Origin of the sequence: Roseovarius sp. MMSF_3281, assembly GCF_030733685.1 — a bacterium.
GTDB lineage: Bacteria > Pseudomonadota > Alphaproteobacteria > Rhodobacterales > Rhodobacteraceae > Roseovarius.
Window position 1 is genome coordinate 1 of record NZ_JASHIM010000025.1, and the last position, 51177, is coordinate 51177.

The window sequence follows — 51177 nt, forward strand, 5'->3', positions numbered from 1 at the left end:
AATCCTGCTTCGCCCCGCCCCGCCCCTTCCTGCCAAGTGATTCGCAGGCCGCGCGGGACTATGCGGCTATCATCCGCGGTGATTTCGAAAATTACATCCAGGATATCCAGAGCTATTTCCGTTGCCTCGACAGCGAACGCGCCCGCGCGTTCGAAGAAGCGCGGGAAGTCAGCGAGGACTATGGCCGATTTCTGCAATTGGTAGGGGATTGATGGGCAGCCTCGGGAGCATCAGACTAGCAGCCCGTGAAAACCAGACGCCGATAACACCCTCAAATATCTACTTTTTAGATAACAGATTTCATCCGCTAGCGACGTCACAAAAGGTATGTGACGCGTGGCAAAGACAATCAGAACAAATGGCCAGTTGGCGCTCGTCCGCGCGTTGGTTGACGCACGACAGAATGCGGGGCTCAGTCAACAGCAGTTGGCGGCGAAGATTAAACGCCCACAGTCATTTGTGGCACGTCTCGAAAGCGGCGAGCGCCGTATCGACGTCGTGGAGTTCACAGTCCTGGCGAGAGTCATTGGTTTTGACAAAAATGAAGTCCTGTCGATTGTCGAAGCCGCCACGGAGCCCGACCACAGGATTTGAACCATTTGATTGATCGAAAACACCGGTGCTGAATTCTCCCGGTGTGAAGAGCGCTATCACGAGGACAGACAGTAACCGATATTAACGAGGCTTGGCCCGCGGTTGCAGCCAACGATTTGAGATTGAAATCCTGGCTGCTATCCACAACGCCGAATTGTAGGAAGTCAGTAAAAATTGAACGAAGATGAGGTCGAAGGCGTCGCGATCGCGAATTTGATCGGGATGGATGAGCGTAGTGTTGTCGGGTGGGTGTATCGCTGGAATACGGGCGCGCTGGCGGTGATGTGGGATGTCAATGGCCCGCAGCGGGTTTCAAAGTGTCTGCCTGACCTCAGTGACGCTGAAAAGCGTGAAATCGACTTCGGTGGATTGACCCAAATTCCGAGGCGCGACAGCTGGCAAGATCAGTCATGACAACTCGAAGCCAATCGAGGGTATCTGTGCGTAAAGCGGTACCCTGGGCAGAGTTGACTCGGAGAGTGGCTGCGGCGAATGACGTTTGACAGGCCACTGGAACGGGTCAGTAATCGACCTGTTCAAACCCATAGTTACCCGCGTAGTCGCGCCAATCCACGAATACCGATCGATTAAAAACGCTTGGGCAGTTCGACCCCCAGCCTTCGAGCCCGACATGAGCATCGGGTAGAGCCGTCGGCGCAGATACGGCCCATGAAAATTTGCCCTGCGTGCCGTAGGTGCCAAGATAGACCAGTGCATAGCGTCGGCATTGATTATTTTCTCCAGTTTCTTGCTGAGAGGCGAAGCGAACATCAAAAACTCGAATGGATCGGACAAAATTGAACTCTGGTCCGCTGATGTCGATATCTGCACGATCTTGAACGAGTCGCAGGGCAAGTTCGACGGGAACGAACTCGTTTGATGTTTCGTCAACGCTCCAAACGGCCGTTTTTGCCATTACTTCAGGTGCTTGACGGATCATGGGAAATGACTGGCGTGGCCGCACATTATCAGTCCAGAAGAACGCGTCGAAGGTCCGATTTGTTCCGCTCGGTTGAGGTTCGATCTCATAGGAGGCGCCCATGGGACAGCGCCAGATTTGTAGCGGCGGTTCCACCGGCCAAGGCGTAATTCGTCGGATGAATTCGGCCCGGGCCCGGGCGCAAGGAACGGACGCGGGCCAGCCGCCAGACAGGCAGAGGAGGATCGCGCAGTCGATCGGGTATGTCTGCGCGCGGGTGGGCATCGGCAAGGAAACGCCCGCAAGGGCCAGAGCAACAGCGACCGAGGGGAGGAGCTTTTTGAATGAATAACGCATGCTGAGGAGCCTTTGTGACAGGAGGTCAGCATATATACAATAATATACTATCGCAACATTAAGTATAAAGGCGCATAATGAAGTTTATGTTAACCAACTGGCACCCTGAGCCGCTAAAACATTACGATTTGGTAGTGCTCCGGCAAGTGCAGTGCCAACGTACTGAAGTTACTCCTTTGCGAAAGGAGCGACTATGTTTAGAAAATTCGGATTGCTCTTGGGCCTCGCAACTGCTGTAGTTCTTCTGTTTATGGTTTCAAACAGATGCTGCCTTCTGCGAAGGCATCTGATTGAAAGCTCCCCTACCTTTCACTTACCCAAGCGATTGCCGCATCCGTTCCCGAGGGGTCGAACTGGCGGAGTTCGGCCTTGGTCAGCACATCGGCGAACTTGGTGCCCCACTCCATCAAAGCCCCTTCGCCCACCACAGCAACGCGGTGGAAGTCGTTCCTATGGGCTGTGTCGATCTTCAGATCTTCGAGCAGAGCGGACGGCCCCTCGTAGCCTTCAAACCTCGTAAGATCGAGAACCAGGCCGGGCTTGCTTGTCTCTTGCAGGCGCTGATGAAGCAGGGCGTGCATCCGCTTCAGGTCGCTTTCGCTGAGCTTGCCCTCGCAGGCAAGGCCAATCATCTCGTCATGATCTGTCAGTGTCTCGGTGAACATGGTTTTTCTCCTCTTCTTCCGGCTTGCCGTGACCGTAAAGGTTAGCGTTTTGGTGCGCGCGGTCTTCGTGCTCAAATTCCAGACTCGAATGACCGATGCTGAAATCGTCCTTCAGCCGGTCCTTGATCGTGGCCTTGATCTTTTCGATTTGACCCCAGCCGTCCGCTGTCAGCACGACGTGGCAGTCCAGAGCCGCCTCGTGCTCCTGCATCTGCCACAGATGCACGTGATGAACGTCCGCGACACCATCCACACCCCGCATCGCCTCAACGACGGCTTCATTGTCGATGTCCGGTGGACTGCCGAGCATCAGCGTCCGAATCGGACCGCCGATCTCGGTAAATGCGAGGTAGAGGATGTAGAGAGCGATGCCGATGGTGATCGCCGGGTCGACCCACCGCATGTTGTAGAGGAGGATGAGCGAGCCGCCGATGATGACCGCCACGGAGGCCAAAGCGTCCGATAGGTTGTGCAGGAAGAGCGCACGGATGTTCACGCTGCCTTTCTGCATCGAATAGGTGAGCAGCGCCGTCAACGTGTCGACGACCAGTGCCACACCGCCCAGGATCACCACCGTCCAGCCCTGTACCTCTGGTGGGTCGATCATGCGCATGCCACCCTCGTAGATCAGGTAGAAGCCGATCAGGATAAGTGTCGTGTAGTTGATGAGCGCTGCGACGATTTCTACCCGCCCATAGCCGAAGGTCATGCGCTTGTCCGCCGGGCGGCGAGCGATCTTACGCGCGAAGAAGGCGATCACCAGCGACGCCATGTCCGAGAAATTGTGGAGGGCATCCGCGATCAGCGCGAGGCTGCCGGAAAGGATCCCGCCGACGATCTGCGCGACCGTCAGGAGGCCGTTGGCCCAGATGGCGATGGAGACGCGACGATCACCGGATTGAGGATCGATGTGGGCGTGGCCGTGATCATGCGGCACGGTTCGTCTCCTCATGGCGGTGGTTCGGCCGATTGAATCCGGGGACCGGCGGCAAGATTCCGCGGCGGATGCGGCGAACCCTGGCATTCATCCAGTGACGGATGACGTGGCGATAGAGCAAGTCGCGCACAAATCCGAAGTTCTGGCGGTGCTTTGAGTAAAAATCGTCGGGAGCGTCAAAGGTTCCGAGATCGCGAGCAATACCGGTTTTCTGGATGTAGGTGTCATTCCCGGTCCAGGCAACAGGCGGGGCGCTCAGACTTTCCGTTCCAACCCCGTAGCCGCACAGACTATCCGTGTCGCGGAATTCGTGCTGCAACGCTTGCAAGAAGGACGCGTCCAGGATGAAGCCTTCTAGATTGACCCATCCGTCCCGCAAGTGCACCTCTACCCAGGAGTGGAGGATTTCGGACGGCGCGAGGGGATAGACGAGTTCCGGAATGACGCCTCTCTGAAGCGCCTTGTGGATTGTGAATCCGTGCAGTCGGCAGCGAACTCCCACGCCACGCAGCAGGGCCATGAGGAGCGTGCCCTTGGTGTTGCACTGCCCGTGGCCATCTGCGAGGACCTCGGACGCCGGAATGTCGTCGGCGCGGTTGTAGCCGAAGGTAATCTCGTTCCTGACGAAATCGTAGATGGCCCCAATTCGGTCGTCGCTGGGAAGGTCTGCCCAGCCGCGCTCCTCGATCAGTTTTGCAATTGAGGTCGCGTCAAATTCCAGCAGCCGGGTTTTGGCCAAATGAGGGTCGGCGGGGTTCACGGGATATCTCCTCGAATCGTTCACGAGAATATGTAGTTGCTACAGTCACTGTAGCTTCAAGCCCCGATTTCAGGCGATGTCCTCACTTGCCTGATTGTCATCGTGCACCGCCTTGTGGTGTTCACCATGCGCGTCTTTCAGGATTCCGACGCCACCCCAGGCCGCGATGCCGGCGACAATCACACCCACGACAAGGTCCGGCCAGTTCGTTCCGAGCCAGGCCACGAGCCCGCCTGCGACGACGATTCCGAGATTGGCTGCGAAGTCGTTCCAGCTGAAGGTATTCGCCGCTCGGATGTTCACGTCCGGATCGCGAAGCCGCGCCAACAGCCAGACGCAAAGTGCGTTGATGGCCGCCGCTACCAGCGCCATGACAATCATGATCGTGCCAAGAGGATCCGATCCGCCGACGTAGCGGCGCCAGGCGTCATACAGGATGCCAAGGGCGAAGAGGATCAGCAGGCCGCCCGAAACATTTGCCGCTCCGCGCTTCCACTTGGTGGAGCGGGACAGCGCGAAGAGGCTGATCGCGTAGACGAAACTGTCCGACAGATTGTCGAGGCCATTGGCGATAAGCGCGCTCGAATCGCCGAATGCGCCCGAGGCGAAGAAAGCGATTGCCAGCCCGATGTTGAGACCCAGCACAATCCAGAGTGTGCGTCTTTCCGTAGCGTTCTTCTTCTCTACCACAAGCTATTGCCAATCCTCGAACCTTACCGAACTGCAACCACGAGCGACGAGCTAATGTTCTGAGAATCTTCCGTCGATCTTGAATGAATCAAAGGTAATCGAATCCGATTTCGCGCTTGAGCCGGACGAGCCCATTTCTTAATCGCCTCGCGGCGCGGCAAGAATAACTGTCGCCCCCAGCAAACAAACGGCTGTGCCAAGAAGATCCCACCTATCAGGCCTATGTCCTTCGGCCAACCACATCCACAGAACCGAGGACGCTATATAGACGCCACCATAGGCTGCGAATGCGCGGCCCGCGGCGACAGTCTCTACCTGCGCCAGGAGCCATCCGAACACCACGAGGGCAGCAATGCCAGGCACAACCCAAAGTGCCGAGGCGCCGAGACGCCACCAGGCCCAGATGGCGAAACACCCTGCAATTTCGGCAAGTGCCGCGAGCGGATAGGCAAGCGCAGCGGGCATCTCAGGCGCCGATTTCTTCATGCTCGGTCAGGCATTCGGAATGGTCGCGCAGCACCTCGAGCACACGGCAGTCGGAAGTCTGCCCGCCGCTGCACTCATGCACCATCCGCTTCAGTTCCGTCCGCAGCGCCTCGAGCCGCGCCAATCGTTGCTCGACCTGTTTGAGTTGCCGACGGGCGATTGCATCCGCCTCCGCGCACGACTTGTCTGGATGATCGCTCAGATCAAGAAGCTCACGGATTGCGTCCAGCGAGAACCCGAGTTGCCGCGCATGCCGGACGAAAGACAAGCGGTCAAGCTCACTATCTCCATAGCGCCGCTGACCGCCAGCCGATCGCCCGGGCTCGGGCAGGAGTCCGATCTGCTCGTAATAGCGGATCGTCTGCACCTTCGTCCCGGTCCTTTTTGCCAAAGTGCCGATTGTGAGCATATCACCTCTCCAAACTATCTACAGCCCGTGTAGCTTTAAGCGTTTTTTTGCACAAGTTCCGCTCGGCATCTCACAGGTCAGTGAACATCGCTCTTTCATCCAGAATAGGTCTTGAACCTACAGTAGCTAGAGGGTGTAAACGCGCCTAAAATATAGAATCAAATTCGGGCGGAGCGGCGTGCGGCTATCAGGTCTTCAGAAAGTACTACGGGTTTTGGCGGGTGTGGCGGCGCTCGTTTTCATCTGGTCGTTGTTGTGGTGCGACTATTTTGTCGCCCAGCATCGGGTCTCGACGGGCGCACTATCGTAAGTATCGTGAACAGACAAAAAAGGACTAACCTTGAAACGGCGCTAGCCTGAGAGCGCGACACCATGGAGAGCGGGTCCAGCTTGTGTTCGACGCGGAAAAACGACTGTTTTGTAGGAAGCCCAGACGAGCATCGCTGTCGCCTAGTTAGTCGGAGTCTTGGCTCTGCCCACTGTTTGAGGGGTCGACGCCGTCACAAAGGCGTTCGGGACTAGCACGTTGCTGTAACTTCCCGAGACTGAGCGCGAAGAAAAAGAGGTCAGAATATGCGTACAACCTTGGCAGGGTATCAGGGATTGCTTATCAGTCTCGCACTCTTTCTTGTTTTTGTGGCAAGCCCTGTTCGCGCCTTGGAATCCAATGCGTATCGTTCCGAAGTTCTGACGGCACGTTTGATCGTCGCGGAAGCAGGAATCGCCCCAGGATCGCAGTTCCTTTCGGCGGGTTTGAAGATTGAACTGGAGGAAGGATGGAAAGCGTACTGGCGGTCGCCAGGCGAGGTTGGCCTGCCGCCAGAGATCGATTGGGAGGGGTCCACAAACCTTGAATCCGTCGACATGCTTTGGCCCGCACCCACGCGTTTCCGCGCCTTCGGAATTGAAAATTTCGGCTATGCCAAACAAGTAATATTTCCATTGCAGTTGCGGCTTGCGAACTCTGATAGAGCGCCCGAGCTGAAGGGACTCGTCGATCTGCTGATCTGCTCCAATGTGTGCATTCCGGAAAGGTTTGAATTGACACTCCCTGTGCCATTGGGAACGGGCGTCGATGCGAAAGCCGCGACCGATATCGCGACATGGGCCGCTCGCGTACCTGTTGCAGGGCCAGAAAGTGCAATAGCGGTCTCGGGCGCATCGCTGAAGCAGGATCAGGCATTGGTTGTTCAAATGACGCGGCCTTCTGGCTGGAACAATCCCGATCTTTTTCCAGAGTTTGGTGCAGGCTCTGCATTCGGCGCACCCGACATCCGCCTTACAAGTGATCGCACCGGTCTCTGGGCAAGTATCCCGATTCTCGCGTTAAGCGAGGAACAAACCTCCCTTCGAATTACGGTCGTAGACGAGGATGTCGCGGTTACATTCGATGATGTGAACACTACCGACGTTGTACCTGCGCCACCTTACGCATCCGAGACCAGCCAAGATAGGGGTCAGTTTTTCCCGATTCTCTTGCTGTCCTTCCTGGGAGGGTTGATACTGAACGCAATGCCATGCGTCTTGCCAGTTCTATCGATTAAGTTCGGGTCGGCGCTCCGAATGAAGAATCGCTCCCTTTCACAATTGCGCGCGGGATTTCTCGCTACGGCTGTGGGAACTGTTGCTTTTATGTGGGTGCTGGCCTTGGCGGTCATAGCGCTGCAGACGCTCGGATATGCCGTTGGATGGGGTGTGCAGTTTCAGAATGCATATTTCCTAATTGCACTCATTCTCGTTGTCGGACTCTTTGCGGCAAATTTGTTTGGAGTTTTTGAAATTTCTTTGCCCAGCAGCTGGATGGTTAGGCTATCTGGCCGCTTTGGGCGGGGGTATGCCGAAGACTTCTCCACCGGCGCTCTGGCTGCGATACTTGCAACGCCTTGTTCAGCCCCGTTGCTGGGGACAGCCATTGCCTTCGCCCTTTCTGGCACGACAGGCGATATACTTGCGGTTTTCACAGCGATGGGGATTGGGCTTGCACTGCCATATATTCTGGTTGCCGCTTGGCCTGGTTTCCTGTCTCGACTGCCCAAACCGGGACCCTGGATGATAAGCGTGAAGATCGTTCTCGGATTGCTGCTTGCCGGAACCGTTGCATGGCTATGCTGGGTCTTGATTGGTGTGACGTCGCCAACTCTCACAGGCCTGGTGCTGCTGGGTCTTGGGCTCATCGTACTGGCGGCGAGAGCCTATCAGGTTCAGCCTCGTAACGGTTTGCTGTGGGGAATGACTGCGGTTTTGGGCATGACGTTGGCGGCCCCTGCACTGCTGCCAAAAAGCTCCGATGATGTAACAGCCTCGATCACTTCTTACTGGGTCGAGTTCGACCGGTCCCGGATCGCGCGTGAAGTGTCGCAGGGCAAAACTGTCTTCGTGGACGTTACTGCGGATTGGTGCATCACTTGTAAAGCAAACAAAACCCTGGTCCTGGATCGTGAACCAGTTTTGGGAGCACTTGGCGAGGAAGGCGTGATTGCGATGCGCGCGGATTGGACGCGACCGGACGCGAAAATCCAATCCTATCTCGAGGCGCACGGCAGATACGCAATTCCGCTCAACATCGTCTACGGTCCAGATGCTCCTGAAGGTATCATTTTATCTGAACTACTATCTGCGGATGCCGTTCTCGAAGCACTGTCGGCTGCCAATCTCAGCGCTGTCCGAAAACGATGACATAGTGCCGTTGCATTGCTCAAGGGAGGCAGAACCTACAGTGGTTTAGTTTCAGGTGAAAGGAAAGCTGTTATGTATCTGAGACCACGCGGCCCCAATTTATTTGTTGATCCGATCCAATCGGGCCGTGGCGGCGGCACGCATAGGGTCGGTTTCCGGAAGGCTTTCGGCCAAGGTGCGCGCATTGTCGGCGGCGTTCTGGGCAGCATCAAAGTCACCCAATACACTGTACGCCTCCGCAAGCCGAAGCCATCCTTCAAGATTGTCTTGGTCATCCAACAATCGCGCCGCCAAGCGGTCAACCATGGAGCGGACGAAAGCGCTGCGTTCCTCGACCGACATGTCCTGAGCGGCCTCGATATCGGCCGCACCGGGGCTACGCGCGTCCCGAGAGTCCGGAAAGAAATCAGCTAGGGTGACAGGGCTCTCTCCAACCTGTTCCCCCAATCGGTTGGCGACAGACAGGAAAAGTTCCATCCACGGATAGGCGCGATCCGCTCTCTTGAGGCGCTCGATCAAAAGCGTCCTCGCTTCATCTGGAACCCCGTCCTGTTCGAGGATCCGGGCTCTATAGAAAATTGGGCCTGGATCATCGGGGTCCATCTCCGATGCGCGTTCGATCACGCTTTCCGCTTGCGGCGTCACGATCCCGTTCTCGGCTGCGATCAAGGCCTCGGCATATAGCAATAGGGTTGAGATATCTGCATTGTCGCGGACAGTGACGCGTTCGAATGCATCGGCGGCATCATCGTAACGAGCCATACGCATATAGGTCTGACCGAGCAGAACCCAACCATCACTTGGTCCACCAGACTCGTCTGCTTCAAGCCGGGTTTTTAGTCTCTGGGTCAACTCTGAGAGGTTTGCGGCTTCCTGGGTTTCAGATGCGCGAGACGCCAGAGGCTGGCTTTCGATCTGTGGCGAGCCGATTTGAGAATACAGAGCGAAGGCTACCAATGGCGTGGCAATGGCGGACGCGAAGATGGTGCTTCGCCCACTTGCGCGCGACGATTCACGTGTCGCAAGCCGACCGGCAGCCAGAATGCGGCGTTTGATTTCAACCCTGGCCGCGTCGGCCTCGGTAACGGATATCAGATTCCGCTCTTGATCAGTATCAATTTCGGAAAGCTGATCCTTGAGGATAACCAACGCTCCATCCTTTCTGTTCAGGACTTCACCCGTTCGATAGAGACCGGACAAGAACAGAAGGACAGTGATGGATGCCATCGCGCCTAACACCAACCAAATCATGGGTCTCTCCGTCCTTCATTTTCATGAAAAATGGCTTCGAACTCACGCTCTTCATCGGGGCTCAGTGGATCAGCAGTGCCATCAAGAACGGCCCTGCTTCGGCACCTGATTGTGACAAAGACAACGCCAATCCCAACGGCAAAAAGAACCGCTGGTCCGAACCACAACAGATACGTGGCGGGTTTCAGTCGCGGCCTGAACAGGACGAAGTCACCATATCGATCTACGAAAAACGCAATGATCTCGTCATTTGTTTCACCTGCAATCAGACGTTCGCGCAGCAAGGTGCGCATCGTTCGGGCAACACCCGCATTTGAGCTATCGATATCCTGATTCTGGCAGACAACGCAGCGTAGCTGCTTTGAGAGCTCCCGGGCGCGCGACTCAAGCACCGGATCATCCAGCAACTCATCTGGCTCCACAGCCCATGCCGCGGTTGTTGCGGCAAGCATCAGCACCAGTGAATAGAGCCAACTCTTCATGATTGACCACCTGCTGCGGCCAACGCAGCACGAATTTCATCCTGTGCCTCTGGCGTCACAATGGGACCAACGTAGCGATAGACTACGATACCGTTCGCATCGATCACAAACGTCTCAGGCACCCCCGAAATACCCCATTCGATACCGACCCGGCCCTCGCTGTCTGATCCGATCCTCTCATAGGGGTTGCCAAGCTCCTCCAGCCAGTTTGCGGCATCTGCTGGTTTGTCCATGTAGTTAATCCCCATCAGCCGAACACCGTCCTGTTCAACAAGCCTGGTTAGCACCGCATGCTCAGCACGACAGGGCACGCACCATGAAGCGAATACATTGACCAAAACCGGCTCGCCAATGCTACGAAGGGCTGCGGCCGACAGTCCGGGGGTCTGCGTGCTCTCTACCGGTGGAAGCTCAAAATCCGGAACTGGTTCGGAGACCAAAGCGGAAGGAATTGCGTTAGGATCTCGGTCTGGGTTGAGCCCCCAGAACAAAAATCCACCCAAGACCACTGCGACCAGCGCTGGCATCGCGAGAAGGATTTTCTTCATCATATCATTCCGCCGGTTGAAGCGCTGACGACCGGCTTTTTGGCGACGGCGCACCCACCCGCAATCTGCGGTCCGATAGCGAAAGGGACCCGCCAAGCACCAGCATCGTCGCTCCGATCCATATCCAATTAACCAGTGGTTCGTAGAGAATGCGCAAATTCCACTGGCCCGACGCCTTTTCGGTCGCAGGCTCACTGATGGTGACGTAGAGATCACCTCTGAGCGTTGATCGGATTGCAGATTCGGTTGTGGACGTCCCCGCAACTGGATAGTTTCTGCGCTCCGGACGAAGAAGCGTAATCTCCCGTCCATCTTTCAAGACGCGAAGCTGGCCTTGTTGTGCGATGTAGTTTGGACCACGCAACCGTTCGACACCGTCGAATATTACCTCAAAACCGGCGATTTCCACGGTCGTCCCCGGTTCTGCGAAAAGAACACGTTCTTCCTTCCAGGCTGTGGAACCTACAAACCCAAGCACAAGCATTGCAACGCCAAGATGCGCGAGCGTCATACCGTGCGCAGCGCGCGGCAAGTTCCGCGCGCGACGCAGCGACTGTGAAAGGGGTAAATCAAAGAGCTTGATGCGCAACGCCCATTCGCGCAACGTTGCAACAAAAACCCAGGCTGCAATCCCTATTGAGACCACTGCAAGCAGGGGCCCGTCTGTCTGAAGGTACCAAACGATCCCCGCAACACCAATCGCGATACCAAAAACCAAACGCAGCCGCTGCCAGATACCGGGAAGATCGGCCCGTTTCCAAGACAGGAATGGGCCAATTCCCATGATGATGACTAGCGGCAGCATGAAAGGGATAAACGTCGCGTTGAAATACGGTGGTCCTACAGAGATCTTTTCATCAGTCACCGCTTCCACAAACAACGGATAGAGTGTTCCAAAAAGGACGGTCGCCGTTGCGGTCGCGAGCAGAAGGTTGTTGAGCAAAAGCCCCGCCTCGCGGCTAATCGGCCGAAATACGCCACCCGATCCAAGCTGAGGCGCGCGCCATGCGTAAAGTGTCAGTGAGCCGACAATGGTTACGCCAAGAAGGCCGAGAATGTACACGCCGCGCGCCGGGTCGACCGCGAACGCGTGAACGGATGTCAAAATGCCGGATCGGACGATAAATGTCCCCAGAAGTGACAGTGAAAAGGTCAGGATGGCCAAAAGAATGGTCCAGCTTTTGAACGTGTCCCGCTTTTCCGTGACGATAGCGGAGTGCAGGAGTGCCGTACCCAGCAGCCATGGCATGAAGGATGCGTTTTCCACCGGGTCCCAAAACCACCAGCCGCCCCAGCCAAGTTCGTAATAGGCCCACCAAGAGCCGAGTGCGATCCCCGCAGTGAGGCTGATCCAGGCCGTCAGAGTCCAAGGCCGCACCCAACGCGCCCATGCGGGATCCACCCGACCCTCTATCAGAGCCGCGACCGCGAAGGAGAAGACGATCGAGAAGCCGACATACCCAAAATACAAGAGCGGGGGATGCATCGCCAACCCGATGTCCTGCAGCAGAGGATTAAGGTCTGTGCCATCCAGAGGCGGCGGAAACACCCGCTCGAACGGATTGGATGTAAAGAGCATGAAGCTCAGGAAACCGACGCTGATCCAGGCTTGAACGGATAGAGTTCGCGCTTTGAGACCAACCGGAATGTTTCTGCCCAGCAGCGCGACCCCAGCCCCGAAAAGTACGAGAATAAAGGTCCAGAGAACTAGAGACCCTTCGTGGCTGCCCCAAGTGCCGGCAACCTTGAAGATCATCGGCTTCAGAGAGTGGGAATTTTCAACCACGTTTCGAACCGTGAAATCACTGACAACAAAGGAGCGCATGAGCGCGCCAAACGCAATTGCAACTAACGTCACCTGAAGCACCGCTGTTGTCTTTGCACTTTCCATCCAAAGCACGCGTCCCGTGCTTGCTCCGACAATTGGCAAGATGCTTTGAACAATCGCGACGGCAAGCGCGAGGGTAAGGGCGAATTGTCCGATCTCAGGTGTCATTTTGCGTCCTCCTGAGTAGCGCTTCTGCATCCGAGCCGGACAAGGTTTCCGCATCGGGATAGTTCAGCATGTTCATCGTCCATTCTAGTGAGATCATATCGCGACATTCTCCACTTTCCGCCTGTGTTCGCTTCTGTGAATCGCAACCGAGTTGGGGTTGGGCGGAAAACCGAATGGGATGAAGTTCTTTGCGCGTGCATGCCGTGAGCAGGATCCGACAGTTGATTCGCGTCCTTTGTAGTTCCTGCAGTCGCTGTAGGTTCAAGCGTTATTTTAGACTGATACCTTAAAAAATGACCCATGCTTGCAGTGCATCTGCGTAGCAGCTTTGTATCTGCAGGCCCGGTTTCCGCAGGCGTCGGATTTAGCGGAAATTGCCGTTGCCTTCCCTTGATGGCCACCTGCAGGGTCAGACGAAGCAGCGAAACATTGAGTGACGGCAGGTTTTGAAGCGCTGAATAGAGAGCATTAGCTTCACAGGTGCGTGACGTGCTGCCGCAGGGCAAGAATCACGCTTGAACCTACAGTAGCTAGAGGGTGTAAGCGCTCTGAAAATATAGAATCAAATTCGGGCGGAGCGGCGTGAAGCTTTCAGGTCTTCAGAAAGTGCTATGGGTTTTGGCGGGCGTGGCGGCGCTCGTTTTCATCTGGCTGTTACTGTGGGCGGACTATGGCGCCGATATTACCCAAGCCGAGAATGAACCACCTTTCCTTGCGCAGTTCGAACTGACGGACCATCGCGGCATGGTCCAAACAGACGAAGATTTCGCAGGGCGCTGGATGCTGGTCTTCTTTGGTTTCACCAATTGCCCCGACGTCTGTCCTACAACACTGTCCGAAGTCGCGGCCGTGATGGAGGGCTTGGGCGACGAGGCGGCAAAGGTCCAGCCGATTTTTATAACGATTGATCCGGAGCGGGATACGCCGACAGCACTTGCCGGGTATGTGCCCCTGTTCGACGCAGGGATCATCGGGCTGACCGGCACGCCGGAGCAGATCGCCGCAACATCCGAGACCTTCCCAATTTTCTTTGAGAGGATCGAAGAGGCCAGCGCGCCGGATGGCTATACAATGGGGCACACATCGCACCTGTTCCTTTTTGATCCGCAGGCGGGCTTCGCCGATTCCTGGCCCTACGGCACACCCGCCGAAGAGATCCTTGCGGATCTGAGAGAGAGGATCTGATCGCCATGACCCGACTTTCCGGAGAAACGGCCCTTGTTCTTGCTTGGATCATTGCGCTTATCTCATCGCTTGCCGTGCTCTTTATTGGCGAGGTTCTTGGTCAAACGCCTTGCGTCCTTTGCTGGTTCCAGCGCGCCTTCATGTTCCCCCTGGCTGTCGTTCTTGGGCTCGGGCTGTGGTGGCAAGATCCTCGCGTGGGGCGCTATGGCGTTGCGCTGGCGCTTGGGGGGGCGGCGGTGGCGTTGTATCACATCGGCCTCTATGTCGGGCTGATCCCCGAGGCGATCCAGCCCTGCAAGGCGACCGGCCCCTCTTGTACCGACGACAACCAGGTGGTCTTCGGCATTCCGATTCCGCTGATGGCGCTTGTCGCCTTCACGATGATCGGGGTGCTGTCGGCCATTTCACTGAAGGAAAAACAAACATGAATCGACGCGGTCTCGTTCTATCCGTTCTGGCTGTTGGTGCCGCAGGTTTTGGCGGCGCGGCCTGGTATGCCACCCGCCCCCAACCCATTGCAGAGGCAGTCCCTGTCGCGCCTGAAGTGAACGATGTGCTGATCCGGCCCTATTCCCCGATCCTCGGCCCCGAAACGGCACCTGTCACGATTGTCGAGTTTTTCGATCCAGCTTGCGAGGCCTGCCGCGCCTTCTATCCCGTGGTCAAGGATATCATGACTGAGCACGGTGATGCGGTCCGTGTCGTCATTCGATACACTGCCTTTCACGGGGACGCTTCGGTGGAAGCGATCCGTGTTCTCGAAGCTGCGCGGATGCAGCATGTGTTCGAACCCGTGCTGGAAGCGGTCCTGCGCGAGCAGCCGCGATGGGCGTCCCATGGCACTCCGGCACCGGGTTTGATCCTTGAGATTGCCGCAAGCGGTGGTCTGGATGTCGAAGCTGCTCGGACACAGATGCTGGCCCCCGGTGTCGTGGCCGTGCTCAATCAGGACCGCGCTGATGTCGAAGCGGTTGGCGTTCGACAAACGCCCACGTTCTTCGTCAACGCCAAGCCATTGGACCCGTTTGGTGAGGCAGAACTGCGGCGACTGGTGGCGGCGGAAGTTGCGGCCAGCCAAAGTTGATGCTCGGCCAGATACAGGAGAATTCTTCATGACAAAACTATCTTACATCAACGGTTTGACCCTTGTCTTACTGCTCTCGGGCATGTCGACTCCGGCATTTGCCGGTTCGGAGGATGTGGTCGTCGAAAACGCGTGGTCCCGTGCTTCAATCGGGGTCAACCGCCCTGGTGCCGCCTATATGACTGTGCGCAACACCGGTGAAGACACGGTCACGCTGACCGGGCTTACAACACCACTGGCCGTGATGCCCCAGATCCATGAGACGAAAACCAACGCCGACGGCGTCAGTTCTATGGCGCCTGCTGACGAAATCACGATTGAACCGGGCCAAAGCGTAGCATTGGAACCGGGCGGACTGCACGCCATGCTCATGAAGCTGCAAAACCCGATGATCGAAGGCGAGACCTTCCCACTGACACTGACGTTCTCGGACGGTGGTGAAGTGACTGTTGAGGTCCCAATTCTGGGGATCGCCGCGCGCGGGCCGGAGAGCTGATGCAGCGTCGGCATGTGGTCCAATACGGTGCAGCCGGTGTAGGCGCTGTCGCTCTGATGCTCGGGGTCGGCTGGTGGCGGGTAGACGGTCCCGGCGCACCAAAACCGGCCGGCCAAAGGCCTCTCCCCCTGTCGGCGATGGATTTCCGACTGACCGATCACGAAGGCAATGAAGTGGGCCCAGAAGCCCTGATTGGACGCCCGACCATGGTGTTTTTCGGGTTCACCTACTGCCCGGATGTCTGCCCCACGACGTTATCGGATATCTCAGGTTGGCTTGAAGATCTCGGGGACGACGCCGCGCGGATGAACGTGGTCTTCATCACAGTCGATCCAGAGCGGGACACGGCCGAGGCCATGGCCGAATATGTCGGCTATTTTCATCCGGCCATTCGCGGCTGGACGGGACCGGAAGACCAGATTTCCCGCGCTGTAGAAGCATTTCGTGCCTCGTATGAGCGCGTTCCGACCGAAGGCGGCGACTATACAATGAACCATACGGCAAGCGTATTCCTGTTCGATGCCAAGGGTGAACTCGTCACCATGATTGACTATCACGAGCCAAGAGAATTCGCAGTGCCGAAGATCCGGCGTGCACTGACAGAAGACGTAGAGGGGGCAACATGAATATTAGAATTGTTTTGGCGAGCGCTGTGGTCGCAGGCGCTTTTTCGGTGACCGCCATCGCCATATCTGGCGTTCTTTCCAAAGAGCCAGTGCCTCCTGCGATTGCTGAAGCCACCCTCTGGACTCCCGATCCGCTCTCGATGCCTCAGATCGCCGACTACGATGTGACACCGCCCGCTGCATTTCACGCCGACAATGCTAGCCCAATGCGACCTCTGCCGCTCTTGCAATCCGTCTTCGCAGAAACCGCCTTGCCCGAGATTGAACCGCCTTTGATAACCTGGTCGCGTGAGATCGCGTCGGGCGAGACGCTGGATGCGGTCCTGGCGAACGCGGGTATCGCTGCGCCTGCGCGTGCCGAAATCGCGCTCGCGCTTGGTGCAGAATATGACCTGCGCCGATTGCGCCCGGGCCATGAGATCACTGTGATCTCAAAGGTGGACGGAAATCCGAGCCGCGTGGAACTGGCAGTTGACGATGGGGTGCGGATCGAAACGGTCTTTGGTCAGGAACTTGTCACACGCGTGTTGGAGCCAGACCCTGAAATGGTGACGTTCGCGGGCGAGGCAGTGATCGAAAGCTCTGTCTTCGCGGCATTGGACAAGGCGGGCATCCCTGCTCGCTTTGCGGTCGACATGGCGCAGATGCTGGGCGGCACAGTGGATTTTCGACGCGAACTTTCCGGTGGCGAGACGATGCGTCTTCTTTGGCGCGAAGCGCGCGACGGAAACGAGAGGATCGGTCAGCCCGAACTTGCCTTTGCCGCACTGAATCTTGGTGAAACGGTCTACGAGATCGTCTGGCCGGATGACGGCAGCGGCAAAGCGACGATCTATGTTGATGGAGAGGTCCTGCGTGTCTTTGCCCAACCGGTGGAAGGAGCGCGGCTGAGTTCCGTCTTTGGCCGTCGCACACACCCAGTCTATGGGAATGTGCGCATGCACACCGGCGTCGACTTTGCTGCAGCAAGCGGTACGCCGGTGAAAGCGACGGCGCCCGGACGCGTGAGCTTCATCGGACGTCGCGGTGGATATGGCCGGGTGGTGGAGATAGCGCATGGATCCGACACCCTGACACGATACGCACATCTCAGCGAGGTGCCGGACACACTCGAACAAGGGCAGCGCGTGATGGCCGGAGACATGATCGGTCGCGTCGGTGCGACCGGCACCGCGACCGGCCCCAATCTGCATTATGAGGTTCTTGTCGATGGTCGCCCGACGGATCCTCTCTCAGACGACCGACTGGCAGAGGCGGCCGAGCGGGATGCGGATGACACGGCTGCACTTGAGCGATTGGCTGAGGCACGCACGCTACTGGCCGAGAGGCTCACCAGCGAATTTATGCAAACAACAACCGAAAGGCTTTAATCCATGAAACGACTGGCTCTCGCCCTTGCAGTCACGCTGGCCTTGTTCCCCGCGGCGCAAGCTGTCGCCGATGCGATCCAGATTGATGTCCGGAAGACAAACGGCTGCGGCTGTTGTCTGTCCTGGATGAAGCACCTCGAGGAAAGCGGATTCGCGCCGACAGGCGAGGACATGTTCGGGGGATCTCTTGTGCGCTTCAAACTCGACAATGGCGTGCCTCAGCGCATGGTCTCCTGCCATACGGCTTTGGTCGACGGCTACGTGATCGAAGGACATGTACCGGCATCAGACATTCAGCGTTTGTTGGATGAGCGTCCAGATGCAGTGGGGTTGGCGGTGCCCGGAATGCCCTATGGATCGCCGGGCATGGGACCGGAAGACGATCGTGAGGCTTATGAGGTCTTCCTGATCCGCGGCGATGGATCGACCGAGATCTTTAGCAGTTATTCGGCCGCTGACTGACGTATCGGCGAGACCTCAGCGCTTGGAACCCTTCTCCCCAATTACCCTTGGCTTTCTTGGAAGCCTGGCCGCCGGATCGCTGACCGCGGTCGGGGCGATCCCCGTTCTTTTCGGGCGCATCCCATCCCGGGCTACACGCGATCTGCTACTTGGCTTCGCAGCGGGTGTCATGCTCGCGGCCTCGTTTTTCTCGCTGATCATCCCGGCTCTCGATGCAGCCGAAGGACAGTTCGACAACGGTGCTCTCCCGGCGGCCATCGTTTGTGTTGCGATCCTGCTTGGCATGGGCGCGGTCGCTCTGATGAACGAATGGCTGCCGCATGAGCATTTCAAGACGGGGCGGGAAGGCCCAGACGCTGCTTCGCTGCGCCGCGTCTGGCTCTTCATCATTGCGATCACGATCCACAATTTCCCCGAAGGACTCGCCGTTGGTGTCGGGTTTGGGGCTGACGGTCTGTCTGGTGGCTTGCCGCTTGCGATTGGCATCGGGCTGCAAAACGCTCCCGAGGGTCTCGCCGTAGCGGTCTCATTGCTTGGTGAGGGTTATTCCAGGCGCCGTGCGTGGGGGATTGCCGCCCTGACAGGTCTTGTCGAGCCGGTAGGCGGGCTTCTTGGGGCTGGGATCATCAGCATCTCGCAGCCGCTGTTGCCATGGGGGCTCGCCTTCGCCGCCGGGGCGATGCTCTACGTCATCAGCCACGAAATCATTCCCGAAACCCACCGTTCAGGCCATCAAAACAGGGCGACACTCGGTCTCGCAGCCGGCCTCGTGATCATGTTGTTCCTCGATGTATGGCTGGGAGGATGAGATGAAACTGACCCATTTCCAAGGTTTCATTGCGGCTGGAACTGCTTTTCTTGTCGATCAGGTGACAAAAGCAATTGTCGTCGCCAATGCGGCAGATTTGAGCGCCGGAATTCCGGTCTTTCCCGGTTTCAATCTCATCTACCTGCGCAACGATGGCGTGACATTCGGATTACTTGGTGGCGCGCCATGGTGGAGCCTTACGGCGTTGGCCCTCGCTGTCTGCGGCTGGTTGACCGTCATGTTGGTGCGCACTGCCAACCCGGTTGAGGCTATCGCCTATGGTGCGATTATCGGTGGCGCGCTCGGCAACGTCCTCGACCGCATCCGGTTTCGGAGTGTGACGGACTTCCTCGATTTCTATGTCGGATCCACGCATTGGCCCGCCTTCAACATGGCGGATGTTTTCGTGGTCAGTGGCGTGGGCCTACTGCTCATAGCCCCTTGGTTGAGCGCCAAGTTGAAAACAGGCACATGATGGCGGGCTTGCGACCACTGACGGGTCGTGGCCGTTACATTCCCCTGCGATCAGGGATTAGCTTTGCAGCGGGCGGTTTAACGGTTTTAACCCTTCCACCATTCTCATGGCTCATCGTTGTTCCAGTCGCCTTCTCAGCACTCTTTCTCGTCCTCCGGCAGGTTTCGACAGCGCCTGCCTTCTTCATCGGCTGGGTCTTCGGAATGGGCCAGTTCGGGTTTGGAGTTTCCTGGATCGCCGAGAGCTTTTACGTCGATTCCGAACGTTTCGGTGCCCTTGCGATCCCGGCAGTCGCGGGACTGTCCGCCGGACTGGCCATTTTCCCGGCGATTGCGGCGATGTTATTTGCCACCATCATGCAGCGCCGTGCTGTCGGCGACACTACGGCAGGTCTTCTGCTTGCAACCTGCTGGGTTGCCGCAGAATGGCTGCGTGGTCATGTCCTGACAGGGTTTCCCTGGAACCTTGCCGCTTATGCCCTTGTCGAACACGCCGCTCTGCGCCAACCCGCCGCCTGGGTAGGAAGCTATGGGCTGAGCTTTCTCACGGTCTTTATAGGGCTGTTGCCCGGTGTGTTGATTGTGGCGGCACCAAACAGACGCGTGCCTGTTCTCGTGCTCTTCGCCGTTGTGGTGATGGGCCTCTGGGGTGGCGGCGCGCTGCGTTTAGGGACGAATGTGCCTCCGACGGACAGCGCTTTGCGCATCGTCCAAGGCAATGTGCCGCAAGTCGAGAAGTGGGCACCGGGCAGCCGCGAGCGAACGCTGGAGAAATATTTGGGCTTGTCGGCGCAACCTGGACGCTTCGACCTGTTGCTGTGGCCGGAAACGGCCTTTCCCGGTTTTCTGGACGAGGACGCCTTGGCGCGTAGGCGGCTATCCACGGTTCTGCCAGACGGCAGGATCCTTTTGACAGGCGTGCCTGACCGCGTAGAGGGCGATGGGGGAACCCGATATTTCAACACGGTTCAAGCCTATGACGGCAGCGGCGAAATTCTGACGGGATATGCAAAACATCATCTTGTTCCGTTCGGGGAATATGTGCCCCTGAGAGGCTGGCTGCCGATCGAGCGGCTGACCGAAGGTTTGGGTGATTTCACGCCAGGACCAGGGCCACGCACGCTGGCGATCCCGGGTGCGCCTCTGGTCGCGGTGGCGATCTGTTACGAAATCATTTTTCCGGGCCAGGTAGTCGATGACCTTTTTCGCCCCGACTGGATTTTCAACGCCACAAATGATGCCTGGTTCGGGACCAGCATCGGACCCGAGCAGCACCTCGCCTCCGCGCGCATGCGCGCGGTCGAAGAAGGGCTTCCTGTAGTCCGGGCGGCCAACACCGGGATTTCCGCGATCATCGACGCCAAGGGAGAGATCATCGCGCGCCTCGAGACCGGACAAACTGGAGTCATAGATGCCAGCCTGCCGACAGCGCTTGCGCCCACACCTTACGCACGTTTCGGTGATTGGACATCGCTGGCGCTCATCTGTGCGGTCTGGGCTCTAGCCTTTACCGTCGGATTGGTCAGACGACGTTTCAATTCAGAAAAATCAAAATCGGAGGAATCGTGATGCTGGTGCTCGCAGGCTTTGTCGGAGGGGCGCTCTGGGGTGGCTATCTGGCGCAACGGCGGAAAGGGAACCGCCTGGATATACTTCAATACGCGACAAGCTTCGGTATTGCTTTCGGCCTGCTCGCTTTTTTCGCCTCGGTGATCCTCTTGCGCATCACGTCTTGAGATTACTTTGGCACCGGCAACGAATTGAAACGACTATTCAACATATTACTGTACTTGCTCCTGGCGGTTTTTGCATTAGGACTGACCGTATCCGGTGTCGTCTACTTTCTTTTGCGCGCCTCCGTCCCCGACTATGACGAGGATTTCAGTGTTGCGGGTATCGAAGGTCCAGTCGATATTCTGCGAGATGCTGCGGCCATACCGCACATTTCTGCAGACTCCGCTCCGGACGCCTATTTCGCGCTTGGTTTCGTTCACGCTCAGGACAGGCTTGGCCAGTTATTGAGGGCAAGGCGGGCAGCGCAAGCCTTGATGCCACTTGACCGGACGATCGAAGTTGAGCCTTCGACAGCCCAAGCGCTCGACGCATATGCCGCAGGTGTCAACGCGTGGCTTGGCCTGGTGTCCGAAGGCGGGCGCGGCAGAGGCTCACCCGATCTGTTGATCGCGGATGAGAGAATGATCGCAGCCTGGAGACCCGTCGATAGTCTCAGACTTGCCCAAGCGTTTCTGAACGATCTTCAACCCGAGAGACGGCAGAATGACCTGTCCGGCTTGTCAGATCTACCGATCCCGTCGGATCGACCTCTTTTGCCCGAGCTGTTTGTGACCTCGCCCAAGGTCAGCCTCGATGCTTGGGCGTTGCCTGGAGACAGAACAGCTACCGGAGCACCAATTCTCGCCGCCGATATACGTGGCCCCTTATCGCTGCCTTCTGAATGGTACCTGGCGGATATTCAACTCCCGACCGGAGCCGCGATTGGGGCTACATTGCCGGGTGTGCCCTTCATTGTCGTCGGTCGCAGCGAACGCGTCGCTTGGGCGTTCCGATCTGTGTCCCAGAAAGCCGTTAAAGAGCCAGAGAATCCCACGGCCGCGCAGGCCAGCAATTTTCTGATGATGCTTGACCGTCTGGCGCGGTCCGCCGATGTGAACGATGCTATGGACGCATGCATGAACCTGTCACCAGCCGGATTGGAGATTCTTGCGATCGACCGAGAAACCCTTGCTCGCTGGCCTGACAGGGAGGTCGAAACTCCTTTATCGTTTCGAGACGCCCGTCTGGCTGCTCTTGATGAGCGGCAGCCGATATTCTCGGTCGAGGGCGCGATTACGGTGCAGCGCGACACGGTCAGCGCTGCCGCGCGGGCGCTTCTTCCTATAATGGCAAAAGAGCTTTGGTTCGTGGGTTCCACAGGTGCTCTCGAAGAGAACCGCGCAAATGAGCTTCGCGGCGATATTCTGGATCAACTTGCCCAATGGAATGGCGACATGGATCGCTTTTCACCGGAGCCGCTCGTGTTCTGGGCCTGGGCGCGCGCGTTGCAAAAGCGAATACTTCAGGATGAATTTCCATCCGCGACGAAGGTCTGGGCCAGGCCAAATCCCGATGTCCTATTTGCGGTGCTTTCAGATCGCGGAGGGAGCGCAATCTGGTGCGACATCCGCCCGTCTACCCGCATCGAGACCTGCCAGGATCAGGTTCGTGCGGCCCTGGATGATGCCATCGGCTGGCTTGTCGACCGCTACGGACCCGATCCGTCCGCCTGGGCCTGGGGCGAAGCACACGCTTTGAATATGGGGTGGGCACCAATCCGATCGAGCGGGATCATCAGCGATCTGCTGTCTCTCGAAGCCCCATCTTCCGGCGATCCCGACACACTGATTGCAACACTGTTCACTTCTGACAATGACCGCCCGTTCGCGACCAGCGCGGGCACCAATTTTCAGGCGGTCATGTCGTTTTCGGAAGAAGCCGGATCCTATTTCATCGCGCCCGCCGGTCAGTCCGGCCACCCGCTCTCACGTTTCTATGAAAACCTTTTCCCCATGTGGATGCAGGGCAAATACCTTCCGATGTCCACTGATCTGTCCTTGGCCCAAGGTGGCGCAGTGGGAACATCTCGACTTTCACCAGTGTCCGTCGATGGGCCAGCAATACAACATGACAGGAGCCAATGATCACCTACTTCCTTAATTTCGACCCGTTTGGATATGCGATTTCGCCAGTGTCCCTTGTTTCCGTCAGTTTGGCCGCATGGTTCTACGTGCGCGGCCTCGCGCGATCCGCTCGCATTCGCGGGACGGTTTCTGTTTGGCGGCAAGCTCTGTTCTTCGCTGGCTTGACCTGTATTCTCGCGGCCACGAATGCGCCTCTGGCTTCGTTGGGGCACAGCCTCTTTTCGGTGCACCAAGTGGAGCATCTTCTCCTTCGCCTTGCAGGACCACTACTCATCGCGGTCTCTCAGCCGTGGCGATTATTGCAAGCCGGTTTGAACAGACGGTGGCGTCGATACCTCGGCGCTCTTGGAAAATCTATTACTTTGGGGCTCTTGGCACATCCGGTAACCGCCACTGCCGCGCTCATCACGTCGCTCTTTATCTGGCAGATTCCAGTGCTTTACGGACTTGCGCAGCGCATCGCGGCGATCGAGGTGTTCGCCCATTTTGCGATGGTGCTGGCAGGGATCTGGTATTTCGGCATGCTCTTCGACCCGAGAGATCCCCCTGAGGGCGCGAGGCGCGGCGCAAGGCTGATCTCCGGTTTTGCGGTGATCGTTTCAAACATTTTTCTGGGTTCCTTGACGACACTCAAAGAGGTGAGCCTCTATGCCTCCTACCAAACGGCGGGAACCGGGTTGCTCGATCCCCTGTCCGACGAAACCATGGGTGGCTACACGATCTGGGTCCCGTCCTCGATGCTGATGATCGCCGCGATCATTCTGGTCATGAACGGGTGGAACGCGGCCGAGGTGCGTCGCTGGAATTCACGATACGAGTTGGTGCGAGGCTCGAACTCCGCGGCGCTCGAGTTTCCGGAAACGGCCGAAGAATTGCGTCTGAAAGTGGCAAAGCCAAACCGCGACATGGGCCGGACGCTCGCCATAGGCGCCTTGGTCATGTTCTTCATCGTCATGACGACGGTGGTGACTATTGTCTATGCGCTTTGAACAGAGGAGCAAATCAAAGGTTGTACCCACGTCTTTTCCCGCGATCGACATTTTCGCTGCACCGTCGTCGCAGTCAGAGATTTTGGGCACACTATCTCGGGCTGGCCAAGCTCAGAGGACACGAACGATTTTCTGCACTAAAGTTGACCATCAGAACAGACCCACCAGCCTTTGACTGCTGACGCCGCCGCCTCCTGAGTCTTGCTTTGCTGAATTTCGCGAGAACTTGATGCTGCGCTACTTGCCGCTCTCAGATTGCAGGAGGGCGTGTTCGAAGGCCTCCAGCGTGGTCGTGCTGACGTGATGCTCGATCCCCTCCGCATCGCGTTCCGCAGTCTCTTCGTCGATTCCCAGGCTGAGGAGAAACGCGACGACGATCCTGTGCCGCCGGCGGCAGGCCTCGGCCAACTCCCGACCGGCATCCGTGAGGAATATGGCGCGGTAAGGTTCCCGCCGCACCAGGCCAGCAGCTTTGAGTCGCGAGATGTTCTTGGTCACGGTCGGCGGCTTCACTCCAAACCGTTCGGCGATTTCCACCGGCCTTGCCTCTCCGCGCGACTCGATCAGTTCGGCGATCAGTTCAACGTAATCTTCCGCCATTTCGCTCTCATGTGCCTGACGCACGGTCGCGAATCCCTCAGCCTGTGCTTCGGGAGCCCTGTCGACAGTTTCGAACGGTTCATGTTCCTGTGATTGCAGCTTTGTCATACTTGGGACTTTGCAGGGAAACTGCAGGATTGACAACTTGTTTGCATAGGGTAGATAAATTAGCCGTGGCTAACTTTGAAGTTGGGAGACCACGGTGATTCAGAAATTCCTTGGAGCGTTCATTGCCGCACTCGCAAGTGCGCTCGTCCTGTCCGGACCTGTCGCTGCGACGCCCGCCAAGGAGGCCCCATGGCTTCCAGAGGCGGCGGCCTACCGGTTGACTCTCTTCCTCGCGAATCTCGAACCGCTGCCCTGGGATGACGTCGGGACCGCCTGGGCCGAATCCTACCGGGGTTCGGAATTCGCTGTCGGTGCATTGGCTTGGCTGAACGGCAGCAGCGACATTGGACCCGCGCCCCTTCTGAACGCCATAACTCGCAAGGACCGCCAGGCGGTCTTCGCCGAGGCGACGCGGCTGATAGCGCGCAGGATCGACGAGGAACTGGACCGGGCAGTCATGGCCGACGACCCTGCACGTGCACAGCAGGCCGTGCGGACAGCTCGAGAACTCTATCGCGCATTCGCGGACGGTATCGCGGCTGCTGATCCCGACGCTTCGAGACGCATCGGCCTCGCCTGGCTGGAACTCAACAGCAGCACAGGCTCCGCCGGTGTTCTTGGTGCTGGTGCCACACCCGCGAGTCGCAAAACCATGGAAGCCGCGCGCGAAGTCATCTCCGGCTATCTCGCCGAGAATTACCTCGTTGACGATTTCGCGCCCCGCCGGACGCTGAGCGCGCTGCCGGAAACTGTTGTCCTAAGTGGCCGCACCATCGAGGTGCCGCCAAGCCTGCCGCCGGGGTCTGACATGTTCGATCAGGATCCGCTGCCGCGCCTCGTCCTCAATTTCGAGGAGCAGGGCATCGACGAGACCGACCTGCCTTTGGTGGCATATGGCGACATGTTGTTCGACAGCGCGCAAATCTTTGGCAATCCGGCGCAGGACCTCGGGGTCGCTTGTTCGACCTGTCACAACCGCTCGGACGTCAACCAGCGGCTTTTCATTCCGGGTGCGAGCCATCAGCCAGGCGCGATCGATGTCGATGGCGCCTTCTTCAATCCGATCTTCAATGACCGGCGCGATGATCCGATTGACATCCCCAGCCTCCGTGGCCTGCGTTTCACCGGGCCCTACGGCCGCGATGGCCGCTTCGCCTCCTTGCGTGATTTCACCCGCAACGTCATCGTCAACGAGTTCGGCGGCGATGAACCGACGCCCTTCATGCTGGATGCTCTGCTCGCCTACATGCTCGAATTCGACTTCCTGCCCAACTCCATGCTGACACCGGATGGTCAGCTGACCGAAGCCGCTCCCGAGGCCGCGCAGCGCGGCGAAGCGATCTTCAATACGCCCTTCGCGGCGCTCGGCGACCGTTCCTGCGCCAGCTGCCACGTCCCGGACACGAACTTCCTGGACCGGCAGGCCCATGATATCGGCTCGGTTGCGTCGGCCTACGATGGCGCCCGCACCGGTGCGATGGATACACCCACGCTGCTCGGCACGGCCTACACCGCACCCTATTTCCATGACGGATCTCTGCCGACGCTGGCCGCTGTCGTGGACTGGTTCGACGAATCGAAAGCGCTCGGGCTGACCGCGGCGGAGAGGGCTGACCTGACGGCCTATCTGGAGACCGTGGGCGCAGCGGATGAGCCCTATGAGGCATTCGACGCCGAGAACACCGCCTTCCGGCTGGCATTCTCCGAACTGACGACATTCGCCTCGACGCTCAATACGTTGCTGCCACAGAGGGATGCGGAGCACATTCTGCTGCTGACCGACACCGTCGCCGCGGACCTTTCGGCGGACGCCAGCACAATGTCGAACTTGGCTGCGCGGCCCGAGGTCTACGCGTTGGCCGAGCGGCTGGCCGAGGTCGGTGCCGCCGTGCGCGGTGAAGACTGGGTGGCCGCCGAAGCCAGTTGGACCGCGTTCAAGTCCGAAGCCGACGCAATCGAAGAGAGGGCATTCTGATGGCAATCCATCTGAATCGCAGAACGATGTTGGCACTGGCCGGTGCGGGCGCAGTATCGCTCGCAACCCCGTTGGCCGCGCAGGACACTGCGTTGCGGCTGGCTTTCATCCCGCAGGAGAACCCCGAGAAGCTTCTGGGCGACATTGAAGCCATCACCGGCTGGCTGGCTAGTGAGATCGACGTCCCCGTCGAAGGGTTTGTTACCATCGACCATGCGGCAGCGGTCGAGGCGCTGCGCAATGGCGACGCGGATATCTCCTTCATGGGCGCCCTGCCTTTCGTCCTGGCCGAGGCCGAGATCGGTGCCGTGCCACTCCTGTCCGAGGTCTACCGCGACGCGCCGAGCTAAACGGGTCGCATCTTCGTCCGGCGCGATAGTGGCATCGCAGGGCTTGCCGACCTGCGCGGGCGCGACATCGCCTTTGCCGATCCGATCTCGGAATCTGGCTATCTCTATCCGCTCGCCGAATTCGTCGAGGCTGGGCTGATCGACGGTCCGGGCGCGGCGGAGGCATTCTTCGGCCGCGTCTTCTTCGCAGGCGGCTATCAGCAGGCCATGCAGGCGATGGCCGAAGGTCTGGTCGATGCCGCGGGTGCCAGCCAGTATGCGGACCTGCTCCTGACGCCGCAGCAGCAGGCACAGGTGACATGGATCGCGGAAAGCCCGCCAATCCCGAGCCATGTCGTGATCGCGCGACCCGGGTTGGATGCCGAGGTGCAAGACCGCTTCACCAACGCGATGCTGCAGCTCAACGAACCTGAGAACCGCGACAAGCTGCGCTATCTCTACGGGCCGGACGGCTATGTCAGGGCCGACTCCGCCGCCTATGGCGGCGTGCGCGACATGGCACGGCGATATGGGCTCCTGGAATGAACATTGCGATCCGGATCGACGACCTGAACTTTGCCCATCCGGGCGGGAGTGTTCCGGCGCTGGAGCGGGTCTCGCTTACAATTTCGACCGGCGAAAGCGTCGCTTTGCTCGGCCCGTCCGGGGCAGGAAAAACAACGCTGCTGGCATTGCTCGACGGCAGGCTTCAGGGCTGGCGCGGGCGCGTTTCAGTCTTGGGTGCGCCGCTCGATCCCGACCAACCGCCGCCGCGCGCAAGCCGACCTGATACCGGTTTCGTGTTTCAGGAATTCGCCTTGGTCGAACGCTCCACGGTTCTGCGCAACGTGCTGAACGGCCGCCTAGGCCGGATGGCGCCCCTGCGCGCCCTGCTGGGGTCGCCAACGCCACATGATCTCGACATTGCGCGCACAGCCCTCACCGATTGCGGCATTGCCGATCTCGCCGAACGCCGGGTCGACAGTCTCAGCGGCGGCCAGCGGCAGCGCGTGGCCATTGCGCGGTGTCTCGCGCAGGAGCCACGGCTGATCCTCGCCGACGAGCCGGTGAGCAACCTCGACCCCACCCGCGCTGGGGAGGTCTTGGCGCTGCTGACCGGGGCGGCGCAAGCGCGCGGCGCAACGGCGCTGTTTTCCTCGCACCAGCCCGACCTGGCGCGGCGTTTCGCGCAGCGCATCATCGGCATTCGTGGCGGGCGGATTGCCTTCGATGTGCCGGCCTCCGAGTTGAACGAGGATGCGACAGCGGAGCTCTATCGGGCGGTTGAGCCAATCCCCGGTATCGGCCTCAGGGCGGTGTCCTGATGGCGTTCCGCGGGTTTGGCGGCTTTACGACGAGTGGTCTGATCGCCGCCGCGATCCTGTGGTCCTTCGCCACGACCGATGTCGAGTTGTCGCGTCTCATGTCGGCCGGCCCGCGCATTGCCGATTTCCTCGGTCGGATGTTTCCGCCTGACCCGACGGTGATGGCCGAGATCAAGAAGGGCAGCGCGGAAACGCTGCGGATCGCGATCCTCGGCACCCTCGGTGCTGTGATCCTGTCCGTTCCCCTCGGCATTCTCGCGTCTGAGACGATGGTATCGCCTGCGGTGTTCCGGCCGATCCGAACGCTGCTTGCTTTCATCCGGGCGATTCCGCTGATCCTCGTGGCCATGCTCATGGTGGGCGCTGTCGGGCTCGGGCCGTTGCCCGGCATCATCGCGGTCGCCTTTCATGCCACCGGGATGCTCGCCAAGTTCTATGCCGAGGCGATCGACGGCGTGTCCCGCGCGCCGATCGCCGCACTGGAAAGCGCGGGCGCCGGGCCGCTCGTGCGGCTCAGATACGCGATCTGGCCGCAGATGGCGCCGGTCGTCGCCCGCGACACGATTTTCCGGTTCGAGTTGAACCTGCGCGAGTCGCTGATCCTCGGCATTGTCGGCGCGGGCGGGATCGGTTTTTACATCCAGACCTACGTGCGCTCTTTCCAGTATGACAAGGCGGCCAGCGTCACGATTGCCGTCGTCGTCATGGTCATCGCCATCGAAGCTATCAACGTTGCGCTGCGCCGTCGTTTTGCCTGACCATCAGGTATAGATGTCGATCGGTGTCCCGTCCCGCACCATGGCGTAGATATCCTCGATCTGCCGGTCGGTGACGGAGATGCAGCCCGCGGTCCAGTCGCGTTTGTTCATCGGGTCGATCCCCTTGCGGGGCCCCCCGTGGATGAAAATGTCGCCACCCGGCGATTTTCCTTGCGCCTCCGCGAACGCGATGTCGGCCTCATTGGGATATGAGATGCCGATGGAGAGGTGGAAGAGGCTGTCCGGGTTGCGCCGGTCAATCGCGTAGGAGCCCTCCGGCGTGCGGCCGTCTCCTTCGAACTGCTTGTGGCCTTCGGGCGCGAAGCCCAATCCGATGGGATAGGTCCGCAAGACATCATCCGCCCCGTCCAGAACCAGCAGCCGCTGCGCCTTGTACATACGCAGCCGGGTCACTTCGGGACCGTTGTAGGACCGGAACTTGCCGGCACAGCCTGACAGGAAGACGCCCAATCCGCCCAACAGCAAGACCCGCCGTGGAATTCTGGTATTCATCACCGCTCGACGCCCCTTTTGCGAGGTCTGGTTGATGTCAGACGTTACTCTACCGAAACCGCCGGATCAATGACCGTGCGCCAGTGCTCCCTTCGCCATCTGCTCGCCCACCGGTTCTCCGCCTGAAGGCCCGGCCTCAACCTGATGGCCGTTCAGGAGCCGAAGTGCGTTGGCGACCACCAGCAGAGACACGCCTACATCCGCAGCAATGGCGCCCCACATTGAGGCCATGCCGAACGCGGTCAGCCCGACGAACAGCGCCTTGGTCGCCAGCGATATGCCGATATTCTGGTGGATGATCGTCATGGCACGGCGCGAATGGCCGATAAGCCAGGGTACCTTGCCGATGTCGTCGGTCATCAGCGCGATGTCGGCCGTCTCGATCGCGGCATCCGATCCGACAGCGCCCATGGCGATGGCATAATGCGCCCGCGCCATGGCCGGTGCGTCATTCACACCGTCGCCGATCATCGCCACCATGTCGTGGCTTTCGACGAGTTCCTCAATGGCCGTCACCTTGTCTTCTGGCAAAAGTTCGGCGCGCACCTCGTCGATGCCGACTTCGGCTGCCACCGCGCGCGCGGTGCGTTCGTTGTCGCCCGTCAACATCACGATGGTCTTCACACCCTGCGCATGCAGGCGGGCAACGATCCCCTTTGCATCTGGGCGGATGCGGTCGCGAAGCTCCAGTACGCCGGTCACGCCGGTCTCGTCACCCACGGCAACGAGGGTGCTCCCTGCCCCTTCGATCCGATCCCGCAGATCCGCCGGAATGGCATTGCCGAACCCCTTCTCTTCGGCGAAGCGATCCGAGCCGAGCCAGATAACGCGCCCGTCGGCGCGTCCTTCCAGACCGCGCCCGGGCACGGTGCGGGTGTCCTCTGCGGCAGACACGGAAACACCATCGGCTTCGGCGCGCGAGAGGATGGCGCGTGCCAGCGGGTGTGAAGACCGCGCCTCCAGGCTTGCTGCCAGCGCCATGAGATCGCGTGCGGAAACGCCGACCAGTGGGTGAACCGCCGCCACCTCAGGCTCGCCCATGGTGATCGTCCCGGTCTTGTCCATCGCCAGTGCCGTGGTCCGCCCCGGCGCCTCGACATAGGCGCCGCCCTTGATGAGCACCCCCGCCCGTGCCGACGCGGTCAGCGCCGCCACGATGGAGACCGGCGTAGAAATGACCAGCGCGCAAGGACATGCGATGACCAGAAGGACCAGAGCATTGTAGAACCAGTAGTCCCAGGCGCCGCCGAGCAGCAGTGGCGGCACCAGCGCGATGGCGATCGCCAAAGCCATCACGATGGGTGTGTAGATGCGCGCGAACTTGGCCACCCACTGTTCGACCGGCGCGCGGCGGGCATGGGCATCGCCCACCATGCGAATGATTTTCGCGAGCACCGTGTCCGAGGCGGCCTTCGTCGCCCGCACCGTCAGTGTGCCCTCCCCGTTGATCGTGCCGGCATAGACCTCGTCGCCGGGTTCCTTGGGCACTAGCGCGCTTTCCCCAGTAATTGGGGCCTGATCGACGGCCCCTGCCCCGTCCACGACCTCACCGTCGAGGGGGATCCGGTCGCCGCCGCGCACGATAAACCTTGCATTGACTGCCACGGCCGCGGCCGGAACGTCGGATTCAGATCCGTCGTCGTAAAGAACCCGCGCCGTTGGCGGCGCCAGATCGAGGAGAGATGAAACCGCGTTGCGTGCGCGACCGACACTCCAGCTCTCAAGATAGAGCGACAAAGAGAAGAAAAACGCGACCGTCGCGGCCTCGAAGAATTCGCCGAGCCCGATGGCTCCTGCAACGGCCACCACCATCAGTAGGTTCATGTCTGGTGAAAGTCGCCGCGCCGAAGACCATGCCTTGGGCGCAACCAGCCAGACCCCAAAGAGGATCGCGACGGCGAAGATCCCTGCTTCCGCCATAGGCATAGGCACCTCGCCATGCCCCGCAAAGAGCCCGAGCGCGCCGCCCATGCCGGTCTCGACAATGTGAAAAAGGAATCCCGCCGCCCAGAAGCCGCCGCTCAACGAGGTAAAGCGCTTCTGACGTGCCAGATGCGCGGCCTGATCCTCTGCTGCATTGTCGGCGTCCCACGGTTTTGCGCTCATGCCGGTACTCGCGACCAGTTGCGAAACCTCGTTGTCCGAAATCCTGTCTGCGGTATCCAGAATCGTCATCCGACCATTGATGACATCGAACGCCAGATGCTCAGTCCCGCCGACTTTTGGACCGACCACCCTATTCAGGATTGCCACCTCTTCGGCACAATCCAGACCGGAGACTTGAAAATTTCGTCCATTCGAGGGGATGGCTTGTGCCAATTCCGTGTTGGCTCCAGCACCGCAGCACGCAGCACCTTCTCCATGAGAGTGGGAAACTCCGCTCGCATGTTTGTGATCATCACCATGATCGTGACTGCAGTCAGAGCTGTGCTTGTGGTCGTGGCGGTGGCCATTGGAAGACATGGGATTGACCTCGGGATTCGTTCATTCCACATTGAAATAACCCCTACAGTAACTAGAGCTTCAAGAGCTAAAACAAAAATTTGGTCAAGTAAGGACACAGACCTGCGGAACCTTGAAACGCGCCGCTAAGTCTGAAGACGCGGCTGACCTGCCAAAGAGTGAGATAGATATGCTTCAAAAATATGCGGTGATCATGGTTGCAACATTGGCCCTGGCTGGCTGCGCGGTGCCTTCTAAGGAAGACAACGATCCATTCAGGATCGGCAATGTTCCAGAATCTGTCGCAGCCCTCGCTGCACCCGACCAGGATCTCATCACGGCACGGCTACGTCCCGAAGATAATTGCTATTGGTATGCCCATAGTGGGCCGGTGGAAACGACCTTGGTCCCGTTGCGATCGGCAGGCGGCAATCCCATCTGCGTCGCGCGCCAATCCTGATTGACGCGTCCAAGCGTCGGATTGACGGCGCGGCTTGGGTCAACTCTGCGGAGTCACGCTGTCCTCGGCCGAATATAGGAACGCCGTCGAGCCAATCTCCACATTCGGATACAGATCGTTTATGTGCGCCATGACCATCCGGACGCAACCGGAACTGGCTCGGCCGCCGATGCTTCGCGGCTGTGGTGTACCGTGGATGCGCAGATAGGTGTCTCGGTCCCCGACATAGAGATAAAGCGCCCGTGACCCGAGCGCGTTCTCAGGTCCGGGTTCCATACCGTCAGCGATGTCGGCGTAGAGCTCCGGGTCGCGGTCAATCATGTTCTGTGTTGGCTGCCAATGCGGCCACCTGACCTTGCGCTTGATCGTGTAGACGCCTGGCTCATAAAGTTTGCCACGAGCAATCGCTACGCCATAGCGCATCGCCGTGCCGCCTTCCTCGATATGGTAAAGATAGCGCGCGACAGCATCGACATGGATGTCACCGGCCACAAGACCATCTTTAGTTATAACCCGCTGCGGCAGAAAGCGCGGGTGCAGGCCCCACGGGTTTGATGTGGCTGGGTTATAGCCCGGCGGTGTAATCTGTGCATCCCAAGCCGCCTTTTCCGCTTCAGTGGGCCAGGTGTCAGCGAGGAGCGGACTCGAGATAGACGCCGAGAACAATGCGGCAGTCGTCTGGATGAAGTGTCGTCTTGTCAGCATATAGATTGCTCCGTTCACGCATTGGACGGCAAACCGAACCTTACCCCGAACGCAGTGTTGTTCGCCCGGGAAAGAGTGAGGCGTTATTGGCAACTTGCTCCATGGTGCCGTTCTATGTCGGTGGCTTAACTCCTAAAGCTACTAGAGGTTCAAGAGAAATTTTGATGCCAGACGATCTCGGTAATACTTCGGGCCCGTTCGTTTCTTTATCAGTCTAAGCGCTGTCACGATCTGTGGGGTGAAACCAGGCTACTGCCACGATGCCGGGCCTCGTCTTGATCTTCGCTTCAATTGTGATCCTTAACTCGCTATGCCGAGCAGTTAAATTGAGCGCTTTCAATAATGGGTCTTTTCAACACGTTTGGCAGCAAGCCCCATATAAAATTTTGCCTCACGCGGAAGTGGTCGTGATGACGTGCATTGGGATATTATCGTTCACGCTTCGCGATAATTGTCACAAGCCCCAACACCTTCTGCGACCACATCAAGCAGGGCGTCTACATCATTTAAAAGAGCTGCTATGCGCGGACTGCTGATCCGGTAGCGAATGAAGCGCCCATCGCGGTCGCTGGCGACAAGTCCGCAATCCAGAAGGCATCGCAAATGATTTGACACGTTGGGCTGCGATAGCCCTGTGCGTTTGACGATCTCGTGAACAACCAACGGTCCTTCACACAGCACGCCCAGTATCGCCAGTCGGCTCGGGTCGGCAAGACCGCGAAAGAGCTTTGCCCTACGCTCGATGCCAGCGGCCGCAGCATTGCGGTCGGCGAAGACTTGCATCATATCACTCCTTGCTGATATGTTTGAACTTGATCCACTTTAGCAGGAGTATTGCACCGATGGCCAACACCGAAAGCACCGGATCGACAGCAGATACGCCGCCCCTCCGTTACCGGGTTTCCGGAATGGATTGCGCCAAGGATGCCGCCCAGATCGAGCGGGCGGCGCAGTCTGCGGGTGTCGCGCCCGACGCAGTGAAAGTATCAGCGGCGACCCATATCATGACTCTGAAAGTCCCTGAAGCAAGCCTGCCGGAGATTGAAAAAGCCGTTGAGACAACGGGATATGGGTTCGACCGCATCGAGAGCGACGAGGACCTTCAGCAAAGTGCGGCCCATCAGGACCCGGGCTACCGCCGCGCGCTCTGGATCGTCGTGATTCTAAATGTCGGTTACGGCGTTCTGGAAATGATTGGTGGGTTTATTGCCGGGTCACAGGCGGTGAAGGCCGACGCGCTGGATTTCATCGGCGATGGCGCGATCACCTTCCTCGGCCTGCTGGCCATCGGTTGGAGTCTTCTCTGGCGGGCGCGGTCGGCCCTGATCCAAGGCATCTTCCTTGCCCTGCTCGGTCTTGGCGTCTTTGGGACAACCATCATGCGGGCATTCGAGCCGACAACCCCAGACGCCACGCTGATGGGGCTTCTGGGCCTGATTGCTCTTGTGATCAATATCATCTCCGTGCTGCCGTTGCTGCATTACCGGAAGGGGGACGCGAACATGCGTGCCGTCTGGCTGTTCTCGCGCAACGACGCCATTGGCAATGCGGCAGTCGTTGTCGCGGCCGGTCTGGTGGTTTGGCTGGGCAGCGCTTGGCCCGACCTCATTGTCGCCTTCGGCATCGCCGGGTTATTCCTGCATTCTTCCTGGTCGATCATCCGCGACGCGCGGTCCGATCTGAAGGCGGCGGCATGAACAACCGCGTTCTGGGTGGGCTCTGTGCGATTGCAGCTTTCGGTTTCGATCAGGGCACCAAGGCGCTTGCCCTGAACACCCCGGCGCTTGAACATGGGGTCGAGGTTCTGCCCTTTCTCAATCTCGTGCGGGTTTTGAACGATGGGGTCAGCTTCGGTATGCTCGGCGGGGTCGTACCCTGGTGGGGTCTGGTCGCACTTGCTGCCGTGGTCGTGGCATGGCTGCTGATCTGGCTGTGGAAGGCTCCGGACAGGCTGACAGGTGCGGCGCTCGGTCTGATCATCGGAGGCGCGCTTGGCAATATCCTTGATCGTCTGCGCTATCAGGCCGTCCCTGACTTTCTCGACTTCCATTACGGGTCATACCACTGGCCGTCCTTCAACTTGGCTGACGTGGCGATCTTTTGTGGGGCAGCATTGCTGTTCTGGGACAGCTTTCGCACCTCGAAAGTCAGGCCGGAAAATCGGGAACAAGACAATCGCAAGGGAGATGTCACGGGGGGATAACAGCTAACAGGCAAAGAACTTTGGGAGGGAATTCGGCTTGAGATTTTTGGATTGGATTGACCGTGGCATTCGCGGCATCGGCGTCGTGACTGCGTGGCTGACAGTTGTTTCGATTGCTGCTTATGGCGCGCTTCAGATGCTGGATCGCAAGCTACAACTTGGCGTGTCGAGCTATTTGCCGGACCTGTCCACGTCACTGCTGTTCATCCTAATTTTCTTGACCTTTGGGTATACCTATCTGCGCGACGGTCACGTGCGCGTTGATGTTCTTCGCAGACATTGGTCCGCCCGCCGCATTGCTTGGATCGAACTGATTGGCGGCCTTTTTGTCCTTCTGCCGCTCGCCGCCATCCTGACCTACTACGGATGGGACGGTTTGATGCGCACCACGAAATACGCGGAAACCCAGTTGTGGGCACAACGCATTGCCGGGGTCATCGGCCCCATCCTGCTGGCTCTTGCCGGGATGATCGTAGCCCTTCGCAACATCGCCTTTCTGACAGGGAGACGTGCGCAAGGTGCACCGGAACAAGCAAGCGGCCTGCACAATGGTGAATGAGGTCCTCACGGTTGCCATGCTTGTCGTGATGGCGATTGGGGTTTTCAGTGGCTTTCCGGTGGCGCTGGTGCTCGCGGGGACAGGCTTCTTGGGGTTTGTCGCTGCGGTTTGGGTGGGGATCACTGATTTTCAGCATCTGGGGCTGATCTACCTGAGGGCCCGTGGTGTACTGACCAATGAATCAGTCCAATTCACCAGCGTTCCAATGTTGATTTTTCTTGGCCTGATCCTGAATGCCAGCGGGATTGCCGAAACCATGTTTCGCTTGCTGGGGCGTCTTCTGACAGGCGTTCCCGGTCGCTACGCCATTGCGACTTTGCTGATCGGCCTCGTTCTTGCGCCCGCCGCCGGGGTGATCGGTGCTTCCGTCATAACTGTGGCGTTGGTGGCCTATGCCCCGATGATGGCGTCGGGCTACGCACCGCGAACCGCAGGAGGCGCTGTCGCAGCTTCTGGAGCATTGGGTGTCGTGTTCCCGCCAGCCGTGATGCTGTTCTTCATCTCGAACGTGTTCTATCTGCGCATCGGATTGATGTATGTGGCCCTCATCGTACCTGTGCTTCTGATGGTCATGGCCTTCGCGGTCTACTTTGCGGTCACCTTGAGAAAAACGGTCGAAATCCCGCTGGACACACCCAAGACCAATCTTGTGTCAGACCTCTTGTTTGTACTCGCGTCTGTCGCGGTCATCGCATCCATTCCGCTCAGCATCATTCTGGGCTTTGCGACACTAACAGAGGCGGCTGGAGTAGGGGTTTTTGGCGCGCTATTGGTCGCGCTGGCGCGAAAGCGCTTGTCTTTCTCATCGTTGAACTCTGTCACGGTGCAGACAAGCACGATGACGTCGATGGTCTACTTCATCGTATTGGGCGCATCGGTATTCTCGCTGAGTTTCCACCTGGTCGGTGGACCGGACGTCATCTTCGAGTGGATATCCGCATTCGATCTCACCCGGTGGGAACTGTTGGCGATCCTCCTTGGCGTGATCATCATACTTGGGTTTGTTTTTGACTGGATCGAGGTGCTGCTGGTCTTTGTACCAGTGTTGATGCCGATCTTTTCGGAACTCGACTTCGCAGATCACGTCGGCTCTGCCTACTTTGCGCAAATCTGGATCGCTGGCCTGATAGCACTGGCCTTGCAGACGTCTTTTCTGACGCCTCCCTTCGGCTATGCCCTATTCTTTGCCAAGATGGCGGCACCGAAGGGTATCAACCTTTCCGATATCTATCGCGGCGCGGTACCGCTTGTCGCCATCGAGATCGTATTGATCGCAGCCCTGATCTCGTTCCCTCAGCTTATCACTTGGTTGCCTGAAATGTCCCTTGGGGATGTGGATGCGCCGCAGCTAATCCAGCGGTGAAAGATGTTTTGAGCGCGGATGCAGTGATTTCCTTCGAAGCGGCACTGCTCTTTCGGGGCCACTTCCGCACCGCGAACAGAAAGGCTGAACGGGGCCTGAGCACGGGAAAGCAAACAGGAGGATAACGAATGTCCAGCATACCATCCGCAGAGGGCTTTGACAGCACACTCACCCTGCTGCGAAATCCGTATGGATTCATCTCTCAGACCTGCCGCGCGCTCGACACAGATCTGTTTGAAACCCGCATCCTCCTTCAAAAGACGATCTGCATGACCGGGTCGGCGGCTGCGGAAGTATTCTATTCCGACGATAAGCTGATCCGCGCGGGCTCGATGCCAGGCCGCATACAGAAGACCCTGTTGGGTGAAGGCGGCATTCAGGGATTGGACGGCGCTGCCCACCAGCACCGCAAGAAGATGTTCATGTCGCTGATGGGGACCGAGCATATAGCCGCGCTTCAGGGAATGTCGCTTCACATGCTAGACAATTATGCACCGGATTGGGAGGCGAGGAACGAAGTCGTTTTCTACGACAAAGTGCGCGAAATGCTCACGAGAGCCGTTTGCGCCTGGTGTGGGGTTCCGCTTCCCGAGGCGGAGGTGGCGACCCGAACGGCGCAACTTACAGCGCTTTTTGAGGACGCCGGGGCCATCGGCCCGAAACATTGGGCTGCACGTCTGGCGCGCCACCGCCTGGAAAAATGGGCAGCGGGGATGATTCAACAGGTCCGCGATGGCGAGCTTCAGCCGACGCAGGAAAGCGCCCTTCATGTCATCGCGACGTGGCGTGATCTTGACGGCGCGATACTGCCCCCGAAAGTCGCCGCCGTGGAGTTGTTGAACGTCTTGCGTCCGACCGTGGCGGTGTCTGTATTCATCGTGCAGACGGCGCACGCCCTGTACAGGTACCCAGAATGGCAGGAGAAACTGCGGAACGACGAAGGACTGCTCGAACCCTTCGTTCAGGAGGTCCGCCGCCTCTATCCATTCTTTCCTGCGGTCGCGGCACGAGTCAAAAGTACTTTCGAGTGGCAAGGGTATCGCTTTCCCAAAGGACACCGGGTTCTGCTGGACCTCTATGGTACGAACACCGATCGGCGTTCATGGGATGCGCCACTTGAGTTTCGGCCCGAACGGTTTCGGGGCCGCGCCGAAAACCCCTACGACTTCATTCCACAGGGCGGCGGCAACCACTACACGAACCACCGCTGCCCGGGTGAATGGATCGCGATCAGTCAGATGAAGGCGTTTTGCAGGTATCTTGTGAACGACATCGACTACGATGTGCCGGATCAGGATTTGGAGCTTGACCCAGGAGAGCTGCCATCACTGCCCCAGAACCGGTTCATCATGCGCAACGTCAGGCGTCGGCAGTAGCTTCGGCCTCACCCGGCCCGACCGACCGCGCATCCTTCGTGGCCTCGAACGCCTCCCACGCAACGTAGGGCACGATCAGAAGCGCCGCGACCGGATCGGCCCACCACCAGCCCATCCATTGCGTCAGACCGATTCCGGCCAACACCACAATGGTCTGGTATTCGCAGATCATGGTATCCTTGGCATCGTATTTCAGGGCGGGTGAATCGAGCCGCTTGCCGTAGCGATACTTGCCCCAGGCCAATAGCGGATTGACCACTAAAGAGACAAACAGGATCGCGATCCCCCACCAATTGAAGCCCGGTGCCTCCTGCGAGATGAAGGCGGACACCGCCTCGTAGAGGATCGCGGCGACGACGATCCAGAAAGCACAGGCGACCACATAGAGCGCGACCTTCTTGCGATGCAGGACCGTGCGCTTGTCGCCACCGTCCTTCTCGGCCTTCAAGCGCCAGATCAGCGTCCCGGCTGAGGTGGCTTCGACCGTGCTGTCGAAACCCCAACTCACTAGTGCGGCGCTGCCGGTCAGAAGTCCAACGGTGACGGATACGACGACCTCGATCAGATTGTAGACAAGGCTGGCGATCTCGACGCGGATGCCGCGTGTCAGATTGGTTTGTCTATCATTTTTCTGCTTGCTCATGATGCGGTAACCCCTGATATATTCTATAAGTTCCCGCCGAGAGTTGGTTACCTTGTCATCAGTATCTCGCCATTTGGAAGCCGACATTGTTCTCCTTCTAAGCTGCCTCAATAAAGGCGAGCTTGCCCCTCATACATGAAAACAAAGGGTTTCGGACCTTTCGCGTAGCCGGTGTCGAGCCGCTCCATGCGGAAGCCGTTCTGTTCGACCAGAGTGTCTGTCTGGCGGTCAAGGTGACAGTTTCCGGCACAACGTTTCCAGGCAAGCGTGAGCCAGCGCTGCCAACGCTGGACGCTGGGTTCCGGCGCTGTTCCATGCTCGACGAAGCGGAAGACGCCGTCAGGTTTGAGAACGCGCTGGATCTCGGCCAGCACCTTCTCCGGTTCCGACACGCTGCAGAGCGTCCAGGTAGCAATCACGCAGTCAACGCTGCGATCTTCCAGCGGCAATGCTTCGGCCACGCCCTCGATCATCTCCGTTGTCGGTGTCAAGCCCTGAGAAGCCTCCGCGGCCTGATTAAGGAGTTCTGGTGAAGGGTCCACACCGACGATCTGATCCACGGCGTCGGGGTAGAGCGCGAGGTTCAGGCCCGAGCCGATCCCGATCTCCAGCACGCGCCCCTTCGCACCTGAGACTGCGCGCCTTCGGTAGGGAAGAAGCTGTTCCTGACCCATGGTGAGATGCGTGAGGCCCGGAAGGATGTGTTTTTCGTAGAACCGCATGAGCTGTTATCCTATTCGTCCAAGAACCGGAAACGCATCAAGCATCCAGTACGACAACGCGCTCAACTGTCCCGTCATCATCGCCACGCCCATGAGGATCATGACGACGCCCGCAATCTGGTGAAGGCGACGGCCGACCCGGCCGATGGCGCGGAGCCGGCCCGCGATCTGATCGGTGAAACCGGCAACGATCAGAAATGGTATCCCGAGGCCAGCGGAATAGACGGCAAGGAGCATGACGCCTTCGCCCATCGTGGCGCTGGCCGCGCTGGTTGTCAGGATCGCGCCAAGAATTGGGCCGATACACGGAGTCCAGCCGAAACCGAAGGCAAGCCCGAGGACATAGGACGCAGCGGGTTGGCCCCCGGGGATGTTGAGATTGAATCGGAAGTCGCGTTCCATGACCGAAACACGCGCGGCCCCGATCATGAAAAGCCCGAAGACAATGATGATGCCGCCCCCAACGAGGTTGAGTTCATACCGCCACTGAAGCAGGGCCTGACCCAATGCTGTCGCGGATGCGCCAAGCCCCATGAAAATGGTGGAGAAGCCGAGGACAAAACACAGGCTCAGCCAGACCGCGCGCGACGGCGAGGCCGCAGCCGCCCCGCCTTCAGCGGCTGTGCGCCCGGCCACGTAAGAGACATATCCTGGCACAAGAGGCAGCACGCAGGGAGACAGAAACGATATCGTACCGGCCAAGAGCGCGGCGGTGAGCCCCAGAAGCGAGATATCTACCATGAACCACGTTCACCCCTGAATAGCTTGCGCAAGGGCACTCTTGTGGCAGCCCAATATGCCAGGGTCGGGACGATGATCCATTGCAGCAGGGGCGTGAGACCGGCGTCGATGACGGGGACCACCGGCATGATGTCGCGATAGGCCCAGGCCGCCCGGATCACGATGTTCAACCACTCGCTGAAGATCGTGTAGGAGACGCCCAGGGCCACCGCCAGAAGCAGGACGCGCCCTGCGCGTTCCGACGGCCATGCGTGCACCCCGACAAGAAACAGGGCGAGCAGGAGCGTGCTCATGGCGATTAACAGATCTCCGCCGGTGCAGTGGACGACAGCGAACACAATTTCTCCCCAGGTGCCTTCGACCCAGATCGTGTAGAGCGGAATATGTGCCATTTCCCAGATCAGATGACCGACAGCGGTATAGACAATGTATCGGCGGATGACGGAGAGCCACCCGGTGTCGTTCATCTCAGTGGTTTCGGTATTCGCTGTCATGCCGGGGGTCCGTTCTTCGATTAATGTGCGTTTGTCAGGCCGTTGACGTACAGGATCATGTTGATGTGCCGGAAAGCGGAACCCGCAAAGACCCCGGAATGGCGGTTGCCGCGCGCGATAACATGCACAAGCGGAGCCTCGGGATCTGGCACAATCGCGCGATACTGATCGATCAGATTCTCCATCGGCTCTTCTGCGCGAGCAATGACCACGTTCTCGGCAATCGGTCCGGGAACCGGATCACTGGCGTCGGTCACCACAAGGAAGGTCACCATGTCCAGCATGGGAGATGCATTCACTCCGCCCCTCACCTTTTCAAGAAGTGCCTGCTGATCAGCACAGGGCAACCCGCAGTTGGACGGGACGAAACTAAGAACGACGACCTGATCGGAGAGGCTTTCCAAGTCCAACGGTTTTCCGTCAGCGTCGACCAGATTCAACGTCGGCAATTCGTTGAGGTCAACGGCAGTGAAAGCAGGTTCTTTTTGTGCCATCACCTCGTCAAGACGGTCGCCAGGATGATCTGCGTAGGCCGGGCGGCCCGCGACGAGGGCTATCAGCAGGAGTATGTTTTTCATGACTGTTACTCCTGCGGTCCCATTGCGCCCGGCCCGAGAACCGGGACGCTGATTTCCATTCGGGCACCCGATGCGAATGTCAGGATCAATGGCAAATCGGTGCCTTCTTCGAGTTTTTCCGACAGGCCCATCAGCATCAGATGCATGCTGCCGGGCGCGAGGGTCACTGGTTCTCCGGAGGGCAGGTCCAAGGCGACGACCTCAACCATTCGGCTAACATCATCGCCGCCGGTCTCGACGGCGTGAATGGTGACGTTTCCAGCGATCGGCGTCGTGATTGCGACCAGTTGATCACTTTGATTGCTCGTGAGCGTGAGATAGGCCGCAGCCGGACGCGAGGCGAGGATGCTCGCGCGGGCCCAACCGTCCGATATCGTTACATCGGCCGATGCGAAAAATGGCCAGAGAGTTAGCGCGGTTGCAAGTGTCGTAATTTTCATTTGGCAAGTTCCATTGTTTATAGCTTTTTGCGGATTTCCTGCGCCAGCGCCTCGGGCGGTTGGCCGCCTTCCTGATAGACCGCCTCAAATTCGCCACCGGGCCGCATGAGGTATATGTGCCCGGCATGCGCCATGAAATAACCGTCCGGCGCGCTGTCGTCCTCGGTCCGCTCGTACCATGTGCGGAAATTTCTGGTGGCCTCGGCAACCTGCGCTTCGGTTCCGGTCAGGCCGATCAGGCTCGGATGAAAGACTGATACATATTCCGCCATGACCGGCACTGTGTCGCGTTCCGGATCGACCGTGATGAAGATCGGCGCCACCTGGTCCGCATCTTTGCCGAGCAGGTCCAGCACGCTGGCCATATATGCCAGTGTCGTCGGGCAAACATCGGGGCAGTTGGTGAAACCGAAGAAAACAAGCTGCCAGCGGTCGGCGTAGTCAGCCTGTGTCACCTCTTGTCCGGTGTGATCTATCAGTGAAAATTCGGATCGAATATCCGCCTCACCCGAATAGCGGACGGCCTTCGATCGGTTGCCAAGATAGTTATCCAAAGCCCAAAAGATCGCTAGCCCAGCGAGCGCAACAGCTATCGTGCTCCACAATATGGATCTCAGGAGCCGCGATTTCGGAGGGGTTTCACCGGGTTCAATCGACATCTTCGGCCTCCGAAATCAGCGCCTGAAGATCGGCCTTTTCCAACAATCCAGGAAGAAGTGTTTCCCCGATCAGAAACGTCGGCGTGCCGGATATTCCAAGCTGCCGTGCGAGATCGTGAGACTTTGCGATATGGGCATCGACTTCAGGCGCGTCCATGTCTGCCTGCAACTGGTCGTAGTCCAGCCCCGCCTGCTCAGCGGCCCTTCTTATAAAGACGGTATTGGCGCGCGGATGTGCCATCAGCGCCTCGTGAAATGCTTCGAACTTGTTCTGTTTTATTGCCGCCAGCGACGCTCGAGCCGCCAGTTCGGAGTCGGGTCCGAGAATTGGCCATTCCCGCATGATGATGCGCAAGTCCGGGTTCTCCTCTATCAATTCGAAAAGGACCGGGGCCGCGCGTCGGCAATAGGGGCAGTTGTAGTCGAAGAATTCGACAAGCACGATGTCGCCCTCAGGATTGCCCATCACGCCGGTGTTTCCGTCCGCAAGCAGGAGGTCACCCACGCGCGCAATAGCAGCATGTTGTTCGGCCTCGGCTTGTGCCTGAGCCTCTTCCTCGAAGGCCAAGAGCGTATCCACTAGAACTTCCGGGTTCTCGCGGATCGTTTGCAGGATCAAGGCTTTGATGGCCTCTTGCTCAACCTGGTCGAGCGGCGTCGATTGCTGGGCCAGCGACGTCGTGGGCGCAGAGATCAGCGCCCAAAGCAAAACTCCAAGCATTTGGTGGGTAGTTTTGAATGTCATCTCGATTTTCCGCGCCTTCTCGCCGGGGGCATCAGCCCCCGGCGATGGCTGTTCAGCCCTTGTCGGTCGAAGGGGCGGTTTCATTCTTGGAGTTGTTCATTGCCTCCATCATCTCGGTGCAGGCCTCCATCATCGGGCCCATTTTCTGCATCATCTTCATCATGGGCATCATGCCGTCCATGCCGGACATATCGCCGTTCATCATGTTGCCGGCCATGCCGCTCTCACCGTCCATCATCTGGCCGGACAAACCGGTGTTGTCCTGGGCAACCACGCCGGTGGCCAAAAGTGTGGACACGGCAGTCGCCATGCTCAGGTTCTTGAAAAGTGTCATTAAGTTTCTCCTTCAGGTTTTCTAGAGCTTTTCGGGTTCAGTCCCTCGACAAGCTCGGCTCTGCGGCCGAGTTACTTTTTTCGCATGAGTTGGATTTGCACATCACGCAGACGCCAAGCCCGCACATCACGGCGCAGGGTGCCACGGCCAGGATCAGCGGCGCGGCTCCGATGGCCGTCACCCAGCCCCAATTCAAGTAAAGCCCGGCGCCAATGATCGCCATTGACGCAAGAATCAGACTTCGCCGTCCCAATTGCGGCCGCCACGGACGTGCCTCCGGCGTTTCGGTGTAAGGTGATGTTTCGGACATTGGCTATTCACTCCTTTCGTTGATGATGGTCTGGATTTGGGCCATGACTTCATGGCTGTCCCATTCGGCCGGCCCCACAAGTCGTCCGCGCTCGAAACCGTTGCGATCGATCAAGATCGTGGTGGGAAGGCCCAGTACACCGAATGCCAGCATCGCCCTTGTGCTGTCGGCGAGGTACATTCCCAGATGGCGAATGCCGATTTCCTCGTAGAAGCGGCGCACCACCTTCATTCCCGCGCGGTCGATGGACAGTGGCAGGACATGGAAATCGTCCCCGCCCAGCTTTTCCTGCAAAGCGTCGAGCGTTGGCATCTCTTCACGACAGGGAACACACCAGGTTGCCCAGATGTTCAGCAGAACGACCCTGCCCCGGAAATCCGCCAGCGTGAGATCGCGGCCTTTTCCATCGACGAAAGGTGGCGACAGCATCTCCCGCGGCTTTTCGTGAAGCGGCATTAATGGTCTGGCTTGAACCGGCCCCGCGACGCCGAGCGCCGCCATACCAGCCAATAACTCGCGTCGTTTCATGATCCGGCTCCTTCCTGAAGGCGCCGCACCACGGGAAGGATGTCTTCCTCCAGGGAACGACGGTCAAAGGGGCCGATATGCTTGTAGGCAATTCGGCCCTCGGCATCGATCACGAAGGTCTCGGGCAGGCCGTAAACGCCCCAATCGATGGAGACGCGCCCGTTCCGGTCGGCGCCGATGCGGGTGTAAGGGTCACCAAGCTCATCAAGAAAGCCCAAGGCTTCTTCGGGACGATCCTTGTAGTTGATGCCGTATATTGCGACCTCGTCCCTGGCAGCCAACTCGTTCAGGAGGGGCATCTCTACCCGGCACGGCACGCACCAGGACGCCCAGACGTTCACGATGGACACCTGCCCTTTCAGGTCGGCGGTCGACAGACCGTCGGCTCGTCCCTCTATCGGCGGCAGGTCGAACTCGGGCACCGCCTTGCCGATAAGTGGTGAGGGTAGAGTGTCGTCACCATTGAACAGCCCCCAATAAAAACCCGCGCCGATGAGGGCGAAGATCGCGACTGGCATCATAGTTAGTAGCCGACCCTTCCGGCGGCGGGGTTCCTCGGTCACGCTCATAAATCACCTTTGTCGTTGGCAGATACTTCCGCCTGGAATTCGCGCTGTCGATCCGGCCAGGTGCTTTTGATGTAAGAGAGAACATCGGCAATCTCGTCGTCGGTCAGAATGCCATCGTACGCCGGCATGTCGCTTTCGTAGCCGGGCACGACGGCGCCGACGCCGCCTTTGGTCACAATAAAGAGGTTCCGGTCCGAATGGTGCCAGGTATGGCCGGTTTCGTCATGTGGCGGCGCGGGCATGCGCCCATTGTCCAGACGCCGCCGCCAATCGGGCTGTCCTTCCAGATCGGCACCGTGACAGGATGCGCAATTCTCAGCATAGAGCGTCTGCCCTGCCGCGATGTCGGCTACAGTCACGGGGTCGCCAAGGAAGGTCAATCCGTCCACCGAAGCTTCGTCGCTTTCCGACTGCGCGAGGACGGCAACACCGATCGCGGTCAATGTGGCAACAGCGGCACCGATTGTTGCGGCCCGCCTCATGTCGCACTCCTGAGGTATTTCACGAGTGCGACGATGCTGAGCAGCAGAACCGCGGCGACGAGCAGGAGCAAAAGCCCTCCACCGAACATCATCACCCCCATCATCGGGCCGGTCATCATATCCATGCAGTTACTCATCGGAGTAAACGGTGATCCCGCCCTCGCCGAACGCATAGGTCTTGAGCGTACCGGTCTTTACGCGTGCCATTCCTGGCGCGTTCGAAGGCATGCCCGGCAAAGTAATGCCGGTGATGTCGGGCTTCTCCGTGACCAGCCTTTCCAGGATCTCCGAGGGTACCAATCCACTGACATAATAGCCTTCGATCTCGGCCAGATGACAGCCGAGCCCCTGCTCGGGAACGCCGACTTCGATTGAGCGCTTATCAAAATCCCGATCGTCGATGCGTGTCACCTGATAGCCGTTCTCTTCCAGATAATCGGCGTAGCTGTCGCAGCAACCGCAGCCCGGATCGCGCCAGATCGTGATCTGCTTCGTTCCGTCTGACACGTCGGTACTTGCGGGACCGGTCGCGTCTTCGGTGCTTTGTGCCGAAGTCAGCGTCGTGAAAGTGAAGGTTCCGCCGACGCCAAGTGCAGCAAGCGAAGCCAGGACATATCTTCTGTTCATGGGGTTCTCCATCATGCGACCGCGAGCGCGGCCCAGGTAGCGCCGCCATCGCGGCTGAGGTTCAGGGTGCCGTTGAGGAGGGCGGCTATGTGATTTTCGTCCCTTGGGTGAAGCGCGATGGCCCTCCCCTGCCCTTCTGCCTTGTGCGTCCAGACCACGCCGCCGTCCTGCGACGCCCAGACCCCCGAGGGCAGTGCCGCGTAAAGCTTAGACGGTGCCGTCAGGGCACTGGCCAGCGACAGGACCGGTTCGTCCGCCGGCAGGGGTGCCTCGGCAGGCGGTGCGTCGCCCGCCGCCAGAGCGTCCATCGCATTGCCCGGCTGAACGTCCTGCCAGCGGCAGAAACAGTCCGGAACGCGGGTCAGGCCCTTCTCGGTTCCCGCATAGATCCATATGCCGCCCATTCCGGTATCGAGATCGACCGATACCAGCGTCAGCGGGTCGCGCTCGGCCGCGTCGAGCCAGGGCCGGTCCATGGCCAGGGCCCAGGTTGCGCCTGCATCCTCGCTCTTCCAGAGGCCGTCGCCGCGGATCGCGGCATAGATCATGTCGGGGTTTCCGGCGGCCACAGCCAGCGCCGTGACCTCACCGGAGGCAAGCCCGTCGCTTCGGGTAGTCCATGACGATCCGCCATCGCCGGACACGGCCACCCCTCCCCGCGCCAGTCCGGCAAGGAGACGTCCGGGACGCGCAGGATGCGTGGCGATCGAGGAGACCGGGGAAGGTGTCGGTCTCTCTTGCCAGCTGCGACCGCCGTCGAGGCTGGCCCTCAGTGTTGCGCCTGCGATCAGCAGCGTGTCGCCGTCGAAGGCGAGCGTTCGAATATCGGCCGCCCGGTCGGCCGCGCGCACCGCGCCGGGCAATACGAGCACTGCGGCTGCACCCATACCCAGTGCCAGGAAGTGGCGTCTGTCCGGCTCAAAATTCAAGGTACTGTTTGTCATATCTTGTCCTCCTCCGGAGCTCATGCGACGCGGATCACGCCCATCATTCCCGCAGCCTGGTGTTCGAGAATGTGGCAGTGGAACATCCAGTCGCCGAGGTTGTCGGCGACGAAGGCGATCTCGACCCGTTCGCGGGGCGCCATGAGCACCGTGTCCTGCCATTCCCGATGCGGCGTCGGCGCACCGTTTCGGCTGATTACGCGGAATGAGTGGCCGTGCAGATGAATCGGGTGATCAAAAGCGGTCGCGTTGGTCATTTCCAGAATGTGACTTGCGTCGCGTTTAAGCGTCAGGAACGGGTCGAGCACATGCCCCTCGGCGGCTTTTCCGTTGACGAACCAGATGCCGCGTCCGTCATGCATCATGCCCATCATCCCGCCGCCCATCATGCCGCCACGCCGCTCCAGGCCCATCTCCCGCTCCACCATCATGCCCATCATCCCGCCGGTGAACGTCACCTCATGACGCTGCGCAGAACTCAGGTCTGGTTCCGGAATGGGGTTGGCGGGCAATGCGATCGGCCAGTCGGGTGTGGCCTCGCGCAGGGCGGTATCAGCGTAGGTGAAATCGAGGACTCGAAAATCGTTCCCGCGATAGGCACGGTCTACAAGCTGGGCTTGCGCGCCGGGCTCACCGATGCAATCCAGGATTACGTCGGCGCGCATTGCGGGTCCAAGAACGACAAGACCGCCCGGCGGGTCATGTGGCGTGACGGGTTGGCCGTCGAGCGCGATGATGCGCGGTGTATGGTCCCCGAAATCGAGCGCGAAGATCCGGGCATTCGCGGCGTTAATCAGGCGGAGGCGGATCCGCTCCCCTGATGCCACCTCGAATGTCTCCGGCACAAGACCGTTGATCGTCACGGTGTTGCCGAGGCGGCCCGCGTGACTCACGTCATGGGCATTGCCGAAATCGTCAGAAATCGATGCGTCGTCGGTCAGTCGCCAGTCGTCCAGCACCCAGGTAACTTCGCGGTCGACACGAGGGGGATTGGCCTCCTCGACGATAAGGGGACCGTAGAGACCGCGCCCGACCTGCTCGAAGCTGCGCTGATGTGGGTGATACCAGAAGGTGCCGGCATCGACTGCATCGAATTCATAGACGAACTTGTCGCCCGGGGCGATCGGCACCTGTGTAAGGTGCGGCACCCCGTCCATTGCGTTCGGAAGCCGGATACCATGCCAATGCACGGTGGTTTCCTCTGCAAGGTCGTTGGTAACCTCGACCTGCAGGCGTTCGCCGTGCCGGATGCGGATCTCCGGGCCCGGTACCTTGCCGTTGTAGCACCAGGCCGCGGTGTCGGAATGTGGCTCAGGAACAATCCTTGTTCTTCCCTGTGCGGCCCGGAGCGAGAATTTCTGGGTGGCGGCTTCCGCCGCCCCCGGAAAAGGCAGAGTGGTGGACATGACACCCGCGAGCGACGACGCGACAAAGGCGCGGCGCGTCACGGTAGGTTTGCATTTCAAAGACATCGGTCTGGGGCTCTCTGATAATTCGGTCCTCCGCCGGAGCCAAAGCGGCAACTGCGGTTGGGGAATACCTGCAACGCGGAGCGGCATTGCTCCGGCGTCACGGCATGACACTGCGGCCGCGAAACCGCGGCGCGTGTCAGATCAGAGAAGGATTTTTGGAGGCTGTTTGGCAGGTGGGCTGGTCAGACCGCGAAGATCCCGCGCGATCGGCAGTCCATGAGCGCTCGAAACTGCAAGTGGACCAAGTTCCGCCGACGCTTCCACGACCGCGGCGGCGGCCGCTGAGTTGCAGACAAAATCACATGCGACGCCCAAGGTTCCCGCCGTATCGTCATCACATGCCTCGCAGCCGACACCTGCCATTTCAACTCCGGCTGCGATCATTTCAGATGCCATCCTGGCCGAACCGGCCGCATGCGCAACCGAGCTTACCGCGAAGGCGGCAAGGACGGCTATCATGATGAGGCGGGCGACAAAGTGCATGCGGCTAATTTACCAGTGTTCAGAGGGTTGTTCCAGCGGGATGTTTTCGCGTCTCCGGACGTCGGAACGCGTCAGATCATCCATTATCGGGCAGTCCGGACGATCATCGCCATGACACCGAACAACGAGATCACGAAGCGTCGCGCTCAGCGCCTGCAACTCCTCGATTTTTTGGTCCACCTGCGCGAGATGGCTTTGTGCGATCGCCTTGACGTCGGCGCTGGACCGCTCGCGGTCCTCGTACAATGACAACAGCGTGCGACATTCATCGATGCTGAAACCCAATGACCGCGCCCGGCCGAGAAACGCCAGCTTGTGCAGATCCTGAACAGCGAAATCGCGGTACCCGTTTTCACGCCGCGACGGTTGTACGAGTCCTATATCCTCGTAATACCGGATCGTTTTCGCCGGCAATCCGCTCTGTTCCGAAACATTTCCAATGTTCATGGCTGACAATCCTCTCCTTGAAACACTAGATAGGGCTTCCACCTACTGGAAGGTCAAGAACACTCGGATACTTTTTTGTGATTACCCTTCAAACAATAAACCTGTCCCAACTCCCATAGTGTTCCTCGCTGCGCTTCCCGCGCGGCAGGCTGAGCGCGATGAGAGCGATACCGGCGAGGATACCGACAAGGCTGCCTGACACCGTGCCTCCGTCCAGGGACCAGGGCGCGATGACGAGCCAGAGGCCGAAGAGGATGTTGAGGAACCGCAGAGGACGCGCGACCTCGGCCCAGGCGATGACCGCTGTAGTCAGGACCAGTGCGCCCAGCAGGTGATCGCTGTTCGCCATTGCCGCTTCGTTACCGAAGATTGGGCGCGACAGCATCAGGAAGGCCCCGATCCCAGCACTCAGCCCGAGTGTCCATGGAACGGTAACGCCCCGCGCGCTTTGTCGGAAAATCTGCATCGGTCGCGCGTCGAAACTCATTTCGCCCCCCGTTGTACCACCGGGCAGAGCATCGCCCCTGAAGAACGCGCGCCAGAACGGTCTGCCCCGGCGCGTATTCCAGACCATGAACTGGACCATCGCGACGATTTCATCGAGTGAGAATGGGATCATGATCAGCATGGCCAGCGCCGCCATCAGGCAGATCGTGCAATAGGTGCCGATGGTGATCGGCTGGATGATGATGAAATAAATGCTGACCACACCGAGCGGCCCGACGACGATGCCGAACAGTGCGACCATCCAGGGCATCGTGCGCCAGCGAAGGCGGCTGCCCATGACGCCCATCATGATTTCGAACATGTAACTCATCGCGCCAAGGCCGCCGTCGGCAATGGGCCAGGCTTTTGAGACATCGGAGGTGATGATGTATTCGGTGCCATTCAGCGCGACCGGCGATGAAAAGAACGGCTCCCACACGCCGTCTACATGGCCGAGCTGGTAGGCCGACAGGATGCGCGACAGGATGAAGCCCACGACACCGAGCGCGATGATCGGCAGGCGCTGGACGTATGTGGAAGGGCAATAAGTCCAGCCGGGCGGGATGTCGGTATCGTCCATCATCCCCTCACGCGACATCCCCGGCATCATCGGGATCAGGATCGTCAGTGCGATCACCAGCGCGCCGATCAGCGTGTCATTGGCATAGACGGCCGCGTTTGGCGTCCAGAACACCAGCTGTCGCGTTGCCCTTAAATCGGTTCTGCCTCACTTTGTGTGGCGCAACTATCCTGAAACTGGAAAATTCAGGAGGTATAGTTGTGAGTTCGAAGAAG

Annotated in this window: 61 protein-coding genes and 1 pseudogene; 27 read left to right on the forward strand and 35 right to left on the reverse strand. The window is 59.1% G+C overall.

What is annotated here, in order from left to right; genetic code table 11:
• The 3 genes from RBB32_RS18350 to RBB32_RS18360 all read left to right on the forward strand — a co-directional run.
• Positions 1 to 212, forward strand: a 212-nt coding sequence (locus RBB32_RS18350; protein WP_306154859.1) for a hypothetical protein, incomplete at its 5' end; no start/stop codon positions are given.
• 124 nt (positions 213 to 336) lie between these two features.
• Positions 337 to 594: a helix-turn-helix domain-containing protein gene (locus RBB32_RS18355; RefSeq protein WP_306154860.1), complete on the forward strand. Its 258-nt coding sequence runs from the start codon at positions 337 to 339 to the stop codon at positions 592 to 594.
• 174 nt (positions 595 to 768) lie between these two features.
• Positions 769 to 1008 carry a hypothetical protein gene (locus tag RBB32_RS18360; RefSeq protein ID WP_057821661.1) on the forward strand — a complete coding sequence of 80 codons (240 nt, stop codon included), beginning with the start codon at positions 769 to 771 and terminating at the stop codon, positions 1006 to 1008.
• A 106-nt stretch (positions 1009 to 1114) separates the two neighbouring features.
• Here the strand turns inward: RBB32_RS18360 and RBB32_RS18365 are convergent, their stop codons facing one another.
• The 7 genes from RBB32_RS18365 to RBB32_RS18395 form a co-directional block, all read right to left on the reverse strand.
• Positions 1115 to 1870: a hypothetical protein gene (locus RBB32_RS18365; protein WP_306154863.1), complete on the reverse strand. Its 756-nt coding sequence runs from the start codon at positions 1868 to 1870 to the stop codon at positions 1115 to 1117.
• Between the two features lie 302 nt (positions 1871 to 2172).
• Positions 2173 to 2535, reverse strand: a complete 363-nt coding sequence (locus RBB32_RS18370) for an STAS/SEC14 domain-containing protein (protein WP_037240108.1) — start codon at positions 2533 to 2535, stop codon at positions 2173 to 2175.
• On the reverse strand, positions 2507 to 3472 hold the full coding sequence (locus RBB32_RS18375) for a cation diffusion facilitator family transporter (protein WP_037240111.1): 966 nt from the start codon (positions 3470 to 3472) through the stop codon (positions 2507 to 2509). The genes RBB32_RS18370 and RBB32_RS18375 overlap by 29 nt, the downstream gene beginning before the upstream one ends.
• Complete coding sequence (locus tag RBB32_RS18380; RefSeq protein WP_037240114.1) at positions 3462 to 4232, reverse strand: transglutaminase family protein; 771 nt, start codon at positions 4230 to 4232, stop codon at positions 3462 to 3464. The genes RBB32_RS18375 and RBB32_RS18380 overlap by 11 nt, the downstream gene beginning before the upstream one ends.
• 69 nt (positions 4233 to 4301) lie before the next feature.
• Positions 4302 to 4922 (reverse strand): cation transporter, encoded by a 621-nt coding sequence (locus RBB32_RS18385; protein WP_037240117.1) that lies wholly within the window; start codon positions 4920 to 4922, stop codon positions 4302 to 4304.
• A gap of 138 nt (positions 4923 to 5060) precedes the next feature.
• The gene (locus RBB32_RS18390; RefSeq protein WP_037240119.1) at positions 5061 to 5387 is read right to left on the reverse strand and encodes a YnfA family protein; all 327 of its coding nucleotides are present in this window, start codon (positions 5385 to 5387) and stop codon (positions 5061 to 5063) included.
• 1 nt (position 5388) lies between these two features.
• Positions 5389 to 5817, reverse strand: coding sequence for a helix-turn-helix domain-containing protein (locus tag RBB32_RS18395; protein ID WP_037240123.1), 429 nt, complete (start codon positions 5815 to 5817; stop codon positions 5389 to 5391).
• 573 nt (positions 5818 to 6390) lie between these two features.
• On the opposite strand from RBB32_RS18395, the gene RBB32_RS18400 reads away from it, so the two are divergent.
• Positions 6391 to 8493, forward strand: a complete 2103-nt coding sequence (locus RBB32_RS18400; protein WP_306154867.1) for a protein-disulfide reductase DsbD — start codon at positions 6391 to 6393, stop codon at positions 8491 to 8493.
• Positions 8494 to 8592: 99 nt separating this feature from the next.
• Here the strand turns inward: RBB32_RS18400 and ccmI are convergent, their stop codons facing one another.
• Genes ccmI through RBB32_RS18420 form a run of 4 tightly spaced genes read right to left on the reverse strand, consistent with a single transcriptional unit; the run spans position 8593 to position 12770 of the window.
• Positions 8593 to 9744, reverse strand: coding sequence for a c-type cytochrome biogenesis protein CcmI (ccmI, locus tag RBB32_RS18405; protein ID WP_027263709.1), 1152 nt, complete (start codon positions 9742 to 9744; stop codon positions 8593 to 8595).
• A complete protein-coding gene (locus RBB32_RS18410) occupies positions 9741 to 10226 on the reverse strand; it encodes a cytochrome c-type biogenesis protein (protein ID WP_037240132.1) in 486 nt (161 codons plus the stop codon). The genes ccmI and RBB32_RS18410 overlap by 4 nt, the downstream gene beginning before the upstream one ends.
• On the reverse strand, positions 10223 to 10774 hold the full coding sequence (locus tag RBB32_RS18415; protein ID WP_027263707.1) for a DsbE family thiol:disulfide interchange protein: 552 nt from the start codon (positions 10772 to 10774) through the stop codon (positions 10223 to 10225). The genes RBB32_RS18410 and RBB32_RS18415 overlap by 4 nt, the downstream gene beginning before the upstream one ends.
• A 4-nt stretch (positions 10775 to 10778) precedes the next feature.
• Complete coding sequence (locus RBB32_RS18420) at positions 10779 to 12770, reverse strand: heme lyase CcmF/NrfE family subunit (RefSeq protein ID WP_008282980.1); 1992 nt, start codon at positions 12768 to 12770, stop codon at positions 10779 to 10781.
• Positions 12771 to 13388: 618 nt separating this feature from the next.
• Between RBB32_RS18420 and RBB32_RS18425 the strand changes: the two genes are divergently transcribed.
• The 13 genes from RBB32_RS18425 to RBB32_RS18485 are packed head-to-tail and all read left to right on the forward strand — an operon-like array spanning position 13389 to position 23962.
• Positions 13389 to 13955, forward strand: coding sequence for an SCO family protein (locus RBB32_RS18425; protein ID WP_027263706.1), 567 nt, complete (start codon positions 13389 to 13391; stop codon positions 13953 to 13955).
• A 5-nt stretch (positions 13956 to 13960) separates the two neighbouring features.
• Positions 13961 to 14383: a disulfide bond formation protein B gene (locus RBB32_RS18430; protein ID WP_037239850.1), complete on the forward strand. Its 423-nt coding sequence runs from the start codon at positions 13961 to 13963 to the stop codon at positions 14381 to 14383.
• Positions 14380 to 15039 (forward strand): thioredoxin domain-containing protein, encoded by a 660-nt coding sequence (locus RBB32_RS18435; RefSeq protein WP_008282983.1) that lies wholly within the window; start codon positions 14380 to 14382, stop codon positions 15037 to 15039. The genes RBB32_RS18430 and RBB32_RS18435 overlap by 4 nt, the downstream gene beginning before the upstream one ends.
• 28 nt (positions 15040 to 15067) lie before the next feature.
• Positions 15068 to 15535: a copper chaperone PCu(A)C gene (locus RBB32_RS18440; RefSeq protein ID WP_008282825.1), complete on the forward strand. Its 468-nt coding sequence runs from the start codon at positions 15068 to 15070 to the stop codon at positions 15533 to 15535.
• Complete coding sequence (locus tag RBB32_RS18445; protein WP_037275514.1) at positions 15535 to 16161, forward strand: SCO family protein; 627 nt, start codon at positions 15535 to 15537, stop codon at positions 16159 to 16161. Before RBB32_RS18440 ends, RBB32_RS18445 begins: the two co-directional genes overlap by 1 nt.
• Entirely contained in the window at positions 16158 to 17531 is a 1374-nt protein-coding gene (locus RBB32_RS18450) for a M23 family metallopeptidase (RefSeq protein WP_085818096.1), read from the forward strand. The genes RBB32_RS18445 and RBB32_RS18450 overlap by 4 nt, the downstream gene beginning before the upstream one ends.
• A 3-nt stretch (positions 17532 to 17534) precedes the next feature.
• Complete coding sequence (locus RBB32_RS18455) at positions 17535 to 17993, forward strand: DUF411 domain-containing protein (protein ID WP_008282828.1); 459 nt, start codon at positions 17535 to 17537, stop codon at positions 17991 to 17993.
• Positions 17994 to 18015: 22 nt separating this feature from the next.
• Positions 18016 to 18801, forward strand: a complete 786-nt coding sequence (locus RBB32_RS18460) for a ZIP family metal transporter (RefSeq protein WP_008282829.1) — start codon at positions 18016 to 18018, stop codon at positions 18799 to 18801.
• Positions 18782 to 19276, forward strand: coding sequence for a signal peptidase II (gene lspA / locus RBB32_RS18465; protein ID WP_008282830.1), 495 nt, complete (start codon positions 18782 to 18784; stop codon positions 19274 to 19276). Before RBB32_RS18460 ends, lspA (RBB32_RS18465) begins: the two co-directional genes overlap by 20 nt.
• A complete protein-coding gene (gene lnt / locus RBB32_RS18470) occupies positions 19273 to 20844 on the forward strand; it encodes an apolipoprotein N-acyltransferase (RefSeq protein WP_050775788.1) in 1572 nt (523 codons plus the stop codon). The genes lspA (RBB32_RS18465) and lnt overlap by 4 nt, the downstream gene beginning before the upstream one ends.
• Positions 20844 to 21011: a hypothetical protein gene (locus RBB32_RS18475; RefSeq protein ID WP_008282832.1), complete on the forward strand. Its 168-nt coding sequence runs from the start codon at positions 20844 to 20846 to the stop codon at positions 21009 to 21011. Before lnt ends, RBB32_RS18475 begins: the two co-directional genes overlap by 1 nt.
• A 24-nt stretch (positions 21012 to 21035) precedes the next feature.
• Positions 21036 to 22973 (forward strand): penicillin acylase family protein, encoded by a 1938-nt coding sequence (locus RBB32_RS18480; RefSeq protein WP_085818095.1) that lies wholly within the window; start codon positions 21036 to 21038, stop codon positions 22971 to 22973.
• Complete coding sequence (locus RBB32_RS18485; protein ID WP_037275512.1) at positions 22970 to 23962, forward strand: cytochrome c oxidase assembly protein; 993 nt, start codon at positions 22970 to 22972, stop codon at positions 23960 to 23962. Before RBB32_RS18480 ends, RBB32_RS18485 begins: the two co-directional genes overlap by 4 nt.
• A 237-nt stretch (positions 23963 to 24199) precedes the next feature.
• Here the strand turns inward: RBB32_RS18485 and mntR are convergent, their stop codons facing one another.
• Entirely contained in the window at positions 24200 to 24670 is a 471-nt protein-coding gene (gene mntR, locus RBB32_RS18490) for a manganese-binding transcriptional regulator MntR (protein ID WP_005641374.1), read from the reverse strand.
• A gap of 94 nt (positions 24671 to 24764) precedes the next feature.
• On the opposite strand from mntR, the gene RBB32_RS18495 reads away from it, so the two are divergent.
• From RBB32_RS18495 to phnE, 4 genes and pseudogenes are all read left to right on the forward strand, one after another.
• Positions 24765 to 26645: a cytochrome c peroxidase gene (locus tag RBB32_RS18495; RefSeq protein ID WP_085818094.1), complete on the forward strand. Its 1881-nt coding sequence runs from the start codon at positions 24765 to 24767 to the stop codon at positions 26643 to 26645.
• A gap of 26 nt (positions 26646 to 26671) precedes the next feature.
• Positions 26672 to 27520 (forward strand): annotated as a pseudogene (locus RBB32_RS18500) (phosphate/phosphite/phosphonate ABC transporter substrate-binding protein).
• Positions 27517 to 28299: a phosphonate ABC transporter ATP-binding protein gene (locus tag RBB32_RS18505; RefSeq protein WP_085818093.1), complete on the forward strand. Its 783-nt coding sequence runs from the start codon at positions 27517 to 27519 to the stop codon at positions 28297 to 28299. Before RBB32_RS18500 ends, RBB32_RS18505 begins: the two are co-directional and overlap by 4 nt.
• Complete coding sequence (gene phnE, locus RBB32_RS18510) at positions 28299 to 29057, forward strand: phosphonate ABC transporter, permease protein PhnE (protein WP_085818092.1); 759 nt, start codon at positions 28299 to 28301, stop codon at positions 29055 to 29057. Before RBB32_RS18505 ends, phnE begins: the two co-directional genes overlap by 1 nt.
• Before the next feature lie 3 nt (positions 29058 to 29060).
• On the opposite strand, the gene RBB32_RS18515 is transcribed toward phnE, so the two are convergent.
• Both RBB32_RS18515 and RBB32_RS18520 read right to left on the reverse strand, forming a co-directional pair.
• Positions 29061 to 29570: a murein L,D-transpeptidase family protein gene (locus RBB32_RS18515; protein WP_085818091.1), complete on the reverse strand. Its 510-nt coding sequence runs from the start codon at positions 29568 to 29570 to the stop codon at positions 29061 to 29063.
• Between the two features lie 66 nt (positions 29571 to 29636).
• Positions 29637 to 31823, reverse strand: a complete 2187-nt coding sequence (locus RBB32_RS18520; RefSeq protein ID WP_085818090.1) for a cation-translocating P-type ATPase — start codon at positions 31821 to 31823, stop codon at positions 29637 to 29639.
• Positions 31824 to 32202: 379 nt separating this feature from the next.
• Between RBB32_RS18520 and RBB32_RS18525 the strand changes: the two genes are divergently transcribed.
• On the forward strand, positions 32203 to 32472 hold the full coding sequence (locus tag RBB32_RS18525; RefSeq protein ID WP_005613342.1) for a hypothetical protein: 270 nt from the start codon (positions 32203 to 32205) through the stop codon (positions 32470 to 32472).
• 39 nt (positions 32473 to 32511) lie between these two features.
• On the opposite strand, the gene RBB32_RS18530 is transcribed toward RBB32_RS18525, so the two are convergent.
• Entirely contained in the window at positions 32512 to 33177 is a 666-nt protein-coding gene (locus RBB32_RS18530) for a L,D-transpeptidase (RefSeq protein ID WP_005613343.1), read from the reverse strand.
• A 435-nt stretch (positions 33178 to 33612) separates the two neighbouring features.
• Positions 33613 to 33963, reverse strand: a complete 351-nt coding sequence (locus RBB32_RS18535) for a helix-turn-helix transcriptional regulator (RefSeq protein WP_005613345.1) — start codon at positions 33961 to 33963, stop codon at positions 33613 to 33615.
• A gap of 56 nt (positions 33964 to 34019) precedes the next feature.
• On the opposite strand from RBB32_RS18535, the gene RBB32_RS18540 reads away from it, so the two are divergent.
• From RBB32_RS18540 to RBB32_RS18560, 5 genes are all read left to right on the forward strand, one after another.
• Complete coding sequence (locus tag RBB32_RS18540) at positions 34020 to 34874, forward strand: cation transporter (RefSeq protein ID WP_085818089.1); 855 nt, start codon at positions 34020 to 34022, stop codon at positions 34872 to 34874.
• Positions 34871 to 35380: a signal peptidase II gene (gene lspA, locus RBB32_RS18545; RefSeq protein ID WP_036050142.1), complete on the forward strand. Its 510-nt coding sequence runs from the start codon at positions 34871 to 34873 to the stop codon at positions 35378 to 35380. The genes RBB32_RS18540 and lspA (RBB32_RS18545) overlap by 4 nt, the downstream gene beginning before the upstream one ends.
• A gap of 37 nt (positions 35381 to 35417) precedes the next feature.
• Positions 35418 to 35939 (forward strand): TRAP transporter small permease subunit, encoded by a 522-nt coding sequence (locus tag RBB32_RS18550; protein ID WP_232279250.1) that lies wholly within the window; start codon positions 35418 to 35420, stop codon positions 35937 to 35939.
• On the forward strand, positions 35890 to 37302 hold the full coding sequence (locus RBB32_RS18555) for a TRAP transporter large permease subunit (protein WP_235868762.1): 1413 nt from the start codon (positions 35890 to 35892) through the stop codon (positions 37300 to 37302). The genes RBB32_RS18550 and RBB32_RS18555 overlap by 50 nt, the downstream gene beginning before the upstream one ends.
• A gap of 128 nt (positions 37303 to 37430) precedes the next feature.
• The gene (locus tag RBB32_RS18560) at positions 37431 to 38678 is read left to right on the forward strand and encodes a cytochrome P450 (protein ID WP_085818087.1); all 1248 of its coding nucleotides are present in this window, start codon (positions 37431 to 37433) and stop codon (positions 38676 to 38678) included.
• Here the strand turns inward: RBB32_RS18560 and RBB32_RS18565 are convergent.
• From RBB32_RS18565 to RBB32_RS18655, 19 genes are all read right to left on the reverse strand, one after another.
• The gene (locus tag RBB32_RS18565) at positions 38662 to 39321 is read right to left on the reverse strand and encodes a cation diffusion facilitator family transporter (protein WP_175543425.1); all 660 of its coding nucleotides are present in this window, start codon (positions 39319 to 39321) and stop codon (positions 38662 to 38664) included. The two genes, RBB32_RS18560 and RBB32_RS18565, sit on opposite strands and share 17 nt — an antisense overlap.
• A gap of 107 nt (positions 39322 to 39428) precedes the next feature.
• Positions 39429 to 40043: a class I SAM-dependent methyltransferase gene (locus RBB32_RS18570; RefSeq protein ID WP_005613352.1), complete on the reverse strand. Its 615-nt coding sequence runs from the start codon at positions 40041 to 40043 to the stop codon at positions 39429 to 39431.
• Between the two features lie 6 nt (positions 40044 to 40049).
• Positions 40050 to 40784, reverse strand: coding sequence for a cytochrome c biogenesis CcdA family protein (locus RBB32_RS18575; RefSeq protein WP_027263685.1), 735 nt, complete (start codon positions 40782 to 40784; stop codon positions 40050 to 40052).
• Positions 40778 to 41278, reverse strand: a complete 501-nt coding sequence (locus tag RBB32_RS18580; RefSeq protein ID WP_027263684.1) for a hypothetical protein — start codon at positions 41276 to 41278, stop codon at positions 40778 to 40780. The genes RBB32_RS18575 and RBB32_RS18580 overlap by 7 nt, the downstream gene beginning before the upstream one ends.
• Before the next feature lie 20 nt (positions 41279 to 41298).
• The gene (locus tag RBB32_RS18585; protein WP_027263683.1) at positions 41299 to 41856 is read right to left on the reverse strand and encodes a cytochrome-c oxidase; all 558 of its coding nucleotides are present in this window, start codon (positions 41854 to 41856) and stop codon (positions 41299 to 41301) included.
• A gap of 5 nt (positions 41857 to 41861) precedes the next feature.
• Positions 41862 to 42296, reverse strand: coding sequence for a copper chaperone PCu(A)C (locus RBB32_RS18590; RefSeq protein WP_009824510.1), 435 nt, complete (start codon positions 42294 to 42296; stop codon positions 41862 to 41864).
• Between the two features lie 17 nt (positions 42297 to 42313).
• The gene (locus RBB32_RS18595) at positions 42314 to 42955 is read right to left on the reverse strand and encodes an SCO family protein (protein WP_027263682.1); all 642 of its coding nucleotides are present in this window, start codon (positions 42953 to 42955) and stop codon (positions 42314 to 42316) included.
• Positions 42945 to 43664, reverse strand: coding sequence for a DsbA family protein (locus RBB32_RS18600; protein WP_306154896.1), 720 nt, complete (start codon positions 43662 to 43664; stop codon positions 42945 to 42947). The genes RBB32_RS18595 and RBB32_RS18600 overlap by 11 nt, the downstream gene beginning before the upstream one ends.
• An 88-nt stretch (positions 43665 to 43752) precedes the next feature.
• Positions 43753 to 44034: a hypothetical protein gene (locus tag RBB32_RS18605; protein WP_027263680.1), complete on the reverse strand. Its 282-nt coding sequence runs from the start codon at positions 44032 to 44034 to the stop codon at positions 43753 to 43755.
• Positions 44035 to 44347: 313 nt separating this feature from the next.
• Positions 44348 to 44872, reverse strand: a complete 525-nt coding sequence (locus RBB32_RS18610) for a TlpA disulfide reductase family protein (protein WP_085818085.1) — start codon at positions 44870 to 44872, stop codon at positions 44348 to 44350.
• Positions 44869 to 45441, reverse strand: a complete 573-nt coding sequence (locus tag RBB32_RS18615) for a DsbE family thiol:disulfide interchange protein (protein ID WP_176236609.1) — start codon at positions 45439 to 45441, stop codon at positions 44869 to 44871. The genes RBB32_RS18610 and RBB32_RS18615 overlap by 4 nt, the downstream gene beginning before the upstream one ends.
• Positions 45438 to 45923 (reverse strand): cytochrome c, encoded by a 486-nt coding sequence (locus tag RBB32_RS18620; protein WP_085818084.1) that lies wholly within the window; start codon positions 45921 to 45923, stop codon positions 45438 to 45440. The genes RBB32_RS18615 and RBB32_RS18620 overlap by 4 nt, the downstream gene beginning before the upstream one ends.
• Positions 45920 to 46048, reverse strand: coding sequence for a hypothetical protein (locus tag RBB32_RS18625; protein WP_254903793.1), 129 nt, complete (start codon positions 46046 to 46048; stop codon positions 45920 to 45922). Before RBB32_RS18625 ends, RBB32_RS18620 begins: the two co-directional genes overlap by 4 nt.
• A gap of 4 nt (positions 46049 to 46052) precedes the next feature.
• Complete coding sequence (locus tag RBB32_RS18630; protein ID WP_076695243.1) at positions 46053 to 46562, reverse strand: DUF411 domain-containing protein; 510 nt, start codon at positions 46560 to 46562, stop codon at positions 46053 to 46055.
• On the reverse strand, positions 46562 to 47494 hold the full coding sequence (locus tag RBB32_RS18635) for a sialidase family protein (RefSeq protein WP_245962845.1): 933 nt from the start codon (positions 47492 to 47494) through the stop codon (positions 46562 to 46564). Before RBB32_RS18635 ends, RBB32_RS18630 begins: the two co-directional genes overlap by 1 nt.
• Before the next feature lie 20 nt (positions 47495 to 47514).
• A complete protein-coding gene (locus RBB32_RS18640; protein WP_245962844.1) occupies positions 47515 to 48942 on the reverse strand; it encodes a multicopper oxidase family protein in 1428 nt (475 codons plus the stop codon).
• Positions 48943 to 49107: 165 nt separating this feature from the next.
• The gene (locus RBB32_RS18645) at positions 49108 to 49449 is read right to left on the reverse strand and encodes a hypothetical protein (RefSeq protein ID WP_027263672.1); all 342 of its coding nucleotides are present in this window, start codon (positions 49447 to 49449) and stop codon (positions 49108 to 49110) included.
• A gap of 9 nt (positions 49450 to 49458) precedes the next feature.
• The gene (gene cueR / locus RBB32_RS18650) at positions 49459 to 49896 is read right to left on the reverse strand and encodes a Cu(I)-responsive transcriptional regulator (protein WP_085818082.1); all 438 of its coding nucleotides are present in this window, start codon (positions 49894 to 49896) and stop codon (positions 49459 to 49461) included.
• An 88-nt stretch (positions 49897 to 49984) separates the two neighbouring features.
• Entirely contained in the window at positions 49985 to 51076 is a 1092-nt protein-coding gene (locus RBB32_RS18655; RefSeq protein ID WP_245962843.1) for a vitamin K epoxide reductase family protein, read from the reverse strand.
• Positions 51077 to 51177: the final 101 nt, after the last annotated feature.

Bases quoted from the DNA above. Each gene is read 5' to 3' on its own strand.
- RBB32_RS18530 (WP_005613343.1), bottom strand. From the start codon at position 33,177: ATGCTGACAAGACGACACTTCATCCAGACGACTGCCGCATTGTTCTCG.
- RBB32_RS18535 (WP_005613345.1), bottom strand. From the start codon at position 33,963: ATGATGCAAGTCTTCGCCGACCGCAATGCTGCGGCCGCTGGCATCGAG.
- RBB32_RS18595 (WP_027263682.1), bottom strand. From the start codon at position 42,955: ATGTCGATTGAACCCGGTGAAACCCCTCCGAAATCGCGGCTCCTGAGA.
- RBB32_RS18475 (WP_008282832.1), top strand. From the start codon at position 20,844: ATGCTGGTGCTCGCAGGCTTTGTCGGAGGGGCGCTCTGGGGTGGCTAT.
- RBB32_RS18445 (WP_037275514.1), top strand. From the start codon at position 15,535: ATGCAGCGTCGGCATGTGGTCCAATACGGTGCAGCCGGTGTAGGCGCT.
- RBB32_RS18455 (WP_008282828.1), top strand. From the start codon at position 17,535: ATGAAACGACTGGCTCTCGCCCTTGCAGTCACGCTGGCCTTGTTCCCC.
- RBB32_RS18620 (WP_085818084.1), bottom strand. From the start codon at position 45,923: ATGAGGCGGGCCGCAACAATCGGTGCCGCTGTTGCCACATTGACCGCG.
- lspA (WP_036050142.1), top strand. From the start codon at position 34,871: ATGAACAACCGCGTTCTGGGTGGGCTCTGTGCGATTGCAGCTTTCGGT.
- lspA (WP_008282830.1), top strand. From the start codon at position 18,782: ATGTATGGCTGGGAGGATGAGATGAAACTGACCCATTTCCAAGGTTTC.
- RBB32_RS18415 (WP_027263707.1), bottom strand. From the start codon at position 10,774: ATGAAGAAAATCCTTCTCGCGATGCCAGCGCTGGTCGCAGTGGTCTTG.
- RBB32_RS18645 (WP_027263672.1), bottom strand. From the start codon at position 49,449: ATGCACTTTGTCGCCCGCCTCATCATGATAGCCGTCCTTGCCGCCTTC.
- RBB32_RS18635 (WP_245962845.1), bottom strand. From the start codon at position 47,494: ATGACAAACAGTACCTTGAATTTTGAGCCGGACAGACGCCACTTCCTG.
- RBB32_RS18590 (WP_009824510.1), bottom strand. From the start codon at position 42,296: ATGAAAATTACGACACTTGCAACCGCGCTAACTCTCTGGCCATTTTTC.
- phnE (WP_085818092.1), top strand. From the start codon at position 28,299: ATGGCGTTCCGCGGGTTTGGCGGCTTTACGACGAGTGGTCTGATCGCC.
- RBB32_RS18615 (WP_176236609.1), bottom strand. From the start codon at position 45,441: ATGAGCGTGACCGAGGAACCCCGCCGCCGGAAGGGTCGGCTACTAACT.
- RBB32_RS18390 (WP_037240119.1), bottom strand. From the start codon at position 5,387: ATGCCCGCTGCGCTTGCCTATCCGCTCGCGGCACTTGCCGAAATTGCA.
- RBB32_RS18570 (WP_005613352.1), bottom strand. From the start codon at position 40,043: ATGCGGTTCTACGAAAAACACATCCTTCCGGGCCTCACGCATCTCACC.
- RBB32_RS18580 (WP_027263684.1), bottom strand. From the start codon at position 41,278: ATGACAGCGAATACCGAAACCACTGAGATGAACGACACCGGGTGGCTC.
- RBB32_RS18560 (WP_085818087.1), top strand. From the start codon at position 37,431: ATGTCCAGCATACCATCCGCAGAGGGCTTTGACAGCACACTCACCCTG.
- RBB32_RS18540 (WP_085818089.1), top strand. From the start codon at position 34,020: ATGGCCAACACCGAAAGCACCGGATCGACAGCAGATACGCCGCCCCTC.
- ccmI (WP_027263709.1), bottom strand. From the start codon at position 9,744: ATGATTTGGTTGGTGTTAGGCGCGATGGCATCCATCACTGTCCTTCTG.
- cueR (WP_085818082.1), bottom strand. From the start codon at position 49,896: ATGAACATTGGAAATGTTTCGGAACAGAGCGGATTGCCGGCGAAAACG.
- RBB32_RS18575 (WP_027263685.1), bottom strand. From the start codon at position 40,784: ATGGTAGATATCTCGCTTCTGGGGCTCACCGCCGCGCTCTTGGCCGGT.
- RBB32_RS18365 (WP_306154863.1), bottom strand. From the start codon at position 1,870: ATGCGTTATTCATTCAAAAAGCTCCTCCCCTCGGTCGCTGTTGCTCTG.
- RBB32_RS18585 (WP_027263683.1), bottom strand. From the start codon at position 41,856: ATGAAAAACATACTCCTGCTGATAGCCCTCGTCGCGGGCCGCCCGGCC.
- RBB32_RS18515 (WP_085818091.1), bottom strand. From the start codon at position 29,570: ATGAATACCAGAATTCCACGGCGGGTCTTGCTGTTGGGCGGATTGGGC.
- RBB32_RS18435 (WP_008282983.1), top strand. From the start codon at position 14,380: ATGAATCGACGCGGTCTCGTTCTATCCGTTCTGGCTGTTGGTGCCGCA.
- RBB32_RS18400 (WP_306154867.1), top strand. From the start codon at position 6,391: ATGCGTACAACCTTGGCAGGGTATCAGGGATTGCTTATCAGTCTCGCA.
- RBB32_RS18485 (WP_037275512.1), top strand. From the start codon at position 22,970: ATGATCACCTACTTCCTTAATTTCGACCCGTTTGGATATGCGATTTCG.
- mntR (WP_005641374.1), bottom strand. From the start codon at position 24,670: ATGACAAAGCTGCAATCACAGGAACATGAACCGTTCGAAACTGTCGAC.
- RBB32_RS18630 (WP_076695243.1), bottom strand. From the start codon at position 46,562: ATGGAGAACCCCATGAACAGAAGATATGTCCTGGCTTCGCTTGCTGCA.
- lnt (WP_050775788.1), top strand. From the start codon at position 19,273: ATGATGGCGGGCTTGCGACCACTGACGGGTCGTGGCCGTTACATTCCC.
- RBB32_RS18450 (WP_085818096.1), top strand. From the start codon at position 16,158: ATGAATATTAGAATTGTTTTGGCGAGCGCTGTGGTCGCAGGCGCTTTT.
- RBB32_RS18625 (WP_254903793.1), bottom strand. From the start codon at position 46,048: ATGGATATGATGACCGGCCCGATGATGGGGGTGATGATGTTCGGTGGA.
- RBB32_RS18430 (WP_037239850.1), top strand. From the start codon at position 13,961: ATGACCCGACTTTCCGGAGAAACGGCCCTTGTTCTTGCTTGGATCATT.
- RBB32_RS18370 (WP_037240108.1), bottom strand. From the start codon at position 2,535: ATGTTCACCGAGACACTGACAGATCATGACGAGATGATTGGCCTTGCC.
- RBB32_RS18440 (WP_008282825.1), top strand. From the start codon at position 15,068: ATGACAAAACTATCTTACATCAACGGTTTGACCCTTGTCTTACTGCTC.
- RBB32_RS18605 (WP_027263680.1), bottom strand. From the start codon at position 44,034: ATGACACTTTTCAAGAACCTGAGCATGGCGACTGCCGTGTCCACACTT.
- RBB32_RS18420 (WP_008282980.1), bottom strand. From the start codon at position 12,770: ATGACACCTGAGATCGGACAATTCGCCCTTACCCTCGCGCTTGCCGTC.
- RBB32_RS18505 (WP_085818093.1), top strand. From the start codon at position 27,517: ATGAACATTGCGATCCGGATCGACGACCTGAACTTTGCCCATCCGGGC.
- RBB32_RS18565 (WP_175543425.1), bottom strand. From the start codon at position 39,321: ATGAGCAAGCAGAAAAATGATAGACAAACCAATCTGACACGCGGCATC.
- RBB32_RS18525 (WP_005613342.1), top strand. From the start codon at position 32,203: ATGCTTCAAAAATATGCGGTGATCATGGTTGCAACATTGGCCCTGGCT.
- RBB32_RS18410 (WP_037240132.1), bottom strand. From the start codon at position 10,226: ATGAAGAGTTGGCTCTATTCACTGGTGCTGATGCTTGCCGCAACAACC.
- RBB32_RS18610 (WP_085818085.1), bottom strand. From the start codon at position 44,872: ATGAAACGACGCGAGTTATTGGCTGGTATGGCGGCGCTCGGCGTCGCG.
- RBB32_RS18395 (WP_037240123.1), bottom strand. From the start codon at position 5,817: ATGCTCACAATCGGCACTTTGGCAAAAAGGACCGGGACGAAGGTGCAG.